The sequence below is a fragment of the Clostridium sp. ATCC 25772 genome (assembly GCF_001573875.1).
GTDB classification, from domain to species: Bacteria; Bacillota; Clostridia; order Clostridiales; family Clostridiaceae; genus Clostridium_J; species Clostridium_J senegalense.
Window position 1 is genome coordinate 57,672 of sequence record NZ_LFRG01000006.1, and the last position, 50,393, is coordinate 108,064.

The 50,393-nt window shown below is 28.9% G+C and carries 44 protein-coding genes, 1 pseudogene and 2 riboswitches (1 of these 47 only partly in view); of the genes and pseudogenes, 4 read left to right on the forward strand and 41 right to left on the reverse strand.

Translation table 11 applies throughout. From position 1 onward, the window contains the following. Together AZI32_RS03140 and AZI32_RS03145 are read left to right on the forward strand one after the other, a co-directional pair. A protein-coding gene (locus AZI32_RS03140) for a Crp/Fnr family transcriptional regulator (RefSeq protein WP_061994451.1) crosses the window boundary here: on the forward strand, positions 1 to 140 show its 3' portion. 517 nt of this gene lie to the left of the window's left edge; only the last 140 of its 657 coding nucleotides appear in the window; its start codon lies beyond the left edge, outside the window; the stop codon is at positions 138 to 140. Between the two features lie 209 nt (positions 141 to 349). Further along, on the forward strand, positions 350 to 712 hold the full coding sequence (locus AZI32_RS03145) for a DUF6483 family protein (protein ID WP_061994452.1): 363 nt from the start codon (positions 350 to 352) through the stop codon (positions 710 to 712). 155 nt (positions 713 to 867) lie between these two features. On the opposite strand, the gene AZI32_RS18260 is transcribed toward AZI32_RS03145, so the two are convergent. The 24 genes from AZI32_RS18260 to proB all read right to left on the reverse strand — a co-directional run bounded on the left by AZI32_RS18260 (position 868) and on the right by proB (position 23,682). Further along, positions 868 to 1,008: a hypothetical protein gene (locus AZI32_RS18260; RefSeq protein WP_157450831.1), complete on the reverse strand. Its 141-nt coding sequence runs from the start codon at positions 1,006 to 1,008 to the stop codon at positions 868 to 870. An 89-nt stretch (positions 1,009 to 1,097) separates the two neighbouring features. Next, complete coding sequence (gene lysA / locus AZI32_RS03150) at positions 1,098 to 2,393, reverse strand: diaminopimelate decarboxylase (RefSeq protein WP_061994453.1); 1,296 nt, start codon at positions 2,391 to 2,393, stop codon at positions 1,098 to 1,100. A 126-nt stretch (positions 2,394 to 2,519) separates the two neighbouring features. Further along, positions 2,520 to 2,696, reverse strand: a riboswitch (Lysine riboswitch). A gap of 198 nt (positions 2,697 to 2,894) precedes the next feature. Beyond that, entirely contained in the window at positions 2,895 to 3,185 is a 291-nt protein-coding gene (gene eutM / locus AZI32_RS03155) for an ethanolamine utilization microcompartment protein EutM (protein ID WP_061994454.1), read from the reverse strand. 77 nt (positions 3,186 to 3,262) lie between these two features. Beyond that, the gene (locus AZI32_RS03160) at positions 3,263 to 3,913 is read right to left on the reverse strand and encodes a phosphate propanoyltransferase (protein WP_061994455.1); all 651 of its coding nucleotides are present in this window, start codon (positions 3,911 to 3,913) and stop codon (positions 3,263 to 3,265) included. Further along, positions 3,913 to 5,523: an acetaldehyde dehydrogenase (acetylating) gene (locus AZI32_RS03165; protein ID WP_061994456.1), complete on the reverse strand. Its 1,611-nt coding sequence runs from the start codon at positions 5,521 to 5,523 to the stop codon at positions 3,913 to 3,915. The genes AZI32_RS03160 and AZI32_RS03165 overlap by 1 nt, the downstream gene beginning before the upstream one ends. A gap of 34 nt (positions 5,524 to 5,557) precedes the next feature. Beyond that, complete coding sequence (locus AZI32_RS03170; protein ID WP_061994457.1) at positions 5,558 to 6,259, reverse strand: BMC domain-containing protein; 702 nt, start codon at positions 6,257 to 6,259, stop codon at positions 5,558 to 5,560. Positions 6,260 to 6,279: 20 nt separating this feature from the next. Further along, entirely contained in the window at positions 6,280 to 6,942 is a 663-nt protein-coding gene (locus AZI32_RS03175; protein WP_061994458.1) for a cupin domain-containing protein, read from the reverse strand. A gap of 78 nt (positions 6,943 to 7,020) precedes the next feature. Then, positions 7,021 to 7,284 (reverse strand): EutN/CcmL family microcompartment protein, encoded by a 264-nt coding sequence (locus AZI32_RS03180; protein ID WP_010293430.1) that lies wholly within the window; start codon positions 7,282 to 7,284, stop codon positions 7,021 to 7,023. Position 7,285: 1 nt separating this feature from the next. Continuing rightward, positions 7,286 to 7,582 carry a BMC domain-containing protein gene (locus AZI32_RS03185; RefSeq protein ID WP_061994459.1) on the reverse strand — a complete coding sequence of 99 codons (297 nt, stop codon included), beginning with the start codon at positions 7,580 to 7,582 and terminating at the stop codon, positions 7,286 to 7,288. An 18-nt stretch (positions 7,583 to 7,600) separates the two neighbouring features. Beyond that, positions 7,601 to 8,446 (reverse strand): ethanolamine utilization protein EutJ, encoded by an 846-nt coding sequence (eutJ, locus tag AZI32_RS03190; protein ID WP_061994460.1) that lies wholly within the window; start codon positions 8,444 to 8,446, stop codon positions 7,601 to 7,603. Further along, complete coding sequence (locus AZI32_RS03195) at positions 8,428 to 9,153, reverse strand: hypothetical protein (RefSeq protein WP_061994461.1); 726 nt, start codon at positions 9,151 to 9,153, stop codon at positions 8,428 to 8,430. The genes eutJ and AZI32_RS03195 overlap by 19 nt, the downstream gene beginning before the upstream one ends. A gap of 6 nt (positions 9,154 to 9,159) precedes the next feature. Further along, complete coding sequence (locus AZI32_RS03200; RefSeq protein WP_061994462.1) at positions 9,160 to 9,606, reverse strand: EutP/PduV family microcompartment system protein; 447 nt, start codon at positions 9,604 to 9,606, stop codon at positions 9,160 to 9,162. After that, positions 9,603 to 9,956 carry a BMC domain-containing protein gene (locus tag AZI32_RS03205; RefSeq protein ID WP_010293436.1) on the reverse strand — a complete coding sequence of 118 codons (354 nt, stop codon included), beginning with the start codon at positions 9,954 to 9,956 and terminating at the stop codon, positions 9,603 to 9,605. Before AZI32_RS03205 ends, AZI32_RS03200 begins: the two co-directional genes overlap by 4 nt. 33 nt (positions 9,957 to 9,989) lie before the next feature. Further along, complete coding sequence (gene cutD / locus AZI32_RS03210; RefSeq protein WP_061994463.1) at positions 9,990 to 10,943, reverse strand: choline TMA-lyase-activating enzyme; 954 nt, start codon at positions 10,941 to 10,943, stop codon at positions 9,990 to 9,992. 141 nt (positions 10,944 to 11,084) lie between these two features. Continuing rightward, the gene (cutC, locus tag AZI32_RS03215) at positions 11,085 to 13,622 is read right to left on the reverse strand and encodes a choline trimethylamine-lyase (protein ID WP_061994464.1); all 2,538 of its coding nucleotides are present in this window, start codon (positions 13,620 to 13,622) and stop codon (positions 11,085 to 11,087) included. Positions 13,623 to 13,669: 47 nt separating this feature from the next. After that, positions 13,670 to 15,157 (reverse strand): aldehyde dehydrogenase family protein, encoded by a 1,488-nt coding sequence (locus AZI32_RS03220; protein WP_061994465.1) that lies wholly within the window; start codon positions 15,155 to 15,157, stop codon positions 13,670 to 13,672. A gap of 35 nt (positions 15,158 to 15,192) precedes the next feature. Beyond that, positions 15,193 to 15,501 carry a BMC domain-containing protein gene (locus tag AZI32_RS03225; protein ID WP_010293444.1) on the reverse strand — a complete coding sequence of 103 codons (309 nt, stop codon included), beginning with the start codon at positions 15,499 to 15,501 and terminating at the stop codon, positions 15,193 to 15,195. A gap of 25 nt (positions 15,502 to 15,526) precedes the next feature. After that, entirely contained in the window at positions 15,527 to 15,823 is a 297-nt protein-coding gene (locus AZI32_RS03230) for a BMC domain-containing protein (protein WP_061994466.1), read from the reverse strand. Between the two features lie 287 nt (positions 15,824 to 16,110). After that, a complete protein-coding gene (locus AZI32_RS03235; protein WP_061994467.1) occupies positions 16,111 to 16,377 on the reverse strand; it encodes a hypothetical protein in 267 nt (88 codons plus the stop codon). A gap of 5 nt (positions 16,378 to 16,382) precedes the next feature. Further along, a complete protein-coding gene (locus AZI32_RS03240; RefSeq protein ID WP_061994468.1) occupies positions 16,383 to 17,477 on the reverse strand; it encodes a hypothetical protein in 1,095 nt (364 codons plus the stop codon). A gap of 500 nt (positions 17,478 to 17,977) precedes the next feature. Beyond that, a complete protein-coding gene (locus AZI32_RS03245; RefSeq protein WP_010293449.1) occupies positions 17,978 to 18,808 on the reverse strand; it encodes a MerR family transcriptional regulator in 831 nt (276 codons plus the stop codon). Positions 18,809 to 20,250: 1,442 nt separating this feature from the next. Then, positions 20,251 to 21,393 carry a 1-propanol dehydrogenase PduQ gene (locus AZI32_RS03250; RefSeq protein WP_061994469.1) on the reverse strand — a complete coding sequence of 381 codons (1,143 nt, stop codon included), beginning with the start codon at positions 21,391 to 21,393 and terminating at the stop codon, positions 20,251 to 20,253. A gap of 205 nt (positions 21,394 to 21,598) precedes the next feature. Continuing rightward, a complete protein-coding gene (locus tag AZI32_RS03255) occupies positions 21,599 to 22,843 on the reverse strand; it encodes a glutamate-5-semialdehyde dehydrogenase (RefSeq protein WP_061994470.1) in 1,245 nt (414 codons plus the stop codon). A gap of 26 nt (positions 22,844 to 22,869) precedes the next feature. Further along, on the reverse strand, positions 22,870 to 23,682 hold the full coding sequence (gene proB / locus AZI32_RS03260) for a glutamate 5-kinase (RefSeq protein WP_061994471.1): 813 nt from the start codon (positions 23,680 to 23,682) through the stop codon (positions 22,870 to 22,872). Positions 23,683 to 24,312: 630 nt separating this feature from the next. Here proB and AZI32_RS03265 point away from each other — a divergent pair. Then, positions 24,313 to 25,173, forward strand: a complete 861-nt coding sequence (locus AZI32_RS03265) for a YitT family protein (protein ID WP_061994472.1) — start codon at positions 24,313 to 24,315, stop codon at positions 25,171 to 25,173. A 149-nt stretch (positions 25,174 to 25,322) separates the two neighbouring features. On the opposite strand, the gene AZI32_RS03270 is transcribed toward AZI32_RS03265, so the two are convergent. The 15 genes from AZI32_RS03270 to AZI32_RS03340 all read right to left on the reverse strand — a co-directional run bounded on the left by AZI32_RS03270 (position 25,323) and on the right by AZI32_RS03340 (position 45,794). After that, complete coding sequence (locus tag AZI32_RS03270; RefSeq protein WP_061994473.1) at positions 25,323 to 26,282, reverse strand: tRNA-dihydrouridine synthase family protein; 960 nt, start codon at positions 26,280 to 26,282, stop codon at positions 25,323 to 25,325. A 158-nt stretch (positions 26,283 to 26,440) separates the two neighbouring features. After that, a complete protein-coding gene (locus AZI32_RS03275) occupies positions 26,441 to 27,646 on the reverse strand; it encodes a M20 family metallopeptidase (RefSeq protein ID WP_061994474.1) in 1,206 nt (401 codons plus the stop codon). Positions 27,647 to 27,678: 32 nt separating this feature from the next. Further along, positions 27,679 to 28,491, reverse strand: coding sequence for a MetQ/NlpA family ABC transporter substrate-binding protein (locus AZI32_RS03280; RefSeq protein ID WP_061994475.1), 813 nt, complete (start codon positions 28,489 to 28,491; stop codon positions 27,679 to 27,681). 20 nt (positions 28,492 to 28,511) lie between these two features. Beyond that, positions 28,512 to 29,192 carry a methionine ABC transporter permease gene (locus AZI32_RS03285; RefSeq protein WP_061994476.1) on the reverse strand — a complete coding sequence of 227 codons (681 nt, stop codon included), beginning with the start codon at positions 29,190 to 29,192 and terminating at the stop codon, positions 28,512 to 28,514. Continuing rightward, positions 29,152 to 30,219 (reverse strand): ATP-binding cassette domain-containing protein, encoded by a 1,068-nt coding sequence (locus AZI32_RS03290; RefSeq protein WP_061994477.1) that lies wholly within the window; start codon positions 30,217 to 30,219, stop codon positions 29,152 to 29,154. Before AZI32_RS03290 ends, AZI32_RS03285 begins: the two co-directional genes overlap by 41 nt. 87 nt (positions 30,220 to 30,306) lie before the next feature. Continuing rightward, positions 30,307 to 30,414: riboswitch (SAM riboswitch) on the reverse strand. 986 nt (positions 30,415 to 31,400) lie between these two features. Continuing rightward, positions 31,401 to 32,726 (reverse strand): putrescine-ornithine antiporter, encoded by a 1,326-nt coding sequence (gene potE / locus AZI32_RS03295; RefSeq protein ID WP_061994478.1) that lies wholly within the window; start codon positions 32,724 to 32,726, stop codon positions 31,401 to 31,403. A 95-nt stretch (positions 32,727 to 32,821) separates the two neighbouring features. Next, the gene (locus AZI32_RS03300; RefSeq protein WP_061994479.1) at positions 32,822 to 35,077 is read right to left on the reverse strand and encodes an ornithine decarboxylase; all 2,256 of its coding nucleotides are present in this window, start codon (positions 35,075 to 35,077) and stop codon (positions 32,822 to 32,824) included. A 192-nt stretch (positions 35,078 to 35,269) separates the two neighbouring features. After that, positions 35,270 to 36,415 (reverse strand): PucR family transcriptional regulator, encoded by a 1,146-nt coding sequence (locus tag AZI32_RS03305; protein ID WP_061994480.1) that lies wholly within the window; start codon positions 36,413 to 36,415, stop codon positions 35,270 to 35,272. Between the two features lie 818 nt (positions 36,416 to 37,233). Next, complete coding sequence (locus tag AZI32_RS03310; protein ID WP_061994481.1) at positions 37,234 to 37,893, reverse strand: class II aldolase/adducin family protein; 660 nt, start codon at positions 37,891 to 37,893, stop codon at positions 37,234 to 37,236. 43 nt (positions 37,894 to 37,936) lie between these two features. Continuing rightward, complete coding sequence (mtnA, locus tag AZI32_RS03315; protein ID WP_061994482.1) at positions 37,937 to 38,989, reverse strand: S-methyl-5-thioribose-1-phosphate isomerase; 1,053 nt, start codon at positions 38,987 to 38,989, stop codon at positions 37,937 to 37,939. 102 nt (positions 38,990 to 39,091) lie between these two features. Then, positions 39,092 to 40,300, reverse strand: a complete 1,209-nt coding sequence (gene mtnK, locus AZI32_RS03320) for an S-methyl-5-thioribose kinase (RefSeq protein ID WP_061994483.1) — start codon at positions 40,298 to 40,300, stop codon at positions 39,092 to 39,094. Between the two features lie 193 nt (positions 40,301 to 40,493). Next, on the reverse strand, positions 40,494 to 41,150 hold the full coding sequence (locus AZI32_RS03325) for an ABC transporter ATP-binding protein (RefSeq protein ID WP_061994484.1): 657 nt from the start codon (positions 41,148 to 41,150) through the stop codon (positions 40,494 to 40,496). Between the two features lie 15 nt (positions 41,151 to 41,165). Then, positions 41,166 to 43,769, reverse strand: coding sequence for an ABC transporter permease (locus AZI32_RS03330; protein WP_061994485.1), 2,604 nt, complete (start codon positions 43,767 to 43,769; stop codon positions 41,166 to 41,168). Positions 43,770 to 43,839: 70 nt separating this feature from the next. Continuing rightward, positions 43,840 to 45,129, reverse strand: coding sequence for a HAMP domain-containing sensor histidine kinase (locus tag AZI32_RS03335; protein WP_061994486.1), 1,290 nt, complete (start codon positions 45,127 to 45,129; stop codon positions 43,840 to 43,842). After that, entirely contained in the window at positions 45,102 to 45,794 is a 693-nt protein-coding gene (locus tag AZI32_RS03340) for a response regulator transcription factor (protein WP_061994487.1), read from the reverse strand. Before AZI32_RS03340 ends, AZI32_RS03335 begins: the two co-directional genes overlap by 28 nt. A gap of 813 nt (positions 45,795 to 46,607) precedes the next feature. Here AZI32_RS03340 and AZI32_RS03345 point away from each other — a divergent pair. Continuing rightward, a complete protein-coding gene (locus AZI32_RS03345) occupies positions 46,608 to 47,711 on the forward strand; it encodes a DEAD/DEAH box helicase (protein ID WP_061994488.1) in 1,104 nt (367 codons plus the stop codon). Between the two features lie 348 nt (positions 47,712 to 48,059). On the opposite strand, the pseudogene AZI32_RS03350 reads toward AZI32_RS03345, so the two are convergent. Next, positions 48,060 to 49,240: pseudogene (locus tag AZI32_RS03350) on the reverse strand (macrolide family glycosyltransferase). A 36-nt stretch (positions 49,241 to 49,276) separates the two neighbouring features. Then, positions 49,277 to 49,702 carry a helix-turn-helix domain-containing protein gene (locus tag AZI32_RS03355; RefSeq protein ID WP_010293484.1) on the reverse strand — a complete coding sequence of 142 codons (426 nt, stop codon included), beginning with the start codon at positions 49,700 to 49,702 and terminating at the stop codon, positions 49,277 to 49,279. Positions 49,703 to 50,393 lie beyond the last annotated feature (691 nt).

The following is a 50,393-nucleotide window of genomic DNA, read 5'->3' on the forward strand; positions in this document are numbered from 1 at the left end:
CAATTACAAAAAAACAATTAGCTGATGAATTAGGTGTCCAAAGACCCTCATTATTTCGCGAACTTAAAAAAATGAAAAATGAAAAGCTTATTGATTATAATTCAAAACAAATAACTATTTTAAAAAATATATTAGATTAACTTTATTAATCTAATATGTCTTTTAAAACATAACTAAAAATTTATTATAAATTTCCAGACTTATATTTTTAATTATAATTTATTAATTTCCCCAAATTACTATTTATAACTTTCCTATTCTATTACAAACATCTCTTAAACATACATTTTTTATAACCTGATGATATAATAGTAAATATATATAAGTAAGAATAGAAGGTGTTTTGCAAATGGAAAATGATTACATTATGAAAATTATAAAAACAACATTACAAGGATTAGCTTATGTGTTAAAGGGAAAACAATCTATGGAAAATAGTATTGATGAAAATACTAATAACCTTGTACTAACAGAGGAACAAGCATTACGACTAACAATTATAAAATATATAAATGAATACAAAATTAATGAAGCTGAAAACCTGTTATTTGAAGCTATATACTCTCACAAATCACCTGAATTTTTAGAATTGGCATTATTTTTTTACGAAGAAATTAATAAATTTTCCTTAGACAAGTTAATTGATTGTAATTTTTCAAAAGAAGAAATTTTAGATGGTCTAAATACTATAAAAAAAATTTACAATGTTTAAAGAAAACAAAAGGTTTAAAAATATGCTTTCTATTTTTAAACCTTTCTAATTATGTTTATCATTTTCAAAATTATTCACTTTCACCAAGAAACATCTTTAAATTTTTTTGTAAAATAAATCTATATCATCATTTTTTGTTATAGTTAAAACTCCGTCTATATTTTTAAACTTTCATTTTTACTAAAAGGAATATATTCTAATCCACATAATATTCCTATTGGTTCTGTAGCTACACCTAACGCATAATAACCATCCACTTTAAACTTCTCTATTAAGCTTTTTAATATTGTTAACATGCTCTCTTGTATATCCCCATAAATTATTATTAATGGAACCTCTACCTTTTTTCCTTTTTTTGATTCTTGATAAAATTTAGTTTCATAATTTATACTACTTCTAATTTAAATAAATCCTCATAACTTTGTCTTTTACATATTAATTTACTTTTTCCATTTTGTACTGATACTACTGCTGGTTTTGTTATTTTATTGTAGTTTGATGCCATTGAATATCCATATGCACCAGTTGATGAAACTATTAATATATCTCCACTTTTTATGTCCATAATATTAGTATCTGTTATAAGTATATCACCACTTTCACAACACTTACCTGATATTGTAACTTGGTTTTTTCTCTTTTCTCCTATTTTATTAGCAATTGCACATTCATATCCTGCTTGGTATAAGGAAGGTCTTATATTATCTGTCATTCCACCATCTACACTTACATAAGTTCTTATACCTTTTATATGTTTCATAGCTCCTACTGTATATATTGTACTTCCCCCATTTGCTACTATTGATCTTCCTGGTTCTATTATTAAAATAGGTACTTTTATATCAATTTTTTTACATACTTCCTCTGTTTTTTCTATTATCGCTTCACAGAATTTTTTTATTGTTTTCGGTTTATCTTCTTCCGTATAATAAACTCCCATCCCTCCACCTAAATCTACTTCTTTTATATTTATGTTATAGGATTCCTTTATTTCTTTTACTAAGTTCATCATTATTTTAACTTCATCTAAATACGGCTCTACTTCAAATATTTGTGACCCTATATGAGCATGTATCCCTACCAACTCTATATTTTTATAATTATTTAATTTCTCTAATGCGTTATATAACTCTCCATTTGATAATGTAAATCCGAACTTAGAGTCAATTTGTCCAGTTTTTATATATTCATGTGTGTGCGCTTCTATTCCAGGAGTTATCCTAAAGTAAACAGCTTGCTTTTCACCTTTTTCTTCACAAATTTTTTCTAATAATTCTAATTCATAATAGTTGTCTACAACAAATCTTCCAACTCCTAGTTCTACACCCATTTTTATTTCTTCTATTGTTTTATTATTTCCATGAAATAATATTTTTTCCATAGGGAATTGGGCCTTATATGCTGTATATAATTCTCCTCCTGATACTACATCAAGACATAACCCTTCTTCATTTATTAACTTACACATATATATAGGTAAAAATGCTTTACCTGCATAAGCCACTCTATTATTTTCTTTATTTACTCTAAAATGTTTTACATACTCTCTACAGTTATTTCTAACTAACTCTTCATCAAATACGTAAAGTGGTGTTTGATATTTTTCTCTAAGTTCTTTACAACTTACACCCCCTATATACAATTCATTTTCTTTTACCAACATAGTTCCTTGTAATTTCATAATAGTTTCCTCCTAATTTTGGGTATTTTGCTTTTGCTACAGGGTGTGTATATCTTTTTAAATATAAAAAACCCCTTAAGTAACACTTAAGGGGACATAAAATCAATATAAATATACCATTTATTCCTCAAATGTAGCTCAACACAATTTAAACTTGTGACAGTTATGCATATATTTTATACATACCCAGGTATATAACCTTAAAGCATAAGTTATATCCTTCGGCGATAACTCCTTTTCCAATAAATCATTGTGCTTACCTCATTATTGGTACTTATAAATATCGCGACCTCTACAATCAATATTCTTTTATTTAATACGTTATTTTACATATGATTTTTATATTTGTCAACAGTTTTTTATATTTTATTTAGTATAAACCTTATTTAATTTATAATTAATCTAATTTTATTTAACTAAATTTTTATAAAAAAAGGAGCTATTGCTCCATTAACTTTTATAAGTTAATTTTGCAATAACTCCTTCATTTTAATTAAAATACTATTTTACAGCTTCTTTAGCTGTTGGAAGAATTACTTCAACCTCAGAATGTGGACGAGGTATTACGTGAACTGATGTTAATTCTCCAACACGTTGTGCAGCAGCAGCACCAGCATCTGTAGCAGCTTTAACAGCTCCAACATCTCCTCTAACCATAACAGTTACAAGTCCGCCTCCAACATATTCTTTACCTATTAAGTATACATTTGCAGCTTTAACCATAGCGTCTGCTGCTTCTATTGCTCCTACTAAACCTTTTGTTTCTATCATTCCTAATGCATCGTATTTCATTTGAAAATCCTCCTAAATATAGTTATTTTTTTATTTTATTTTTAATTATAAACTCTTATTTTAATCTTGTGGTTTTCTTATTTTACTATTGTTATTTTTGATTTTGAGTTAATGCCCATTGCATTAGCTTCTTCTATGTCAAGATGGCATTCAAGCTTTGAAGTATCATTAGCTCTAATAGCGACGTTGCTATATGTTCCGCCTCTTAAATCATCAAATTTTATTGATACTATCTCTCCATCACACACGCCTAAATTTTTAGCATCTTCAGGTGTCATGTGGATATGTCTTTGTGCAACTATTAAACCTTCTTCTAGCTGAACAGAACCTTTTGGTCCAACTAGTGTAATTCCAGCTGTTTTGCTTAATTCTCCAGACAGTCTTACATATTGTGCTGCACCAAGTTTAATACAGTCTCCCATTAGCACTTCAATTTGAGACTTACTTCTTGCTGGTCCAAGAATTCTAATTTTCTCAATTGCACCTTTTGGTCCACAAATTGTGATAGTTTCTTTGCATGCATATTGTCCAGGTTGAGATAAGTCTTTAAGTTTTGTAAGGTTATAACCTTCACCAAATAGAGTATTTATATCTTTTTGTGAAAGGTGTGCATGTCTATTAGAAACACCTACTGGAATTTCAGATGAATTTCCAGTAATTACAGCATTTGATCCTTTATCCTTCACAGCTTCTAATAAAACCTTTAGTAATTCTTCGTAATTTTCCATTAGTTGTTCCCCTTCATAGTAGCAATTATTTGATTAACTAAGTCTAAAAGTTCTTCATTTTTTCCGCTTTCATTCTTAGCTTCGCTACTACATTCAGTACAATTATTAGTATTTTTAACTGAATCATTAACTTTATTTAAAACTTCTGCTGCTGCTGCAATTTGAGCTGGGCTCATATTAATAAATTGATTTTGAACACCATGACAGTTTTCTGCAGTTTTTATACAATTGAAAGTTGGGTCATTAGATGCTAATGTTGCGCAATCTTTTAAACCATAAGTAACTCTCTTTATATTTATTAAGTGCTCTGGAGTAACATTTTCAGATGTTGAGCTTCCGCCCCAAGTTCCACAGCCTAAAGTAAATGCAGGATTAAGTCCTGTACTTGCACCTGTTCCACCTTGTGTTCCACCAGTGTTTATAAGAATACGAGATGCTGGTACCCCTGAGAATTTCATAACAATAGCTCTATCCTCAGTATGTATACTCATTGTATGTCCAATTCCGTTTTGAAGTAATTCGCAACTTAACTCATATGCTTCTTTGCTATCTTTTACAGTATAACATCCTAAAACTGTTGTAAGTTTTTCATATGATAAAGGATTTCCTTCGCCTACTCCGTTTTGCTTTCCTATAAGTACTTTTGTTCCTTCTGGAATTGATATTCCTGCTGCAGTTGCAATAACTTGTGGGCTTCTTCCAACAAATTTAGCATTCATAGCATGTCCGTTTTTGAATAATAATTTACAAACTTTATTAGTTTCTTCTTCAGTCATGAAGTATCCACCTTGTTTTTTGAACTCTGCAACAACTGCATCGCAGTTACATTCTTCACATACTATTGATTGTTCTGATGCACAAATTGTACCATTATCAAAAGTTTTACTTGCCATAATGTTTCTAACAGCTTTTTCTATATTAGCTGTTTTTTCAATATATGCTGGAGAGTTTCCTGCACCAACACCAAGAGCTGGTTTTCCTGCACTATAAGCAGCTTTAACCATTCCTGGACCACCTGTAGCTATTATTATAGCAACTTCTTTGCATTTCATTAATTCGTTAGTAGCTGCAATTGTTGGAGTATGTACTACACTTACAATGTTTTCTGGTGCACCAGCTTCAACAGCTGCATCATTCATTAATTGAGCTGCTTTAATTGTACATCTTGCTGCAGATGGGTGTGGTGAAAACACTATAGCATTACGAGATTTTATAGCTATCATAGATTTATAAATTGCAGTAGATGTTGGGTTTGTTGAAGGAACTATTCCCATAACTAAACCAACTGGATCAGCAACTTCTATAACTTTATTTACCTCATCTTCTCCAATTATACCGATAGTTTTCATATCTTTTATTGAATCATATAGTATAGTAGATGCTAAATGATTTTTGAAAGTTTTATCTTCAACTTTACCAAAACCTGTGTCCTCAACTGCCATTTGTGCTAAACAAGCAGCATTTTCTTCTGCAACTCTAACCATATTACGTAAAATCTTATCAATTTGTTCTTCAGTGTAATCAGCAATTTTATTAGCTGCTATTTTTCCAAGTCTAGCAAGATTTCTTGCTTCTTGTATTGAATATAAGTCCTTATCAAAATTTTCCATGGTACTTTCATTCCTTTCGTAAATATCACTCTAGCTAATTTTTCTCATAATATGTTTTAAATTTTGTAATTAATAAATTTTTGTCAGCTTTTGAAATTGCTCTGCCCCTAATTACAAAATCATCATATTCACGAGCTAAATTTCTAAGTTTAACAACCTTTAGCTTAGATAACATTAAAATAGTTTTTTCTATACCATCTTTATTTATTAAATTATCTATGTCATCTTTATGTAAATTTTGTAAACTCATTTTATGTAGTTTATCTGAATCAGTTTCTAAAATCTCTTGATTTTTTTCTAACTGTTCTTCTAGTTTATCTTCATGCATTTCTGCTTTTTCAGCTTTCTCTACATGTTCTTCAGTATCTTCTACATTTGCTGTGATTTTTTCTTCTGTTTTTTCTATTTCTTTTAAACCATCTTCTTTATTAGATGATGGAACTTCCAAAATTTCTTTTGAAGTGTTAGGTCCTATTATACTTTCCAATTCCTCATGTGGTCTTGGAATTACGTGCTCTGAAATTAAAGATTCTTCATCAATATTTTTAACAGCTGCTCCACCAGCCTCTATAGCTGCTTTCACTGCACCTACATCACCTGTAACTACAATTGTAACAAGACCACCACCTATATAAGTTTTTTCAACAATACTTACATCTGCCGATTTTGCCATTGTATCAGCAGCCTCAATAGCTGTAAGTAAACCTCTTGTTTCTATAAAACCAAGTGCTTGCATAGGTTTATCCTCCTAGTCTTCTATAAAAGATCAGCCCAGTTTGCTGGATATGTTGTATAAAACACTCTAGCTTTGTCCGGTGAACCCCAAACTACTTTAGAACCTGATGGTACGAATAGTACATCTCCAGGATAAGCTGTATATGTTTTTCCATTGATTTCAACTGTTAAAGTTCCCTCTATAACATAATCAATTTCCTCGTAAGTTAACTCCCAATCAAACTTTGAGTTTTCAATAACTAAAAATCCAGCACTCATTTTTGATTCTTTTTTACTTACTAACTCTTGAAAATAAGCTCTTACATTTGAATCTCCAGTGTCAAATACATCCATTTTTACTGTATTTCCTCTAACAACCTTAAGTCCGCTAGGGTCACATTCAGCATCAAACAAAAGGTTCTTTGGCTTTAAGCATTCAAGTAATTCTTGTAAAAGACCTTTGTCCATTAAAGCTCTAAAAAAGTTAAGTAACATCTCACTGTCCATGCCTTCTATACTTGGAGCTTTTTTTACTTCTAATTGCTGTGCTTTAGGCTTAGAAACTTCTGTAGTGAATTCTATTTGATTATTTATTGCAAGTTCTTTAGCTGATGGTGTGATTATCTCACTACCATCTATATAGAAAGCTTTTTTTCCACTTACTATTAACTCCTCAATATCTTTTGCACAGATTAATTTTTTCATATTTTCACATCCTTTCAAATAATCTTAGTATATATACCAATCCTAAAAACCTTTAATTATTTTAAAAAAGATTGTGCTCTAATCTAAATTACAATCGCTATCAACTATTCCAACTACAACTGCATCTACTGGAATATTATCATCACCTAGCATTCTACGTGCAGCTGATCCAGTACTAACTATAACCCTATCCCCAATGCCTGCACTGATAATGTCAACAACGACAAATCTACGGCCTTCATTGGTTCCACTAATTTCTTCAGCAAGCATAAATTTGAGTCCACTAAGTGAATCTGCTTTTCTAGTAGCCCATACATTATCAATAAGTCTTGCTATTATCATATTATTTTCCCTCTTTCATTTTCAGTTGAATCTCCTTCATTGCAGCTTCAACTGATGATGTGTCACCAAAAATACCAAGTAAAACCATGTGTTGTGGACATGTACCCCTTATGTCTTCAACGGTAACGCCAACAGCTTTCTCAGCAACATCTGCGACATAAATCATATCAATAAGTTTACCTTGAACAAGTCCTATTGCATCAACACTATCTAGCTCTGTTTTACAAATTCCACTCATTCGTCTTTTAAGAATATCTTTAGTGCTATTGGAAGGTGATTTTATAATTCTAAAATCCACTTTTAAACACTCCCCTTATTATTCAATAATATCTTGTGTACAACTTAATGCTATCCCAAGTGGCGTAACAAACATAGGATTTTTAGGCTTATGAGTATATACTCCAGTATTTTTATCTATAATCTCTTCAATTCCTGTCAAACAACAGGTACCACCTACTAAAGAAATTTCATTAACATCATAATCCTTAATATTATGATTAATAATTGATGCTACCTTTTCAACTACTGGTCTTAGTAATGGTAAAATTTCTTTATGATTTTTATTATCTCTTTTAAATTTATCTGCTTCTTTAAATGGCATTTTATATGCCCCTGAAATAACTAATGAAAAATGAGTCCCCCCTGTAGGTTCATCAACAACATAAACAACTTTTCCATCTTTTAAAACTGATATTCCAGTTGTTCCACCACCGATATCTACAACGGCACCATTTTCAATTTTAAGTACAGCATTTGCAGCAGTAGGCTCATCTAAAAGACATGTTAATTCAAATCCTGCAGCTTGAACTACATTTTTAATTGCTCCAGAATCTAAAGAATCTGTTCCAGGTGGAATTGCAGCAGCTGCATAAAGAAGTTCAGTATTTAATTTTTCTTCGATTTCCTGCTTAAGTTCTCTGACAATTTTTACTGCCCCAATATAGTCAACAACCATACCGTCACGAACTACATCTGCATATCTGTATGCACCTGCAACAGGCTCATAATTTTCATCTAAAACCGCTAACACCACACAAGCAGTACCTAAGTCTACTCCTGTATAATAAACCGAAGATTCATTAACAATTGGTTTTTCTATAACTTCTTCAAACTTTCTAACAAAATCATCACAACGTTCGAAGTTTATTCTTTTCTCTGACATTCTTTTCCTCCTACTGCCGAACAAATCAACTGAGATAGCGAATTAATTATTGAATTAAAATTCTCTATAATTTTATTTTTTAAATCATCATCATTGTTGTATATCTCAACTATCTCAAACTGCAATTCCTGTAAAGCACAACGAAGTGTGTGCATTTTCAAAATCACATTGCTTTTTTTAAGCTGCATATGAAATTCTGTTATTTCAAAACAATCATCAAGCTCAGTTATGAAATTTGATGAATTCATTCCACTGCACGCTTTACAACTAATAGTCTCAAGAGTACCTTTTCCATTCACAACATTTCTAATATTTGATATTTTCCTGCCCAAGATTATAATGTTTTGTGCTAAAAAAATATCTTCTCTTAATATTTCACTACCAGTAACAAGAAATATTGCCTCTATAGATTTCAACTTGTAACAAAGCTTCTTCTTTAAATTCAGATCACTGTTTCTCACTTGCTTTACTATTTCAGTCTGTTTACTTTCAGTCTGTTTACTTTCAGTCTGTTTACTTTCAGTCTGTTTGTTTTGAGAAACTTTCTTCTTTACTTTTAAAGCCTTATCATTTATTTCTATTCTCTTATCAGACAAATATTGAGCTGCTCCAGGTGTAAGGCGCTGTCCCTGTTGTAAATTGTAGGTATTAAAAGGTTCTTTTCTGTATAAATCTCTTAAATACTCTTCAGTAATAAATTTCATCATTGACCTTTACTCCTCACCTTTTTCAAATAAATACTTCTTTAAAGCATCAATTCCTGTTCCCATAGGAAAACTAATATGAAAATACGGCTCTGATATACCTATATCCTTTAACTGTTGCAAACATTTCTCTTCATTTTCAGATGATAAGTCACATTTTGTTATAACCCCAATTACTGGACATCTAAAACACTTTGCAAATCCAGGGGAATACATTTCAGTACAATTAGATTGATCAATCAACATAAGCACATGAGATGCATCTTGAGCTGTTGCAATTATATGCTTGTACATCCATGCATTTTCTACATAAGCTCCTGGAACATCAATGGTATTTTTGCCATAAAGCAAATCCTGTGTTCGTCTTAAAGGACCTTCATAATCATTCAATGCATTAATTAATGTAGTTTTTCCACATCCTGAAGGACCAATTACCATTATGCGCTTTTTCTTCATGTTCTTGTAATAATAGCTGGAGTAAATCCAAGCATATCTCTTAATGTATTATTCACTGCCTCAAGTGCTGTTTCAACACTTTGAACATCTCCATTTATTACAACTGAACCTGTAAAACGATCAAGGAATCCAATTTTAACATCTGCAACTTTTGTGGCAACATCTGCTGCAATTATGGCACTTTCATATGGAGAAAGGGTTAAAATACCTATTGCTCCTTTTTCATCAATCCCTAGACGGTCATATATATCAGTCATAGGTGATGCAATAACATGAGCTATGGTAATCTGTTTTCCTGGAACTGACTCTTGTATAATACGCTGTATATTTCTATCAAGTGAATTTTCCATAAACCTTACCTCCCATCTTATTATCTATTTAAATTAATGGCGGATTACTTCTACAGGTAAATCGTATTTTTTAATCCATCCTTCTATTCTATCTAAATCTTCACTTTTCAAACTTGGGTCATCCTTTATAGGATATTCAATTCCTAGTTGGTTGTATTTATTTACCCCCATTTTATGATATGGAAGTAAATCAACTCCTCTAAAATTCTTATAATCTTTATATGGTTCTAAAAGTTCCATAACTTTTTCAATATCTTCTTGAGAATCATTTACACCTTTTAATAAAGGCATACGAATTTTTACATTATATTTGCGACGAAGAAGTTCTTTAAGATTTTCTAAAATCTGTTCATTTCTCACACCTGTTAACTGAAAGTGTCTCTCAGAATCAATATGTTTAATGTCAAATAGGAATAAATCTGTGAACTCAGCAGCCTTAAGTACTGATTCTAGTTTTGCATAACCACAAGTTTCAATTGCAGTGTTTATTCCTTCTTGCTTACATGCCATAAGTAAACTACATGCTGCTTCAGGCTGCATTAAAACTTCACCACCACCTAATGTAACTCCACCACCAGACATTTCATAAAAAGTTCTATCTTCTTCTACAATTTCTAAAAGTTCAGAAATAGTTTTTACTTCTCCAACTATTGATATTGCAGATTTAAGACAAGCACTCTTACATTTACCACATCCGATACAGTCAATATCACGATTAACTTCATGCTTTAAAGTTTCATTAGAGATGCTATGTATTCCAACAGGGCAAGCAGAAACGCAAGCTCCACAATTAACACATAAATTACTTTTAAACATAACTCTATGTTTTTTTATCATTCCTTCAGGATTTGCACACCATTTACAGCGAAGTGGGCACCCTTGAAAAAATACTAGAGTTCTTATTCCATCTCCATCATACATATTATATTTTTGTATATTAAAAATCGTCGCTTTACGTTCAATTACACCTAAATTTCCATTACTCATATTCTTTATTCTCCAGTTTCATTTACTTTGATTTTTAATATATGTCTTAATTGAAATCTATAATCTACAGAATAATTCTGTAGATTACAGACTTTATAAAATCTAATCTAACTAGTTTCTATTTTTAAACTTTAAGTTTTATTAGAAATGTGTAAGCATAGTTCTACTGATTATTTCATCTTGAACATCCTTACATAACTCAACAAAGAATGCACTATATCCAGCAACACGAACGATTAAGTCACGATATTGCTCTGGGTGTTTTTGTGCCTCTATTAAAGTTTGGTTATCTAAGTAGTTAAACTGCATTTCTCCAAGTTGAAGAGCACACGCACTACGTAATAATGTTATTATTCCTTGCTCTCCTTCTTTTGTATCTAAAAGACCAGATATTAACTTGAAGTTATGAACCATTCCTATGTTCATATCTTCACAAGACATTTTAGAAACAGATTTTATTATAGCAGTAGGTCCTTTATAATCTGCTCCTTGTGATGGACTTATACCATCTGATAATGGCATCCATGCTCTACGTCCATTTGCAGTAGCTCCAGTCATTTGTCCAAATGGAGTATTATTTGAGATTGATAAAGTACCGTGGCTAAGCACTGAATATAATGTTTTATATTTACGATGCTCTTGTTCAGTAAAGTTGATTAGGTCAGCAGCAATATAATCTGCGTAGTCATCATCATTACCGTATTTAGGTGCTTCTAAACAATCTTTTCTTAATCTTTCATATCCAACGAAATCACATTTTAATGCTTCATTCATTTCTTGTAAAGTATATTTTTTTTCTTCAAATACTAATTTCTTTATAGCTGCCATAGAATCTGCATAAGTAGCTAAACCACTCCATACAACTCCTGGTCCAAAGTTGTACATAGCTCCGCCTGCTTCTACACCTCTACCATTTTCCATACATCCTTCATACATCATAGACATAAGTGGTTTTGGTGCAAGATCTCTGTGAACACGTTGAGAAATTACTGTAGCAACACTTGTCCATTTAGTAATATATTTAATTTGCTCTTTAACAGCTGCTTCAAATTGCTCATAAGTTTTGAAGTTATTTAAATCTCCCATATCTGGACATACTTGTTTACCATACCATAGTGGTACACCATGATTAAGAACAAGTTCTATACATATTGGCCATTGAGTATATCCTGTAGAAGTCCATTGATATAATCTTCCTGATTTTTGAGGCTCTACGCATCCCATTAAACAGTAATCTCTTGCATCTTCTATAGAAACTCCTTTTGCTAACATCATTTTTATATGAACATCATCGAAGTGACATGCTGGGAATCCCATACCTGCACGAATAACTTCAACAATCTTCTTAAGATATTTGTGTGGTGATGCTTTATGTATACGACAAGCTAAAGTTGGTTGATATATTTTAACGTGACGAACTGCATCCATTAAAAGATATGTTAACTCGTTTGTAGCGTCACGACCTTCTCTTGTAACTCCACCTAAACACATGTTAACGAATGGTTGGTAACCTGCAAAGAATTTAGATGCACCTTCGCTTGTTAGCCACATCATTTCAGACATTTTTATAAGCATACAACCTGATAATTCAAATGCCTCAAAATCATTCATACGTCCTGATTCTATATCGTTTTTGTAGAATTCATACATATATTGGTCAACACGTCCTATAGACATACCTGTTTGGTTTTCTTCAACTACAAGTAGTGATTCTATAGTCCAAACTGCTTGTATTGCTTCCCAGTAATTAGTTGGTTTGTGAGCTGGAACTTTTGCATTTACTTCAGATATTTTTAAAAGTTCAGCTTTACGCTTAGGGTTAGTTTCTTTTGCAGCTAACTGTGCAGCATACTCTGACATACGTTTAGCATATATCATAACCCCTTCTGCAGTATCTATTAATGATTTGTAGAAGTAAATTTTCTCTATATCTTCTGGTACTTCGTAGCTAAGTCCTGTTAATTTTTCTTCTGCTTCTTTTATTATGTCAAGCATACCCTTTTTCATTAATATAACGTCATATCCTGGGTTAGAGTCTCCTCCTCCATTTAATGCGTGATATGAACAATCTGAAACAAAAGATTCTCCTGAAAGTTCCCATACTCCAGCTTCACGATATTGGCTTTCACAATATTCATCAACTGATTTTCCATTCCAGAATGGAAATATCTCTTCACGTAATACTTTTTTATCTTCTTCAGCTAAATAGAATGGGTCTTGTGCACGAGTTCCTATTGTATCTATCTCTTCTTCTAACCATCTCCAAGATATCTCAGGAGAGAATGCTCCAGCACGAGGCTTTCCGTTTGGTGCTCCAACTATAAGCTCATGATCTTGAATTACTAATGGTGCAGTTTCACAACAATATTTAAAACACTTACCACGTAAAATTGCCTTAGGCATTCCAGGGTTTTCTTTTACCATTTTAGTTATAGCTCTTGCACGGTGAACTGTTATTGATGGTACATGCTTTAAATAGTTTTCTTTTAATTTAACTAAACGTTCTGTCATTCCATCTGGAATTTCACCATTATTGTCACATACAACATTAGTTGTTGTTTCTTCTTTTGTTATATCATTAGAAACTTTCTTAAACATTTCCATTAAACCAGCACGTTCTTCATCAGACATGTTTTTTGTAGCTTCCATAAATTTATTTGTAAACTCACGAATATCCACTTTATTACCTCACATTCTTTAATCTATTTAAATATTAAATATATTTTTTATTTTAATTCAGCTAGAATTTTTTTCAAAACACTTTCTAATAATTTGAAGTTATTACTTTCATTTGAATTATTATTTAAAACTGCATATGAAGAATTCTCTTTAACCTCTACTGTATTAACAATTTCATCTACTTTACGAACCCCATATCCAATTTTACGTACATATATCAAATTCATAGGTGAAACATTGTCTGAAGTCATTCCTTGACCTGCAGACCCACTCCCTAAAGTCATTGAAGGAAATAAATTTGTAGTAGCTCCCATACTTCCGAAAGTTCCTGAAGTATTAACAAGCACTCTACCAACCGGTTTCTTCAATGCAAATTGATGAATAACTTCTTCATCCTTGGAATGTATAACGAGCGTATGTCCATGTCGTTCACTCAACAATAACTCTATACATTTTTCACAAGCATGCATCCAGTCATCTTCTATATAAAAAGCTAATACTGGACAAAGTTTTTCTCTTGAATAAGGGTTACTTTGAGAAACAAATTTTTGTTTACAAATAAGTACCCTCACATCTTCTGGAACAGTGAAGCCAGCTTTTTTAGCTAAAAACTGTGGTGATTTACCAACCATCTCTAGGTCAAGACTTCCATCTTTATAAAAGAATATTGCTCCCAACCTTTCAGCTTCCTCTTCTGTCATAAAATATCCACCATTTTTTTGAAGCTCATTCTTAACTTCACTTGCAATACAACTATCTACAACAATTGATTGCTCTGCAGCAGATACAACTCCATAATCGAAGTTTTTACTAACAATAATATCTTTAACAGCCTGCTCTATATCAGCAGTACGCTCTATAAAAGCTGGACCATTACCATTGCCACCATAGATTACTGGTTTGCCAGATTTATAGGCTTCATCAAGCATTTCTGTAACACCAGTATTCATTATAAGTGAAGCACTTTTATGATTCATAAGTTCTAATGAACCACTTTTCATTACTGTATGTAAGTATGCAAGAGCACCTTCTGGAAGTCCTACACCTTCTGCAGCTCGGATTAAAATATCAACTACTTTAAAAATTGTATTCTTAGCTCTTGGATGAGGCGAGAATATAATTGCATTCCCTGATTTAATTGCAATTAACGCTTTATATATTGTTGTAGAAACAGGACTTGTAGCTGGACAAAAGGCTATAATAACCCCCATTGGAACTCCAACATCCATTGTGCTATTTTCTTTATCTTTATTAATTACCCCTACACAATTCATGCCTTTAAGTCTATTTTTTAGATACTTACATACAAAGCGATTTTTAATATATTTATCTTCCCACTTTCCATATTCAGTTTCTTCATTAGACATTTTTGCAAGTTCCTTTAAATGTTTTTCAACTTCTTCAGCCATACGTTCAACTATCTCATCAAGTTTTTCTTGTGGGAAAGTCGCTAATTTTTTTTGTGCCTCATAAGCATTTTCAACAAGAATTCTCGCTTCTTGAATGGAGAGTAAATCATTATCTATAATATTCATTTTCTCCCCCCCTCTCCTTAGAAAAAATTTTACTTTTACTCAGCTATAAGATTTACAAGCTCATAACGTTTTATTATTTTTTCAATATCTTGGTGTGGTCTTGGAATAACCATTGAACTATAAAGATTTGCACCTTCCATTGCTTCAACTGCTGCAACACCAGCATCTACTGCTGCTTTACAAGCTCCAACATCACCACGAACTAATACAGTTATATAACCTGATGCAACATTTGCATATCCTTCAAGTTCAACATTGGATGCTTTACACATTGCATCTGCTGCTTCTAAAGCAAAAACTAAACCAAAAGTCTCAACTAGCCCTAAAGCTTCATATCTAGCCATATGTATATCATTTCCTTTCTATATCTTATAAATCAATATCGTGTACTGAAACAATATCGCCAACTGGTCTGATAGGACGTGGCATAACATTGTGTGCTGTTAAAGTTCCAATTGATGCTGCTGCTTTAGCACCTGCTTCTACTGCAGATTTTACTGCTCCAACATCACCTTTTACCATGATTGTTACAAGAGTAGATCCAATATTTTCATATGAAATCAGCTCAACATTTGCTGCTTTAAGCATTTGGTCTGCAGCATGAAGTGCAGGAACTAACCCTATTGTTTCTACAAGACCTAATGCCTCATTTCCATAATATCTCATTGATAAGTCCTCCTTCTTGATTTTAGCTTGTACATTTTCCGCTAAATCACACAACTTTTATATGTTTTTTTATGTTTATATGTATTTTTTGGTTTGTTGTATATGTTTATTAGATTTCTTACCTTTTTATAAAAAGTAATAATATTTTTTATAGTAAAAATTTTCTAATAATTTTATTCTAAAATATGTAATTAAGAATAATTTTTTAAATAATATTTACTAAAATAATTACTTAACTATAAATTTAAGAGATTTCTAAATCATTTAACTTTTGTTAATGCTAAAAATTAATCTTTAATAAATTTATTAATTGTAGCAGCCCCTTCTTCATGTGCATGATAATAAACTCTTAACTCTTTATTTTTGTCTAAATCAATTCTTGTTTCTTCAACAAGTCCATTGGCTTCAGCTGTCATTAAAGCATTAATTATAGATTTTTTATTAAACGCCTTAAAATTTCCATACTCGCCTTTTAATGCATCTATAACATCATCAGCACAAGCTTCTTCAACTTTAGTAAAGTATTTTAAGATTGCATAGTTAAGTGGTTTCATCTATATTAAACCTCCTCTTTTTTTCTTCTAAATAAATCAAGTGGATTCATAGATATTGTAAGTATACCAAACATCATTATTACAGCTCCAACCCAAGCAACTGAAGGTAATGACCATCCATCCATTCCACCGTATACTCCTAGTACTAATAAGCAGAATAACGGTCCAAAGAATGAATATGTACCATTACATGCAGTACCAAGTCCTGCTCCACACTTACTGTTTGCAGCATACCATGTCATAAATGTCATGAATGATAAAAGACCACTTAAAGCAAACCATATCATTGCAGGTCCACTTGTGAATGCTTGTACAGCAAGATCTGCAGAAATATTTATTCCACCAGCAAGTACTCCAAAGATTGGAACTAAGATAAATAGATTTGCTATACCTGATGTTACTTGACGAATGCAAATTCCAATTTCAGGATCAATCATAGCTGTACCATATCCAGCTACACAACCTTCAAATCCCCATCCTAGAGCTGCAATTATTGCTATTGAAATACCAATAATAGTATTTTTTGAAGCACCGCCACTAAAGCCTGTACTACCAATTAAAAAACTAGCACACACACAGACTGCAATACCAAAAGCCATACGTTTATTTAATTCCTGTTTATATAAAATTTTACCTAATATAGCAGCAATAGCAGGACAAAGAGCTGATATTGGAACAACTATCGAACCGGCCATTTGAAGAGCTATAACATACGAAGTACCAGCTATTGGTCCTCCAATAAGAGCAGCTATTATCATAACACGTCCCGGTCTTGTATTAATACATCTTAAAAAATCGCCAAATTTACCTTTAACTACGGCATATGAAAGGGCCCAGATAGCACTGCACGTATCATTTATCGCATTACCAAGTGCTGCAAGTAAGTATGCTACAACAAATGCTGATAAGCCTGCTGTATTAACACCATACCAGTCCCCCCAAACTCCTTTAGTCATACCCATCGTTAGAAATGCAGTGTATAATCCATAGGCAAGTCCTGAAAATAAAGCTAGGGATACACCCTTTTTAAAGAAATTACTTGATAATTTCTTTTTTGCAGCAATTGCTTCTACACTTACTGCTTTTGAAACTTCATACATAAAATAAAACTCCTTTCAATAAATAATAAATTTTATATAATTAATAAAATATATACTCTTTCAAACTTAACCTTAATAGATTAATATTTTTGTGATTGTTATAATTTTGGACATTTTATTTTTAAACTCTCAAACAACTTTTCATTTCATACCTTGTAAGTATTTTATTCTCAAATAAATTATAGTCCTTTCCCTTTGGGGTAAAGTCAATATATAATTATTAAAAACATTTAAACAAAATTAAAAATATTATTAATTTAACTTCACTTCCAAATTAATAAACAATTATAAAACATTCACAATGTCAGCTATATCAGTTTTTAACATGATAACTATAACCATAATTTTCTTTTGTAGAAAACAATAAATATATCATTAATTCAATTTAATTTTAAAAATAAATAAATTTTTTCATTTAATAATATTATGAATTTTTATATGTTCACTCTCAATCCCCTTCTATACCTTCCCCTAGGGTCAACGTTTTCAACATGCTAAAACTAAATTTTTCTCTTAATTTTAATTAAAATTTCTGTTACAAATTTATCTGTGTTTTTGGTTGTCCAATAATCTGTTACATATCTTTCATAGGATTCTTCGCAGCATATATAATTATGATTTTTCGCCCACTCTTGCATTTTCATATAGGTTTCATTAATTGTTTCATGAGCTCCTATATGATAGCAAGCAACAGCCATCCAGCCACCAAATTCTACACTTACTTCCTCTTTACACTTTAAAATTGTCTGTTGCATTATTCGTATATTATTGCACTTCCCATTAATTTTATTTTTAAATGATGGGAAACATATAATTACAGGTCCTGTTACTGCATTATTCATATCATCTATATAATTGTTAAATTCTATGTTTATTATTGAATCCATATAATCGTATTTAAAACTTTGATTTAAAAAAGTTAAAGTACGACTGTCTATGTATTTTACAGCCACATCACAAGCATTATTTTCAATTACCATCTGTGCCTCAACTATTAAATCATGCCAATCTTTAACTGATCTTTTTTTTAAATTTATCTCTTTCTCAAGTTCATCTAATTCATCAATTTTTTTTCTAAACCTTTTATCAAAGAAGTCATAGGTTGTCCCTTTTAAAAACTCTCTCATTTCCTCAAGTTTAAATCCACTTTGTTTATAATACTTTATCATAGGTACAGCTAATAAATTTTTCTTGCTATAGTATCTATAGCCACTTTCATTGGCTACTTTATCTGGAGATAATATTCCCATTTTGTCATAATATCTTAATGCTTTAGTAGTTATTTGACATATTTCTCCAACTTTTCCTATTGAATATAATTCTTCTCCCATACTAAGACCACCTTTTTTATAATATTTTTAGCCTTTTTAAAATCTAAACTTGATAGACTTTAAGACTTTGAAAACTTTATCAAAAAGAATTTCCTCAACTAAATGTCTAATATTTAACAATCCAAATTACAAATTAATAGAGGAATCCTTATTATTTAAGAAAATTAATTTTATATTTACAATGTTTATTAATATTTTAAATTTATTTAACAGAGATAAGAACTCTTTGTAATTTTCAAAATATTCGTCCTAAACTTATATTTATTAAAATACCTAAGTAATTTCTCTATAATCTTTATTTAAAACTTTCTATTTTTGTTATGTGTTTAATACAACTACCACAGCTAATAAACTTATAATTATAAGACAAATTTCTTTTAATAATAAGTAATTTAGATGAATTTTAAAATTATGATGTTACCAAAAATTATAAGGATGACTATGGTTTTAAAAACTTAATTCATATAATAAAAAATTTTTTAATAGAATTGAATTTTTAAATACACAGATTTCTTGATGATAAGAATATGCTTTTCATGAGAATTATAAATACTTAATTATGTATATCTATTATAAATATAGTTTGGTAGTTCTATAGGGAAACAAGCTCCAATTTAAATTTATTCAACAACTTTAAAATATTTTCATACAAAATGTAGTGTTGAATTCTAAGTGATTCAGAGCATGTCTCACTATTTTAGGTATCCAAGTTTTGGAATGGATAATTTTAAAAGTCAACTTGGAACCCTATAAATAATTAATGGACAATGTCAAACCTTAAAATATAATTTAAAATAATAGAAATTATAAAAGGATAGCATTCTCCTTATAAATAATATTACTTATTCTCAACATAACTGTAAAGAAGAAACTCCTTCCATTTGTTTCCTATATATGGCATTTTTAATTTACATATTTACTTTTAATCCATTTAAAAATTAAGATACTCAGTATGTTATAGGAAAACAAGCTCAAATTTATTCAATAATCTTAAAATTTTTTCATACAAGATAAAGTGTTGAATTGTAAGTGATTTGGAGCATCTAGCACTATTTAGGTATCCAAGTTTTGGAATGGACAATTTTTAAAATAGCCTTAGAATCCTATAAACGCTTATTTGTATTTTTAAAATAAAATCTATTTTAATTATATATTTTGCCGTCAAAGCTAAGGATTTGCAATAAACTTTTATTTATTAAAATATGTTAAAGTCATTATATAATGCCAAATTTAATTTTACTTCTAATTAACATATTACTTTAGTCAAAGTTAATAGTTTTAGTTGTTTAAATACATATGTTTTAAAATCTAAATTTAATTTTCTTAAATTGAATACATTTTTTATCATTATTTTTAATTATATTTTATTTTAACTAAATTTCTCACATTTTGCAAAACACATAAAAAAACCACTCATTAATGAGTGGTTTAAAAACGATATTTTATTCAAAAATTTTATCTAAAACCATTAATAACTCTTCACTTGTTGTTTCTCTAGGATTTGCTGTTGTACAAATATCCTTAAGAGCTGCATTAACAATTTCTTCTTTTAATGTTTGAGCTAAATTCATATCAGCACCTTGCTCTTTTAATGTTTTTGGAATCATTAATGTATTTTGAAGTTCTACAATACTTTTAATTAAATTATTAACGCCAATATGTACATTTGGTGCATGTAGTTTCAATAATTTTGCAAGTCTTTGATATTTTTTAGCTGCTATACTATATTCAACTTTAAAAGTATCTTTATTTAAATTAGCATTATATTCAATAACATGAGGAAGTATCATTGCATTACTTCTTCCATGAGAAATATGTAATTTTCCACCTAAAGCATGAGCTAAACTATGAGTAATTCCAAGTCCAGCTGCATTAAAAGCCATACCTGCAAGACATGATGCATTATGAAGTTTTTCTCTTGCTACTATATCATTTCCATCAAGATAAGCTTGTGGTAAAAATCTGAAAGCTAAAGTTAAAGCTTTTTCTGCAAGTGCATCTGAAAAATCAGTAGCATCATTTGCAACATACGCCTCTATAGCATGTGTAATTACATCCATTCCTGTATCAGCAGTTATAGCTTTAGGTACAGTTTTTACTAGTTCTGGATCAAGTATAGCATAATCTGCAAGAAGAGATTTATCTGCAAGTGCGTATTTTAATCCTTCTTGTTTATTCGTAATTACTGCATACTCTGTTACTTCTGAGCCTGTACCACTTGTAGTAGGTATAGCATAGAATTCTTCTATTGAGCAAACCCCTCCAGTAACTTTTTTTGCATATTCTCTAATAGCCTTAGCTCCGTCAATTGATGATCCTCCACCAAGAGCTATAAGAACTTGTGCATTACAGCTTTGTAACTTTTGAATACCAGCAGCAACAACCTCTAAAGATGGATCAGGTACAATATCACTATATATAGCTACTTCGCAATTATCAAGTTTTCCTTGTATTTTTGCAGCTGTCCCTGAAGTTTCCATGAACTTATCACATACAATTAATACTTTCTTATTTTTAATTTCATTTAGTCTATCTAAAGAACCTTCTCCAAAATAAACATTTGTGTTAATACTAAATTCTTTCATATCTCTCTTCTCCTATTAAAAAATATTTAAGATATGAATGAAATTAGTTATTTTTAGTTTAAATATAAAATCAACTTACAATTTATAACAATCAAATTATAACAATCAAAGCAAGTCTATATAAACTTTGCTTATTTTATTATATCAATATTGCTTTCACAATACAATACTGTTAGAAAAGTCAATTTAATTTTAATTATAAATATTATCTTATTTGACCATTTCCAAATATTATATACTTATTAGTAGTGAGTTCTTTAAGCCCCATCGGTCCTCTTGCATGTAACTTTTGAGTGCTTATACCTATTTCTGCCCCAAACCCAAATTCCTCTCCATCAGTGAATCTAGTAGATGCATTTACATAAACTGCCGCTGCATCTACTTGCTGATGAAATTTTTGAGTATTTTGGTAATCATTTGTTACTATAACCTCAGAATGTCCTGATCCATATTTGTTTATGTGACTTATAGCTTCATCTATGTTTTTCACTATCTTTATACAAATTATATAATCTAGATATTCTTTATAATAATCATCTTCATTAGCTTGTATTATATCATTTACTACTGCTATAGATTTTTCATCTCCTCTAACTTCTACTTTTCTTTTTCTTAATTCTTCTACTATTACTGGAATAAACTCTTTTGCTATATTTTCATGAACAAGCAACTTTTCTTCAGCATTACAAACTGCTGGTCTACTAGTTTTTGCATTTATAACTATTTCTTTTGCCATTTCTAAGTCACTATTTTTATCAACATAAACATGGCAATTTCCTGTTCCTGTCTCTATTACTGGTACTGTTGCATTTTCTACCACTGACTTTATTAATCCTGCTCCCCCTCTTGGTATCAACACATCTATATATTCATTTAATTTCATCATACTTTTAACAGTTTCTCTGCTTGTATCTTCTATCAATTGAATACATTCTTTTGGCAACTGAGTTTTTTCTAATGCTTTTTTTAATACTTGTATGATTTTTTTATTAGAATTTATAGCCTCACTACCACCTCTTAATATTGTTACATTACCTGATTTTATACATAATCCTACTGCATCACAAGTTACATTTGGCCTTGCTTCGTATATTATTCCTATCACACCAAGTGGAACTCTTTTCTTACCTATTTGTAATCCATTTGGTCTAGTTATTATAGAACTTACTTCTCCTACTGGATCTTCTAGACCTGCTACTTGCTTTAAACCTTTACTCATTCCTTTAATTCTATCTTCATTTAAAAGCAATCTATCTAGCATTGCTTCTGATGTTCCCTTACTTTTTGCATTTTCTATGTCAATTTTATTTGCTGATATTATTTCATTAACATTTTCTAATAATGCTTTTGACATTTCATTTAATGCTTCATTTTTTTTATTTGTTGAAATATTTGATAATATGTACGAAGCTTCTTTTGCTTTTTTACCTTTTAAAATTAACTCTTCCATATAAAAATTCTCCCTTTACATCTTGTCTATTTTTCTTTTCCTAAAAATAAAGTCCCTACATCTTCCCCATTTAATATATCAATAAGTATACCTGGGTCTTTTCCATTTGCTAATACCATATTGGTACTATTATCAGTTACAATTTTTGCTGCATGTATTTTAGTTTCCATACCACCTGTACCTAAATTACTTCCCGCACCTTCTGCAAAACTTTGCACTTCTTTAGTTATAGATTTTACTTCCTTTATAAGTTTTGCATCTTTATTTGTTCTTGGATTAGAATCATAAAATCCATCAATATCTGATAGTATTATAAGAAGATTCGCATCTACAATAGTAGACACTATTGCTGCTAAATTATCATTATCTCCAAATCTAGATACATTTTCAATTTCATCTATAGACACACTATCATTTTCATTTACTATTGGAATTATTCTACTTTCTAACAAAGTTTCAAAAGTATTTACAACATTATTTCTACTTCTTTCACATTCTATAATATCCCTTGTTAAAAGTATTTGACCTACTGAATATCCATACTCTCCAAATAGTTTGCTATAAATATTCATAAGGGCTACTTGTCCAACAGATGCTGCTGCCTGCTTTTCTCTAATAGTTTTAGGTCTTTCCTTTAAGTTCATCTTACTTACGCCAACACCTATTGATCCAGATGTTACAAGGATTACTTCTCTCCCACTATTTATTAAATCTGATATTGACATAGCTATCTTTTCAATTCTTCTTAAATTTATATTTCCATTATCATAAGTTAAAGTTGATGTTCCAATTTTTATAACTATTCTTTTTGAATTTTTAATATTTTCACGATATTTCATTTCTCTTTCCTCTTAAGTTCCCTTCAATAATTTTATATTTTAATAAATTTTATAATATATATTATCATAAAAATATAAGTATATTATTAACATATTGTGTATAATATTAACTTTCTTTAAATTTCACTTAACATATACTATAAATTTTACATTCCCACCTTATTTCAAGCGTTTTTTGGTTCTGTAAGAAATAAGCTCAAATTTAAATTTATTCAATAACTTTAAAATATTTTTATACAAACTATAGTGTTGAGTTCCAAGTGATTCAGAGCATGTCTCACTATTTTGGATATCCAAGTTTTGGAATGGATAATTTTAAAAGTCAACTTGAAACCCTATAACTTATATATTAAAAAATACTTATAATAATTATATGCTCTATTTTAAAGAAATGGTTGATAAAAAATATAAATACTGTGCTGAATTGTAAACACAACTATTGCTTAAAATATTGGTTTCATTTTATAAAAAACAGGACAAAATCATCATATTTTCCACTCATAATAATATATAAATTGACTAATCATAAATATATATTTAAAAGTTTATATTTATAAGAATTTTTTAACATTTATTAACCCCACTGCTAGCTTAATTATTACAACATTTACAATTAGGAGGAAAATTTAAATGGATACTAAAGTTTTAGACAAAGCTAATATTATAGATTTATTATTTATCATATTAGGAAGTTTTGTAAGTTCAATTGGGATAAATATGTTTTTAATACATGCTAAACTTTTAAGTGGAGGTGTCACTGGTGTAGCTCTTATATTTCAATATTTGTTTAAAATTCAGGCTGGATACATAATTCTTTTATTAAATATTCCTTTATTTATTTTAAGCTTTAAAAAATTAGATAAAAAGTTCACTATATATTCTTTGGTAGGAACATTATCATTATCTTTATCACTAATATTAACAAGCTCTATATCTAATATTTTAAATATAACCGACACATTACTTTACTGTTTATATGGTGGAGTTCTTAATGGAATAGGCTTTGGATTAATATTTGCACATCATGGATCTACTGGTGGATTTGATATAATTTCTATGTTAATTAAAAGAAAACATACCACCTTAAACATAGGCAAAATTTCTTTTGGTATAAATTTAATTATTGTTAGTATTAGTGCTTTTGTATTTGGACTAACTAGCGCTTTATATACATTAATAGCTATGTATACAACTGCTTTTGTTCTTGATAATGTAGTTAAAGGCTTAAACCAAACAAAGTCTGTCTTTATTATTACTAATAAAGAGGATTTAGTATCAAATTTTTTAATGAAAAATTTACATAGAGGAGTTACTTACCTTTATGGTGAAGGAGCTTACAGTAAAGATCAAAGAAGAATTCTTTATTGTATTATACCTCTAAGTCAATTGCCTGAACTTAAAAACATAGTTACTTCTATAGATGAAAAAGCCTTTATCTCTATTTCAGATACATCTGAGGTTCATGGCAGAGGATTTAAACAAGTCCTATAAAGTTAAAAACTATGTTGAAGTTTTAAATCAGCATAGTTTTCATTGTCATTTACGAAGGGTGCATTTTATTTCTTTCCTATGCTCTTTAATGTTACCTTTATAATAAAAAGAAGCCTTACAAATAATCTACACTATCCCGGTACATAAAATTAATTACTAAATAATCCAGCGCCTTTTATGATTTCCTGCTCTCTAAATAAGCTTGAGACAGCATAATTATAATCATTTAAATTTTGCGCCTTCTTTATTTTCTTAGCATATTTTTTATTATCTGAAAATATGTAAATCATATATCCCCATAGTTCTTTCATTCTAAATAGAGCATTCCTATGTTCATTAAATAATTCTATGTATTTATGTAAAATTTCATCATGAAAATCTTTTAATACTTCTTTATCTATATTAGTATTATTTTTTATCTCATTAATTAACCCTGGGTTGGCTAGTATACCTCTTCCGAGCATCACTGTTTTTACTTCTGGAAAAGCTTTTATTAATTTATTATAATCATCACCAGTGAAAATATCACCATTATAACATACTGTATTGCTACTTAAAGATAATGCATCTTTAAATACATCTAAATTAGGTTTATTTCCATAAAAATCTTTTTGTGTTCTAGGGTGAATGATTAATTCTTCTATAGGATATTTATTATAAATTTTTATTAACTCATAAAATTCTTCTGGATTATCTTTTCCTATTCTGGTTTTTACAGAAATTTTCATATCCTCTATTTTAAATATTTCATCTAAAAACATATTAAGCTCTTCTCTTTTGGCTAAAAACCCTGAGCCTCTATTTTTCGACACAACCGTTCCAGCAGGACATCCTAAATTTAAATTAACCTCGTTATAACCTAATTGCTGTAATTTTCTAGCAGTGATAATAAACCCCTCTGCATCGTTAGTAAGTATTTGAGGCACTATATTCATCCCATTATTATTTTCAGGCAAAATATCTCTTAATTCTTTAGTTTTAAGACTTCTACTTGTGTTTGGAACGATAAAAGGTGTAAAGTATTTATCAATATTATGAAAAAATTTCTCATAAGAATTTCTATATATGTATCCTGTAATTCCTTCCATTGGTGCTAAATAATATTTCATTTAATAACTCCTTTATAAACATTCTAAAAACATTATATCAACCTTCTTTTTTCTTATCTAGTTAATATTAATTATATTTTATATGTAATATTAATCACTTTATTTAATCCTATAAAAAAACACGACAAAACTGTCGCATTTTTATCATAGTAATAGTTCTACTTTAAGTTTTTATTATTCTTAAATTCTTCTTTTATCTTCTCAAGTTTCTCATTGTTTACCAAAAGATTAAGTGCAACTAAAGAAAGTGCTTTTATACCTATGATCAAAGATTTATCCCCTTCTTTAGAACACGCAGCTTCACAAAACTCTATAGTATGACCTACTAAACTCTTTGGACCTATTTTTATATGGGAGTGTAAAGTTGGAACAACATGGCTTACATTTCCTGCATCAGTTGAGCCAAATCCCTTTGTTGGATTTTTGTTTATCCATTCACCTAATTCTTCCATAACCTCTACAAATAAATCGTTAAATTTATTATTTACATAGAAGTTATCTACTTTATTTTGAAAAAAGTTCATCTTAACAGTAGTTCCAGTACTTAAAGCTGCTCCTTTAGCTATATTCTCTACTTTTTTTGTTACTTCATTTAATGTTTTTCTACTTTTGGCTCTTAAATAAAATCTTGCTTTTGCATAATTTGGAACTATATTTGGAGCATCTCCTCCATGAGTTATTATTCCATGTATTCTAACATCATCTGTTAAGTGTTGTCTTAAAGCATTTATTCCATTGAAAAGTTGTATAACTCCATCTAGTGCATTTATTCCTTTTTCTGGACACCCTGCTGCATGCGCTGACTTTCCTGTAAATTCAAAATCAACTGGGTCTACTGCTAAGCTAGTACCTGTAATAGATGTTTCATTTGATGGATGTATCATCAAGCAGGCATCAACATCTTCAAATAATTTATACTTTACAAAACTTCCTTTTGCACTTCCATTTTCTCCACCTTCTTCTGCTGGGCATCCATATACTCTGATTTCTCCTCCAATATAATTTAATTGAGTAGCTAACGCTATTGCTGCTGCGCAGCTTGCAGTTCCAATTATATTATGACCACATGCATGACCAAGACCTGGTAGTGCATCATACTCCGCTAAAAACCCTATTATTGGACCTTTTTTATTTTCTGATTTCTTTTTTGCTATAAATCCTGTTGGATGTCCTGCAATATTAGTTTCTACTTTAAATCCATTTTCCTTTAATAAACTACTTAGCATTTCACAAGCAAAGTATTCTTCATTTCCAACTTCAGGATTACTGTGTATTTTATGACTTATATTTATATATACACTTTTATTATTTTCTATTACATCTAGTATATTATTCTTTATTTTATCTATATTTAAATCTCCCATTGTATTCCACTATTCGTCTAGTTCCCCATTATCTAAAATGCTGGAATTGACTCTCCTTTGTATAATTTATTTATAGCCTTTTTTATATCTTCTGACTGATAAGCTTGAACTACTTTTTTATAAACTTCATTATCTTTATTTTCTTCTTTAGTTGCTATTAAATTTATATATGGTTTTAAAATTTCTAAATTAGAATCTTCTATAAATAGTGCATCATTTGTAGGAGATAATTTTGCATTTACTGCTACACCACTATTTATCACTGCTAGATCTACATCCTCTAGTGACCTAGGTATTTGTGTTGCTATTAGCTCGATTATTTCAATATTTTTGGTATTATTAACTATATCTTTAAGTGTTGGCAGAAGACCTATATCATCTTTTAATGTTATCAATCCAGCACTTTGAAGAAGTATTAATGCTCTTCCTAAATTTGTTGCATCATTTGGTACAGCTATTTTGGAGCCTTTATTTATTTCTTCAAGTGATTTTGCTTTTCCTGGGTATATTGCCATAGGTGAAAATACTGTATCTCCAATGGATACTAAATTTAAATTTCTTTCTTTATTAAAGTTTTCTAAATAAGCATGGTGCTGAAATGCATTTATGTCTATTTCACCTTCATTAAGTGCTATATTTACTTTTGTGTAATCTGAAAAACTAATTATTTCTAAATCTATATCTTCTTTTGCTAATTTCTCTTTTACTAAATCCCATATCTCATGTTCTTCTCCTGTTACACCTAGTTTTACAGTTTTTGTATCTTCGCTAGATGTATCACTACACCCTACTAAGCTAAATGCAGATATTATTAATATTAAAAGTACTATGAATATTTTTTTCATAATAAGTCCTCCTTTTATATTTAATGATTTAATTTTCTAAGCAATAGGTCTCCAAAACATTGAACAATATTTACTAAAACAAGTAGTATTATTACTGTAACTATCATCACATCTGTCTGAAAATATTGATATCCATACCTTATTGCAAAATCTCCAAGACCACCACCACCAACAGTCCCAGCCATTGCTGATAAACCTATTAAGCTTACTGTTGTAATTGTAATTGCATGTATTATTCCACCTAGCCCCTCTGGTAACATAACTCTATATATTATTTCTAATGGACTTGATCCCATAGCTTGAGCTGCTTCTATAACTCCACTATCAATATCTAATAATACTGATTCAATTTGTCTTGCTACAAAAGGTGTTGACCCAAATACTAACGGAAGTACAGCTCCCTTTGTTCCTATCGTTGTTCCAACTATAAACTTTGTAATAGGCATTATTGCCGCTAATAAAATGATAAATGGTATTGATCTAAAAATATTTATTATTTTTCCTATTAAATTATTTATAAGTTTACTTTGTAAAACACCTCCTTTTCTAGTTACTACAAGAGTTACTCCTATTGGGAAGCCTATTAAAGTTGATATTATTCCAGATATAGAAACCATATATAATGTATCTAATAATGCATCTATCATCTCTGGATATAAATTAACTACATTGGGTAGTATATTCGTTATTACATTTTCCATCGCTTATTACCTCCAGCTCTACATTGTTTTCTTTAAGATATTTTTTTACATTCAAAATATTTTCTATTTGCCCGCTCAACTTTACAACTAAATATCCAATTGGTGTGTTTTGTACTATTTCTATATTTCCAAATAGTATACTTGCATCTATTTTAAATTTTCTTGATATATTAGAGATGAATGCTTGCCCTGTATTTTGTCCGATAAATACCATCTTAGCTAATAATTCATCTTTTCTTATGTCTTTTATAACATATTCTTTTTTCAACAACTCATAGACTTTATTTTCTTGGAATATTGTAGCTATGAAATCTTTTGTTACTTTTGCTTTAGGTTTAGTAAATATTTTAATTAAATCACTATGCTCTACTATATTTCCATTTTCCATAACTGCAACATTATCACAAATCTCCTTTACTACATGCATTTCATGGGTAATTATAACTATAGTTAATCCAAGTTTTTTATTAATATCTTTAAGTAAATTAAGTATAGATTGAGTAGTTTGTGGGTCAAGTGCTGATGTAGCTTCATCACATAATAAGACCTTTGGACTATTAGCTAGTGCTCTTGCTATTGCAACTCTTTGTTTTTGGCCCCCACTTAATTGAGCTGGGTAACTGTTAGCTTTTTCACTCAAACCAACTAAGTTTAAAAGTTCAGATACCCTTTTCTTAATTTGCTCTTTATTTAGCCCACTTCCCTTTAATGGATAAGCTATATTTTTAGATACAGTTTTTGATTTCATTAAGTTGAAATGTTGAAAAATCATACCTATATTTTTTCTAGCTTCTCTTAATTCTTTTGATGATAGTGCTGTAAGTTCTTGATTATCTACAAAAACTTTACCTTCAGTTGGTAGTTCCAGTAAATTCATACAACGTACAAGTGTACTCTTTCCTGCACCACTAAATCCAATTATTCCACAAATTTCTCCCTCTACGATTTCAAGGCTTACACCTTTTAACGCCTCTACTAAGTTATTATCTGATAAATAAGTTTTTCGTATATTTCTAAGCGAAATCATCATTCATACCCCCTTAATAAAATTAAAACAAAAAAATCTTCTTCTCAAAATGAGAAGAAGATTTCATCGTTTATATTAATATACTTCCTCTCATCTTTCAGGATTTATTTCATCCTGTTGGAATTAGCACCACACCCAAATCGGTAGGTTGCTGAGACTTCATCGGGCCATTCCCTCAGTCTCTCTTGATAAGATTTTTTTATTTAATTTTTCAATTTTTTGTATAAAACAAATTGTATACTCTATTTTTAATATTGTCAATTGTTTTTTTATTTTTAAATAATTTATTTCATGATTTATCAACAAAAGTATTCTATAGGGTTTCAAACATGTGCGTAAAGCTAAGCCACTTTATTCCAATAAAACATTTTTTTAATTTATTACTACACTATGTAATAATAAAAAATTTAATAAGCTATTCATTGAAAATTGATTTAGAGTTTCTTTAAAATTTTCACAGACTATCGTTTTAAATTTTTTCATTATTGCTTTTTAACACTATGATTTTGGAATTTTTAGGCTTAACTTTAAGCCTATGCTTATTTCCCTATATAGGGAAACAATTTCTAACTTAAATTTATACATGAAATTTTTGTTATCAGTTGAGAAAAATAAGTGCAAATATATTTAGTTAATAATTATGAATTATTAATTTAGGATGAAAGTGGCAACCACTTTCTGAAAATGATTTTAACAAATCTATCAATATAATTTGCTTTGCAAATTTATAAAAAGGTACGTTGAGAATTACTAGGAACGAAGTGAGTAGCAATAACCACAACTGTTCACTATTCACTCTTAACTTTTAACTAAAATAATTTGTTAGTTATTGATAAAACACTAATTTGAATTTTCTCATTTGATAAATGAATAAGTTTAAGATTTAATTTGGAACCCTATATATTACATAAACTTAAAGATAAAAAAACCCTACCTTATGATAGAGTTTTTTTATTTATTACCTAATATATTAAATATATTTATGGAAATTATTATTATCATCAATGAGCTTATAAAACATATAATAAGCTTATATATTTACTATGTATCAGAACAGTCTATTTATTAGTTAAGCATTTAGAATTGAGAATGTAAAATTACACTATTAATTTCCTGTGAAGGTTTCAAAAATAATTTATATTAATATAATTCCTTTGAAATTAATACAATAATTTTCAATTTTACATTTTGAATTCTAAATCCTTCTTCACGTCAAATCTATATGAAACAAAACCATATAATACCCAGCCTGCAAATGTTACTATTGATCCATAGAACATTGGCTCAACTCCTGAAGAATATAATGCATATAAACTATATACTGAAGCAATTATAGAAATAACTGTTGTAACCTTACGTTTTTTATCTGGCACATTTTCTGTTTTTAAAATTACATTAACTGCACCCATAGATAATAGATAAGGAATAACATTTGTAACTACTGCTAGGTTAACAAGTACATCAAATTGCTTTGATAGAGTTGGACTAATTGTCATTAATGCAAGTAAAGATTGCATTACAGTAATTATAATCATACCAATTATTGGAGTTTCAGTCTTTGTTACTTTTCCAAATATCTTAGGAAAATATCCTTGAATAGCAGATGTTCTAAATACACCAGCTATAGTAAATTGCCATCCTAGTAATGAACCAAAGCATGATACTACCATCATACCCATTACAATTTTTCCAATTGTTGGAGTAAACATTGTTGCAAAAGCTAATCCAAATGGAGCATTTGTATTTAATAAGTCTGCATTTGGTACGATACCAGCGATAACATTTGTAGACACAATGTATATAATTGCTGCACCTATTGTTCCACCTAAACAAGCTATTGGAACATTTTTTTTAGGGTTATCAACTGCATCCATATTAGCTGAAGCTGATTCTAATCCTAAAAATGCCCATAATGTTATTGAAATAGATTTACCTATACCATCAAAGAATGAGAAATGGTTAGGATTCCAAGCAGCTGCATAATCTGCTCCACTAAACCAGAACCAACCAACTGTAGAAATTACTAATACAGGGATTATTACTCCCCAAACTGTAAATGAACCAAGTTTACCAGTTATACTTGCACCACCAAAATTTAATACAGTGGCTAACCATAATGTAAATATAGTCCATAATCCTACATGTACTGGAGAAAGTTCAATTCCAAATAATACAGATGCATACCCAACTGCCGAAATTGCTATTGCTATATTTGCTATTACTAAAGATATTCCATATGAATAGTTTGCCATAAAGCTTCCTGATTTACCATGTGAATACTCAGCATATCCACCCATTCCACCTGAGTTTCTACTAAACATTCCACATTGAGCAAAAGCATAAGCTAATGCCATAGATCCAATTCCTGTTACTAACCATGATAGTATAGACATTGTACCTACTTCCGCTAGTTTAGTTGGAAGCATTATTATACCAGATCCCATCATGTTTATTGCAGTTATCATTGTTAACTGAACCACACTCATCTTATTTTTTTCTTTTTTCATAATTCTTCCCCTAATCCTTTTTTATTATTTTGATATGTATATTTAAATTCAAGTAAAAATTAGCCTATAGCCTATCTATAGGCTAATTTAAATAGTTAAATAAATTTATTATCTAATACATATCCAAATGCTTTAACATTTCCATCATTTTGCTCTTCAAGATATACTCCTTGAATTTCTGGAGCAAATCCTGGGAATTGATTTATTCCGTCTTGTAAAATTGTAAAGTATATTTGAGCAGTTTCACTCCAAACTTCACCTGGAACTACACAGAATACTCCTGGTGGATATGGAAGTGCTCCTTCTAAGGCTATTTCGCCTACTATATCTTCTAATGGAACTAATTTAGCATTATTTCTTATTAAAGCCCATTTAGCATCTTGCGCAGTCATTACTCTACCATTAACTTCATTCTTAGAAGGATGTAATGCTGTAGCTGCTACTTCGTCATATGCTACATTTTTATTCTTATCACATACGATTCCTTTGCTTGGTAAATATTCAGCTCTAAACAATCTTTTTTGATATGTTTTAGCATCATTATTTTTATAGAAATCATGCATTTCTTGACATAATTGTCTTATTGTATATCCCTTATAACGATCTATATTTTTATTATATAAGCTTGGTAAAACTTCACTTAATGGAGCATCTTCATTAACTAATTTTTCAAATTTCACAAATTGAGCTACTAAGTTTTCCATTTTAGTTGAAGTTTCTGCTGGAGTTAATAAGAATAATATAGAATTTAAATCATTCTTTTCTGGAATTATTCCTACTTCTCTTAAATAGTTTGCAAGTATAGTTGCAGGTATTCCGAAATCTTCATATTCTCCAGTCTCTGCATTAATTCCTGGTGTTGTTAACATGAATTTATTTGGATCAACAAAATATTGATTCTCTCCGTATCCTTCAAATGAGTGCCATTTTTCTCCTGGTACAAATCTAAAGAAATCAATATTATTTGCTATTTCTTCTACATCATGTTCTTCCCATTTCTTTCCGTTTACTACTGGTGGTATAAATGGTTTTATCATTGAACAATTTTTTAGAACTGATTTTCTAGCTTCAACACCTAATCTTATGCAATCAGCCCATAAACGTCTTCCTGCTTCTCCTTCTTGCATTCTAGCATTTACATCTAGAGTTGAGTATAAAGGATAGAATGGGCTTGTTGATGCATAAAGCATAAATGAGTTGTTAAATCTCTTATGATCAACATAACGATGTTGTCCTTTTATATGACTATCTTTTTTATGAATTTGTGATGCTTGTGAAAAACCAGCTTGTTGTTTATGGATTGATTGTGTTACAAATATTCCTGGATCATTTTCATCTAATTCAAGTAATAATGGTGAACAATCTCTCATCATTGGAATAAATTGCTCATATCCTACCCAAGCAGAGTCAAATAAAATATAATCACATAAATGTCCTATTTTATCAACTACTTGTCTTGCATTATAAATACTTCCATCATATGTTCCAAGCTGAATTACAGCTAATCTAAATGGTCTCTTTTCATTTGCTTTATGTGGAGCAACTTTATCCACTTCAGCTCTTATGTATTTCTCATCAAAACAATGAGCATCAATTCCACCAATAAATCCATATGGGTTACGTCCTGTTTCTAAATATACAGGTGTTGCACCATTTTGAACTAAAGCTGAATTGTATATTGATTTATGGTTATTTCTATCAAATAACACTAAATCTCCTGGTGAAACTAAAGATCCTACAACAACATTATTTGATGCGCTAGTACCATTCATTACAAAATATGTTTTATCCGCATTGTAAATTCTAGCTGCGTTTTGCTCAGCATCAACTGCTGGACCTTCGTGAATTAATAAATCTCCTAAAGCAACGTCTGCATTACATATATCTGCTCTAAAAACATTTTCTCCATAAAATTCATAAAGATATCTACCTGCTGGATGTTTACGGAAATATTGTCCTCCTTGATGTCCTGGACAGTCAAATTGAACGTTTCCTCTATCAACATATTCACTTAAAGCTTTAAAGAAAGGAGGTAATATCTTTTCTTCATATTGCGCTGCTGCACTTTCAATAACTCTAGTATAAAGTTGAGCATCAAAAGCATTTCCATCAATTACACGATATACTTTTTCAGCAAGCTCACTTGATAGCTTGTCTTTGTTCTTTAATACAACAAAGATTGGTGTTCCAAATTTAGTATCATAAGCTGTATTTATTAATTCAATATCTGAATCTGTTAATACTACTGCTGCAACATCTGTAAAATCTGTTTGTTCTGCTAAAACTAATTCTCTTGCAGTCTCAAAATAGTTTCTTGCTTCTTCTGTGTAAGCAATTTTTAATTTTTTCATACTTATTCCTCCGTAAATCTTATTAGTCATACTTGATAATTTCTATGTACCTTTATATTTAAATAATGTTTTTTTCAGTGTTTAAGACACATAATTTATAAATTCTATTTTTGCTACAGTCATATAATACACCATTATTAATTGCATTAGTTTTGTAATATTTTAAAATAGAAACATAATCCATTGTAAAATTTACAATGGATTATTAAGTAAAGTATATATTCTAACCCCTACAGCTAATTCTTCATAAAAGTGTTCATCCTTGCAATGAGCACTAATTATTTTATTTATTTTGTCAATTCTATATCTTACAGTATTGCCATGTTGAAATAATTCTTCAGCTGTTGTCTTTATATCTCCGTTATTTTCAATATATTTTATAGCTGTTTTTAGTAGTTCAGTATCATTACTTTTATCATATTTAATTAAAGGATCTATTACTTCATTATAATATTTCTGCACCCATGGGTTGTCCAAAATAGGTATGAAGATTCTATTTAATCCTATTTTTCTAAAAAATGAAACGCCTTTTTTATATGTTTTTGAATGCTTAAATGCATACAAACTTTCTTGTATAGACTTATCTAAATCTGTTAGTTTACTATGTAAATTACTTACCCCTATAATATATTTTTTATGTGAAAAACCTAACCATTCTAATCTTCTTAATATAATATTTTCAATATCATCACTATCTACGTCATTAAATGTATTAATGACTAAATAACCACCTTTATAATTAATTACCCTACTATAAGGATCTTGCATTTCTTTATGAGAAAATTCACTAAGCCCACTTATTCTACTACTTTTTTTCTTACAATATGCAACAACATTTATTTCTCTAAAATTAACATTTATATTATAAGCAAGTTTTTTTATAGTAACTTCATTTAGGTTATCATATAATATTTTATCTATTTGAAGAGTTAAATTTTGATATTCTTCCTTTATTGTTATAGCTTTATTTACCTCAACTATTATATCTTCAGTAAATGTTTCACTAAATAACATTAAGACAAAATCGTTTTTATTTGCAAGTTCTATTACATCATCTGGAATATAATCAAAATATATATTCTTAATAGCCAAACAAGTAATACCTATATTAATCATTGTTTTTACACTCTCATATAGTTCACTTATATCATCTTTTATCGCTACTAATGTGCTTAATGCAAAATCTTCTGCTCTAAAGTTTTTCTTTATTAAGTCCCCTCTTTCATAATCCCAAACAGCTACATTTTTTATTTCTTTAGACAAACCATTTTTCCCCGCTACTACTTCAAATCCATCTAGTATCTTAAGTTCTAGGGCTTCTTTAACTGTTATAGCCATAAAACTTTCCCCCCCTTTGTTAAATTTTACTTATTATATTGATATAGGGAAACAAACTCCAATTTAAATTTATTCAATAACCTTAAAATATTTTTTACAATATGTAATGTTAAATTCTAAGTTATTCGAAGCATGTCTCACTATTTTGGGTATCCAAGTTTTTGAATGGATAATTTTAAAAGTCAAATTGGAACCCTATATAGATATACAAATTCAAAGTTTAACTTATATATGGAAAAATCCTTATCTATTGACAAACCAACACTTTTTAAACTGATAATATGTATTAATTTATGAAATTTAAATTAAGAAACTAATAAAAATAATTGCTAAAATTAAAAGAGTATACAGCAAAAACAAAAAGACAAATTTAAACTAACATATTGCTCCTTAGTTATTTATTTTTCACACTAAGTATCAATATGTTGTTAATAAATTCTTCCAATTAATAAAGGTATAAGTTAAACTTAGACTTTGGAACACTATAATTAGTTAATATATTTTAGTTAATAATAGTTTTTTTACCAAGTGTATGCTTTACAGTTATAAATTATAAATAAGAAAATTTCTAAAATCAAATAAATGATTTACTTAAGTTAAAAATAAAACTATTCTTTATTTTATCTTTTTTTGAACTATTTAAACTTCTTTTAATATTTTCGTTATTTAGCCGTAAAAATGTATTTAAAATTTTCTTTAATAACTATATTTTGAAAAATTATTACATATTATAGTTGTTATAGTTAAAATATAGAAACACAAAAAAATCCCTAACAACTTTATTAGGGATTTTTATATTTTATAGTAAAGTAGATACTTTAATAATTTATTTCATCTGGATATTTCCAAAGTTCCAATTCTTGTTCAGGTATTAATTCTGGTTCCTCTCCCCTATTTATTTGAAGTGCATTATAGTATATTTCTGCAACTTCCTCCACATATGCTGCTTTTAAATACGCATCCTCAATATCTTTAGATGAAACTGTAAGTACACCGTGATTTGCCATTAAACATGCATTATTATTCTTAATTACACCTATAATACTTTTAGCAAGTTCAATTGTACCTGGCCTTTTATATGGGGATATCTTTATTCTCCCGTCTCCCCCTATAACATTAACAATTTCATATACTATAGGTGGAATTTCTTTACTTACTACAGAAAAAGCTGTGGCAAATTTTGAATGGGTGTGAACTATAGCTTTTACATCTGATCTACATTTATATACTTCTATATGCATTAATAATTCACTACTTGGACGAACTTTTTCATGTACTTCTATTAAATTTAAATCCATATCTACTACACAAATATGATTTTCATTTAATTCTTCCCGTGAAACTGCTGAAGGTGTTATTAAAATATACTCTGATTTTTCATCTTTTATACTAAAATTTCCTGACTTATGTTTGCATAATCCTTTTGAATCTGCATCTTTAGCTATTTTTACTAATCTTTTTTTTAAGTCCTCTAGCATAATACTACTCCTTCATTAATTTATTCAATGTATTTTACAACCATTACTTATTTAATAATTTTTCTAAGTTTTCTTTAAATGGCGGATATACAATTCCTTTTTCTGTTACAATAGCTGTTATATTTTCATGTTCTGTTACATCAAATGAAGGATTATAAACTTTTACACCCTTTGGAACTGTCCATAAACCAAATCTGCAGCTAACTTCCTTTGGATCTCTTTCTTCTATAGGAATATCTTTACCTGTAGGTGTATTTAAATCTATACTTGGTGTTGGAGCTGCAATATACATTGGAATTTTAAAATACTTAGCTAAAATAGATACCCCATATGTCCCTATTTTATTTGCAGTATCTCCATTAGCTGCTATTCTATCGCATCCCACTATAACAGCGTCTATTTTTCCTTGAGCCATAACTACTGCTGCCATATTATCTGTAATAGTTGTCACATCTATTCCTGCCATATTAAGTTCTAATGCTGTTAAAGTAGAACCTTGAAGCCTTGGCCTTGTTTCATCAGAATATATTTTTAAATTCCATCCTTTTTCCTTTGCAAGATACATAGGAGCTGTTGCTGTACCATATTTTGAAGTTGCAAGTTGACCAGCATTACAGTGAGTTAATATTCCCATTCCATCTTTTAATAATGTAAGTAAGTTTTGTCCAATAGTTTTACATATTTCTATGTCCTCTTCATGTATAATCCTTGCTTCACTTTTTAATGCTTTCTTTATTTCATTAATAGGTAAACTTTTTAAAGTTTCTGCTTTTTTAAGCATTCTATTTACTGCCCATGAAAGGTTTACTGCTGTTGGTCTACTTGAATTTAAATAATATCCCTGTTTTTCAATTTCCTTGTAGAATTCTTTGAAAGAAGCTTCTGTTGCTTTCTTTGCTGCAAAATACATTCCATAACCAGCAGTAACACCTATAGCCGGTGCCCCTCTAACTACCATTGTTTTTATTGAATCATAAACACCCTCTACCGAATCATACCTTATATATTCTATTGAATTTGGAAGTTTTGTTTGATCTAATAAAATTACATTATCTTTATCATCATCCCACTTAATAGCTAATAATTCTTCTTTCATATAAATTCCTCCTAATATTTTAATCACTATACTTACCAAACTAAATTTTACTTTTTTTACTTTATATAAATTGTAAAACTCTATCTGCAACTATACTTTTATTTAGAAATTTATCTCTTCTATACATTTTATAAATTCATTAAAATTATTAATTTTATTTCTACTAAGTATTAATTTTTTAGATATTTTAATTCCTAATATTTGCGCTTTAGCTCTAAGTTTTAAATCTTCTATTTCATCTAAGTCTGGAACATGTGCCATTCCTATGATTCTTCTCATAATCTCACATGAACAAAATCCAATAGTTTCATGTAATAAATCTTTTATATATTCATCTTTAGTTCCTTCAATTTTTGTTGTTATATCCTTAGATTCATTTCTCCATAAATAATCAAAATTTTCCAAAAATTCTTTCCATACTTCATTACACAATTCTAGTAAATATTTTCTATAATTTTCTATTTCCTTTTTAGGCTTATCCACTCGCCCTTCCCAAGATACATAATTTAATATTATATTGGCAAACAACAATCCTATATCATAGCTATATGGACCATAAAATGCAAATTCAGCATCAAATATAATAGACTTATCATCATCTATAAAAATTGAACCAGTATGCAAATCCCCATGAAGTAATGCTTCTGCTTTAGTCAAAAATATTGTTTTTAACTTAGCTGTTTCTAACCTAAGTTCTTTTGAATCCCATATTTCACTTGCAACAAATTCTTTAATATTTTCATTGATTACATTGTCATCTGCATTCATATACGGGTTAGTTAATACTAACCTTTCAGTTATATCACAAAGCTCAGGATTTATAAATTTTGTCATATTATTCTTCTTTTCTATAGGTCCCATTCCAAAATCAGATGTTAAAAATAAATTTCTAGCCATAAACTTACCTATTTGTTTTGGAAAGTTATTATATTTTTTCATATTCATAAGTCCTTTTCTTAAAATGTTCATATCCCCTAAGTCTTCCATAACAGTTAATGCATATATATCATCATGATGATATACTTTAGGAACATATCCATGGCACACAGAATTTTGACACTTCATAGCTTCTGCTTCAATTCTGTTCCTATCCAATGTTAATTTCCATCCATCTCCTGCTATTTTTAGATAAGGCAATGCCTGTTTGACTATAATTGTCTTATTTGTATTTACATCTTTTACTCTAAAAACATAATTTAAATTTCCATCTCCAATTTCTTCACTAATAAGTTTATGATTCTTAGGAAAAATTTCAAGTTCTTTAATATACTGTACAATTGATTCATTGTTCATTTCTTTATAAATTTTCATGAAAACCTCCCATTTATCTTAACTTTAAACATCTTATACATATATTAACTCTAACATCCATTACTTTCAATAACTTACATAAAAACAAATATAATATTGTCCCCTAGCAATTTACTATATGTTTCTCTTGACTTTTACTATATCCTAAGATGAATTTTAAACTTATGCATTTATTACAAGTTTCTAAGGTGTATCACCTAATTTCTCCATCGGAAAGAGTAATTATCCTATCTGCTCTTGAAGCTATTTCTAAATCATGAGTTACAACCACTAGTGTTTGTTTATATTTTTTAGACGATACCTTAAGTAAATCCATTACTTCCTTTGAATTGTTTATATCAAGATTTCCTGTAGGTTCATCTGCAAATATAATTGAGGGCTTGTATATTAATGCCCTAGCTATAGCTGCTCTCTGTTGTTGTCCTCCAGATAACTGCGATGGAAGATGACCTTTTCTATCTTTTAACCCTAATAATTCTAACAATTCATTTAGATAATCTTTATCTATTTTTTGATGATCTAGTAATACAGGTAACTGTATGTTTTCCTCTAAGTTTAACACTGGAATTAAATTAAATGACTGAAACACAAATCCTATTTTTCTTCTTCTAAAGACTGTGCGATTATCTTCATCTAAAGTATATATATCCTCATTATCAATAATTACATTACCTTTTGTAGGCTTATCAAGTCCAGCCATAGCATGAAGAAGAGTACTTTTTCCCGAGCCGCTAGCTCCTACTATAGCTACAAATTCTCCCTGATTAATAGTTAGATTTATATTTTTAAGAGCATCTACCTTTGTTTCGCTACTTCCATATGTTCTACAAAGATTTTTTATCATTAACATTAAAGTCCCCCCAATTTAATTCTCATTATATTGCAATAAATTTTCCTTTTTGATTTTCTTTAATGGAAAATATATTGCCACTATTCCAACCACTATGAAAAACACTATATTTATTAAAGTTTCCTTATAAGGATACACATATGCTATATCATGTCCCATTCTAAACATTGCACTTATTAGTATAGAATTTATTCCACCAATAATAGTTCCATATATTATTCCTATAATTGAATATAACATTCCTTCTAAATACATTATTTTCTTTATACTCTTTCTAGAAGCACCAACCACACTCAAAAGTGATAATTCTTTACTTCTTAAAGTTACATTAGTATTTACTATATTAAATACATTTGCCATACTTATAATAGTTATAAATGCTATAACACTAAAGTAAAAGAGCTTCCCAAAATTAATATATTTATCACTTTCCTCATCAAAAATTGTATATCCATCAAATTTTTCATTATTATTATTAATGCATTTACTCCATTGCTGTGATAGTTCTTTTCCAATATCTACTCTTTTCTTATTACCTAAATTATCCTTATAACTTACGACCATGCCTTTAACTTGTGCAGGATGTAATTTGTCTAATTCCATTTTTTTATTAACATCATTCTCATTATTTTTAGGTAAATTCATATATTTCTTTTCAATCAAATCATTATAAATCTTCGTAGGCATATATATTGTTGGATACATATCTTCAATACTCTCCTTATCAAAGAGAATCACCCTAACTATACCTAAAATTTTCACCTTCATAGCTGCTTTTACTGTATTATCATTACTTTTAAATTTATTAGTATATATTAAATTGGATGTATCAATTAGTATTTCATCTCCTACCTTTAACTTTGCAATATCCTTCTTCTTGTATCTCACATCACCTAAGTTTTCCCTATCCTGCTCATAACCTATTTGAGTTATATAAACACCTTTTTCTTTTTCCATTTTTTCTTTATTATTGAATGTATTTAAAAGATATGGTGAAATCTGATCAATAGTGTTTAAATCAATTGGTATTATTTCAGATTTCATATTAGTATATTTTTCACCCTTAATACTTATTGAATCCCCCTTTATCATTGCTTTATTTTCAGGTATAAAAGTATAAGATTTTACGCCCTGATATATTTTATATATATCTTTTACACCATCAACTTTTTTAGCATTATCTATAAGTAATTTTATTCGTTCACTATTGTTTGTTATTATTTCTTTACTGTTTTGCTCATTATATATATTAGTGAAATAATGATTATACAAACACATATGTTTGTCCATGGGTAATGCTTTGTAAGGTAACTTTTCTATGTTACAAACTAAGCTACTAAATGTAATGAAAAGCGTTATTGAAATTACAATTGAAACTACTGTTGTTCTAAATCTTCCTTTATTAGCTCTTATATTTCTATTTGCAATAATTCCCTCAATACTGAAAAGCTTACTAGTGATATCAAATTTTTGTGGACTTAATTTCTTAACCTCATAATTTCTATTAGTAAAACAATCTAATGGTGATATTTCTTTTACCTTTCTTACTATAGAAATTATTGATAAATATAATGTAATAATAGTAATTACTACTGTTCCCACAATACTATATATAGAATAATAAGTTTTTATATCAACTTCTTTATTTAAAATCAAATTATTAAATGTTCTAAATAATAATGGCCCTACTGCCATTCCTAAAAGTATTCCTATTGGTATAGCTATTAACCCAATTATAAGAACTTCATTGAAAATAATTTTTTTAATCTGTTTATTAGTTCCGCCTATGGCCTTTGTCAGTCCATATTCTTTCATTCTTTCCATAGTAGATATATTAAATGAATTGTATATAAAAATTAATGTTGCAATCATTACAATAATAGCTACCATCAAAAAAGTAATATAATCTATAATAGCACTTTTGCTTCTACCTTCCCCCATTGCAGTTAAAAGTGCTTCATTTTTTTCAACTTTATTAGAATTTATATTAAAATCCTTAACTAAACTTTCTATTTTATTATTTAATTTTCCTACTTCCTTTAATTTTACATACACCATTGCATTATCAATTACTATATTATTACTAACAGCATATCCATTAAATATCTTCAAAAAAGCATTATTAGTGGGTTGTGAAAAACCTACAATAGTATAAACTCTGTCTCTATCATCATATAGTTTAACAGCTATTTCATCTCCTATCTTTTTATGCTCTTTATCTTTAAAGTCTGAATTTAAAATTATTTCATTAGCTTGCTTTGGGAATCTTCCTTCCTTTACTTGTACCCCTAACAAACTAAATCCATCATTATTTATTTCATTAATTACTAATGTTTTTTCCCCTAATTGTACATTCCCAAGCTTTTGACAAAATGTTGCCTTATCAACCACTGAATGTACTTTAATCTTTTGAAACTTTTCCTTTTGATTCAATTCAAAATTAACATGATAATCCCCATCTTCTCTAAGCATATTGATAATATTTTGCTGTGAAGAATAAATCATATGACCTGTCCCACTTATAAACATAATGGCTAATATTATTGCAATTATATTAAGAATACTTCTTTTTTTGTTTTGTCTAAAATACTTATTAGATATCTCTATATACCTATTCATATTATCCCCTCACCTTCCTCTATATTTATCAATATACTCCTTAATTCTTACTATAATATAAATACCTTTCTTACAAATTAGTAAGAAAGGTAACTGTAAATTTACTTCCTTTTTCTTTTATACTTTCAACTTCTAGGAACCCTCCTTGACCTTCTATTATACTTTTAGAAAGTGCTAATCCTATTCCTATAGAATCTGTCTTCTTCGTCTCTCTTCTACCTTTTCCTTTATAAAATCGTTCAAAAATATGTGGTAAATCTTCTTTTTCAATACCTTCTCCATTATCACTTATGGTAATTTTATGATAAAGGGAATTATTTTCATAATGAATGGAGATTTCCCCATATCGCGTCGTATGCTCAATTGAATTTTTAAGTATATTGGTTAAAGCCTCACTTGTCCATCCTTTATCATGAATACATGAGCCCTCTTCAATATTCATCTTTAAATTTATTTCTTTTTCTTCTATACTTATTAATAATGGCTCTACAGCTTTTTCTATAGTTTCTTTAAAATCATTATTTATTTTATTGTATTCCACTATTCCACCTTCAATTTTAGCAAGCTTTAATAATTTTTTTATAAGCCATTCCATACGGTATACTGAACTTCTCATTTTGCACCCTATCTTTTCTACCTCATCTTTACCTATATAAGAATTATTAGTCAATGCTTCAGTAAATAAACTCATAGATGTTATTGGCGTTTTAAGCTGATGAGATATATTTGCCAAAGTGTCTTTCAAGAAAATTTTTTCCCTGTTAAGATCCGTTAATGAACCTTCCAATCTTTCTGCCATTTGATTGAAATTATGTGCTAGTACACTAAATGTTCCTTCTCCCATAAATGAAAACCTCAAAGAAAAATCCCCTTCAACTACTTTTTTTATTCCCTGATTTAGCATTTCAACATACACAACAATTTTCTTATAAAAAAATAATACAATTAAATATAATGACAACATAAAAATAAGCAACAAAATATTAATATGTAATTTCAACCTTTCATAGGATTCATTTATATTAGGAATTAATTTGATGTCCATGTCTTCCTTATAACCATAAGACTTCAAAATTTGTTTTCCCTTTTCATAATCCTTATTTTTTACACCTTGTGTAAAAATTGCAGTGACTTTATCTTCATCAATAGCTTGAGAATTTGAAAACAAACCTATTAAAGCGTAACTTTCATTAATATAATTCTTTTTAATTTTTTCAAAGCTTATATTAATAATGATATTTAATGTAATTATTAAAACTGTTATGGCTATAACCCATATTAAGCTAAATTGCTTTAAAAAGTTATCTTTATACATACCCTTCATTTTACCTCTTACTCCTCTATAACATTTTTGTTCCACTTATACCCAAGTCCTCTTAGATTCACTAAATAAGTTGGTTTTGATGGTTCATCCTCAAGCTTTTTCCTAAGTCTTCTTACATACACAGCAGGTGTATTTTCATCCACAAAATCTCCCTGAATATCCCATAGCCTATGAAGAATTTCTTCCTTAGAGATAACCTTATATGGATACCCCATAAAATATAAAAGTAACTTATATTCAACAGCTGTTAAAATTATTTCTTTTTTGTTTTTATAAACTTTTGCGTTTAAGCTGTTTACTTCTATATCTCCTGAAATAAGTCTTGTTTTTTGATAGTTGCTTGTCCTTCTAAGTACTGCCTTAATTCTTGATAAAAGCTCCTTTACCCTAAATGGTTTCACAACATAATCGTCTCCACCAAGATCAAACCCTAAAACTACATTAACTTCCTCGTCTAATGCTGTTAAAAATATTATTGGTACTTTACTCTTTTCTCTTACATACTTACAAAATTCATATCCATTACCATCCGGTAATCCAATATCTAAAAGAATGAGTTTAAATTCTTCATTGAATAGCTGTTTTGCACTAGACATGTCTCTAGCTCTTACTACTTTTAAACCATCATTTTCTAAATTATACTCAATACCTAATGCAACAGCTTCATCATCCTCTACTAGTAAAATTTTAATATTATCCATACCATCCTCCTATTTTAATAAATATTACTGGCATATTTAGTCTGCAAAATTAATCATAATTTTCTGAAGTTTTATAAGTTAGTTCTCTAAATATTTCTCCTATATTAAATTTATTAATCTTTACTTATCTTAATAGTTTAAATTCCTATCGTCTTTCTTAATGCATTAATTTAATAATTTAAATTTAGATTTTAAATTCAAATCCTCAAATATATTATACAATTTTTGAAATTCATTTGCCTTTAAAACAATAAAAATATATAGGGTTCCAAGTTTGCTTTTAAAACTTTTTATTTCAAAACTTGGATACCCCAAATAGTGATGCTAGCTCGTAAGCACCTAAACTTAACACTTAATTATGTATAAAAATATTTTTCTTTTAAGCTTTTACTACATTATGTAATAATAAAGATTTTGAATAAACTATTAATTAAAAATATATTTAGAGTTTCTTTGAAATTTTCACAGACTAGCATTTTAAATTTTTTCATTATTACTTTTTAACACTATAAATTTGGAATTTTTAGGCTTAGCTTTACGCCTATGCTTGTATCCCTATAACTTTAATCAGTAATTTACTAAAATTGACCTTCTAATTAATAAATAATATTAGTCTTAATTATAAGCTTATGATATTATTAATAGATGGTTCTAAGATGAATTTTAAAACAAAAAGTTCGGTGAATAAATTTAAATTAAAAATTGTATACTTATAGGTATATAAATAAAAAACTTAGACATGTCAAAAATGTAAATAACATTAAGCCCTCTAAAAATGTTTTGCCATGTCTTATAAACGAAAGGTATGAAGTGATGAATTTTAAAGAATTAGGAATTAATGATGATATTATAAATATATTAAAAAAATCTGGTATTACAAAACCAACACCTATCCAAGAAGAAAGTATTTCATTCATAAAAGAAGGAAGAGATGTTATAGCTGAAGCTCAAACTGGTACAGGAAAAACTCTAGCATTTTTATTACCAATGTTTGAAAACATATCCCCTAGTCTAAATGCAGTTCAAGGACTTATTGTAACTCCTACAAGAGAACTTGCAATACAAATAACAGAAGAAGCTATGAAATTAAAATCTGCTAAAGATATAAATATATTAGCTCTATATGGCGGAAAAGACATAGGTTCCCAACTAAAAAAACTTAAAGGAAACACTCATTTAATTATTGCAACTCCTGGTAGACTTCTAGATCATCTTGATAAGAAAACTGTAGACCTTTCTAAATTAAAAACCTTAGTTTTAGATGAAGCTGATCAAATGCTATTTATGGGATTTAAAAATGAAGTGGAAAAAATCATAAAAGAGTGTTCTAAAAAACATCAAACATTATGTTTTTCTGCAACTATGGATTCTGCTGTAAAAAAACTTGCATATAGATATATGGATGATCCAATAGTTGTTGCTGTAAAAAAAGAAGAGGTTACTCTTACTAACATTAAACAAAATGTAGTTGAAACTACAGACAGAGAAAAATTAAATTCACTATGTGCTGTATTAAAAGAAGATAATCCTTTTATGTCAATAATATTCTGTAGAACTAAAAGAAGAGCAGATGATCTTGAATTATCTCTTGCTAAAAATGGTTTCCGCTGTGAGAAACTTCATAGTGATGTACCTCAATCTAAACGTGAAAGAATAATGAAAGCTTTTAGAAATGCAGATATTCAATATTTAATAGCTACAGATGTTGCATCTAGAGGATTAGATGTTAGTGGCGTAACTCATATTTACAACTATGATATTCCAGAAAGCATTGAATCATATATTCACCGTATCGGTAGAACTGGAAGAGCCGGTGAAAGTGGTTATACATGTCTTTTTGTAGATCCTAAGAATGAAAGAATGCTTCAAGAAATAGAAGAAGCTATAGAATTTAAAATTGAAAGACGAGAAATATAAAAAACATATATTTGAAATTAAAAGACCACCTTATTATGTGGTCTTTTTTGATTATATAAAATCTTCATATATCTAAACTATTTTTTACTTAAGGCATATGAAAAAAATAATAATTTAAAGATTCTAAGCATATTTGTCACGAGACAAGCAAATAAAATTAGTCATAGTAGGGCTATCTCTGGATTTTACCTGCTAAGTATTCATTGTAAATAAGTAATACTACTAGCTTATTATTCATTTGATTATGCCTAAACTTTATAGATTTTTATTTGATTTTTTACATTATTAGTATTTTATAACTATTAGTTATTCAAAATAGTTCCATTTTAATATACCCAATACCTATAACTAATTTTGACTGCTCTCATATATAACCTTTAATATCGCATCAGCCCCTCCTTTGGGACCTTCTGAATTCTGAAAGCTATTTGCTATTTTATTTGCATTTCTTTTATATTCATTATTATTTATAACTTGCATCACTGCATCTTTAATATATTGGGATTTATTCCTTTTTAACATAACCCCTGCGCCTAAATAAGCAACCCTCTCTGCTACCATTTTTTGTTCTGAATGTTGTGGAAATAATACCATAGGGACCCCATAATACAAGCTTTCATTAGCGCTATTCATACCACAATGACTAATAAATACATCTGTTTTTTGAAGTACTATAATCTGTTTAACACTATTTTTAACTTTAAAATTATTTGGTATATATGCTAAATCTTTAATATTAGTACCATTACCAACAGACATAACTACATCAACATCACAATTTTTAAATGCATTTATACAGTTCTTATAAAATTTAATATTTTTATTATTTACTGTGCCAAGTGAAATATATATTAACTTTCTATTTATCTTTTTAGATTCTACAATCACCTTAGGCACTGATGGTCCTATAAAATAATACTTATCAGAAAAAGTCTCCACCAGTGGCTGAAATTCCTTTGATGTGTACACGATAGTATTTGTATCATTATCATTTGTAATCATGGAAAGAAAACTCTTAACATCATATCCTCTATTTTGCAGAAGCTTTATTTTCTTATTAATGTGATTCATTCCTAAAATCATAACTATAAATTCTTTTAAACCTTTTTTCATTAGTTTTGCCGTATGCTCATTAAATGCAAAAGTTGTTGTAGAACATACATATGGAATATTAAGTTTTTTTGCAAATAACTTCCCCCAAAAACTTAACGAATCTGATACAATACAGTCTGGATTAAAGACTTTAAGTTCTCTACAAATTTTCCCATCTAAAGCTAAAGTAGTATCTACAACCATCTCAATTAACGCTGAAAAATCCTTACCAATTTTTTTTCATCACTAGGATGCAATTGGGGAAGATACTCATCACAACAAATACATTTTGCTCCAGCACCTTCAATTTTATCTTTGAATTCATTAAAAGAGTAATATAATACTTCATTTCCTCTATCTACTAACTCACGAACTACTTCAATTGTAGGATTAATGTGTCCATGTGCAGGAATACTGAAAAACACTATTTTACTCATATTTTAACCACCCTTTTATAAATTTTTGCTTTAAAATTATTCTTCCTTTCTTGCTATTCCTATACTACCTACAAAATTTATCAAATCACGTTGATGAACAATTCCAATTCCTCTTTCCTCATCTCCTAATATCAATAACTTATCTCCTACTTTTATATTAAATATCTCTCTTGCTTCCTTTGGAATAACAATCTGACCACGTTCCCCAACTACAGCAGCTCCAAAAAAATGCTTTCCTTTAGGAGGTACTACAATTCCTGATTCTTCTTCCGAATGATTAACTAAATCATCTATCTTGACATTATACAATTTTGCAAGTTTAACACAACTATCTATATCCGGTGTAGATTCACCATTTTCCCATTTTGCTACTGACTGTCTAGAAACATTAATCTTTTCAGCTACATCCTCTTGTGTATATTGGTGATTTTTTCTTAACCTCTTTAAATTCGTACTAATCATACTTTTCATACCTCCTATACTTATTGTATTCAAAATATAGCTTAAATTCTATCAACTAAACTTAACATTCACGTATATACTTATATATATTAATTTTTTATTTATCATTCCTAGCTGATTAAATTATACTCTTCTATTACTTCCACCACCTTATGTTTACATAACCCTCTTAGCATTTATTTTTCTTCTATGCTTTAGATTTACTACCATCATTCCATAAATGTTATTTTCCCAGCTCCATTATGTCCTAAAAGCGCCATATACTAGGCTTGGGATTCAAATTCACATCCTTTATAGCCTTTAATTTTTTTGTTGCTTTATCAATTTTAAATTTCATATTATATATCCTTAAAATAAATAAACCTTTGCCCTATCACTAGTTTATCAATGATGGGATAAAGGTTTATTTATGATTCATTTAGAATTTATAAAATTTGCAGAAATAGGTACATTAAATATCTTAGAATATAGAAACTCAAATTCAATTTGTCCACTTGTTCAACAAATCTTATATACTCATTTTGTAATTCTATTGATGTAATGTAAACATATATATTATAAACACATTATTTAAATCCGTTATAACTATAGGGAAACAAGCTCCAATTTAAATTTATTCATCAAATTTTTGTTATCAGTTGAGAAAAATAAGTGCAAATATATTTAGTTAAGAATTATGAATTAAGAATTC

Coding starts and splice junctions, on each gene's coding strand:
- cutD (WP_061994463.1), bottom strand. CDS start 10,943: ATGAGTAATGGAAATTTAGGTGTAATTGAACGTAAAGCGACGATTTTT.
- AZI32_RS03180 (WP_010293430.1), bottom strand. CDS start 7,284: ATGATAATAGCAAGACTTATTGATAATGTATGGGCTACTAGAAAAGCA.
- AZI32_RS03145 (WP_061994452.1), top strand. CDS start 350: ATGGAAAATGATTACATTATGAAAATTATAAAAACAACATTACAAGGA.
- AZI32_RS03205 (WP_010293436.1), bottom strand. CDS start 9,956: ATGGAAAATTCACTTGATAGAAATATACAGCGTATTATACAAGAGTCA.
- AZI32_RS03165 (WP_061994456.1), bottom strand. CDS start 5,523: ATGGAAAATTTTGATAAGGACTTATATTCAATACAAGAAGCAAGAAAT.
- AZI32_RS03230 (WP_061994466.1), bottom strand. CDS start 15,823: ATGAGATATTATGGAAATGAGGCATTAGGTCTTGTAGAAACAATAGGG.
- AZI32_RS03265 (WP_061994472.1), top strand. CDS start 24,313: ATGGATACTAAAGTTTTAGACAAAGCTAATATTATAGATTTATTATTT.
- mtnK (WP_061994483.1), bottom strand. CDS start 40,300: ATGAAAATTTATAAAGAAATGAACAATGAATCAATTGTACAGTATATT.
- AZI32_RS03310 (WP_061994481.1), bottom strand. CDS start 37,893: ATGCTAGAGGACTTAAAAAAAAGATTAGTAAAAATAGCTAAAGATGCA.
- potE (WP_061994478.1), bottom strand. CDS start 32,726: ATGAAAAAAGAAAAAAATAAGATGAGTGTGGTTCAGTTAACAATGATA.
- AZI32_RS03355 (WP_010293484.1), bottom strand. CDS start 49,702: ATGATTAGTACGAATTTAAAGAGGTTAAGAAAAAATCACCAATATACA.
- AZI32_RS03170 (WP_061994457.1), bottom strand. CDS start 6,259: ATGCAAGCACTTGGTTTTATAGAAACAAGAGGTTTACTTACAGCTATT.
- AZI32_RS03300 (WP_061994479.1), bottom strand. CDS start 35,077: ATGAAAAAATTAAAAATTGCTTACACAGAAGAAGCAAGAAACTATTTT.
- AZI32_RS03235 (WP_061994467.1), bottom strand. CDS start 16,377: ATGAAACCACTTAACTATGCAATCTTAAAATACTTTACTAAAGTTGAA.
- AZI32_RS03240 (WP_061994468.1), bottom strand. CDS start 17,477: ATGTATGAAGTTTCAAAAGCAGTAAGTGTAGAAGCAATTGCTGCAAAA.
- AZI32_RS03220 (WP_061994465.1), bottom strand. CDS start 15,157: ATGAATATTATAGATAATGATTTACTCTCCATTCAAGAAGCGAGAATT.
- AZI32_RS03275 (WP_061994474.1), bottom strand. CDS start 27,646: ATGGGAGATTTAAATATAGATAAAATAAAGAATAATATACTAGATGTA.
- AZI32_RS03340 (WP_061994487.1), bottom strand. CDS start 45,794: ATGGATAATATTAAAATTTTACTAGTAGAGGATGATGAAGCTGTTGCA.
- AZI32_RS03330 (WP_061994485.1), bottom strand. CDS start 43,769: ATGAATAGGTATATAGAGATATCTAATAAGTATTTTAGACAAAACAAA.
- eutM (WP_061994454.1), bottom strand. CDS start 3,185: ATGAAATACGATGCATTAGGAATGATAGAAACAAAAGGTTTAGTAGGA.
- AZI32_RS03305 (WP_061994480.1), bottom strand. CDS start 36,415: ATGGCTATAACAGTTAAAGAAGCCCTAGAACTTAAGATACTAGATGGA.
- eutJ (WP_061994460.1), bottom strand. CDS start 8,446: ATGTCAGAGAAAAGAATAAACTTCGAACGTTGTGATGATTTTGTTAGA.
- proB (WP_061994471.1), bottom strand. CDS start 23,682: ATGAAATATCGTGAAAATATTAAAAATTCAAAAAGAATAGTTATAAAA.
- AZI32_RS18260 (WP_157450831.1), bottom strand. CDS start 1,008: ATGTTAACAATATTAAAAAGCTTAATAGAGAAGTTTAAAGTGGATGGT.
- AZI32_RS03195 (WP_061994461.1), bottom strand. CDS start 9,153: ATGATGAAATTTATTACTGAAGAGTATTTAAGAGATTTATACAGAAAA.
- AZI32_RS03200 (WP_061994462.1), bottom strand. CDS start 9,606: ATGAAGAAAAAGCGCATAATGGTAATTGGTCCTTCAGGATGTGGAAAA.
- AZI32_RS03255 (WP_061994470.1), bottom strand. CDS start 22,843: ATGGAAGAGTTAATTTTAAAAGGTAAAAAAGCAAAAGAAGCTTCGTAC.
- mtnA (WP_061994482.1), bottom strand. CDS start 38,989: ATGAAAGAAGAATTATTAGCTATTAAGTGGGATGATGATAAAGATAAT.
- AZI32_RS03270 (WP_061994473.1), bottom strand. CDS start 26,282: ATGAAATATTATTTAGCACCAATGGAAGGAATTACAGGATACATATAT.
- AZI32_RS03160 (WP_061994455.1), bottom strand. CDS start 3,913: ATGGAAAATTACGAAGAATTACTAAAGGTTTTATTAGAAGCTGTGAAG.
- AZI32_RS03290 (WP_061994477.1), bottom strand. CDS start 30,219: ATGATTTCGCTTAGAAATATACGAAAAACTTATTTATCAGATAATAAC.
- AZI32_RS03285 (WP_061994476.1), bottom strand. CDS start 29,192: ATGGAAAATGTAATAACGAATATACTACCCAATGTAGTTAATTTATAT.
- AZI32_RS03250 (WP_061994469.1), bottom strand. CDS start 21,393: ATGAAAGAATTTAGTATTAACACAAATGTTTATTTTGGAGAAGGTTCT.
- AZI32_RS03245 (WP_010293449.1), bottom strand. CDS start 18,808: ATGGGAGAAGAATTATATTCAATAGGAAAAGTTGGAGAAATATGTCAA.
- AZI32_RS03175 (WP_061994458.1), bottom strand. CDS start 6,942: ATGAAAAAATTAATCTGTGCAAAAGATATTGAGGAGTTAATAGTAAGT.
- AZI32_RS03225 (WP_010293444.1), bottom strand. CDS start 15,501: ATGGCTAGATATGAAGCTTTAGGGCTAGTTGAGACTTTTGGTTTAGTT.
- AZI32_RS03345 (WP_061994488.1), top strand. CDS start 46,608: ATGAATTTTAAAGAATTAGGAATTAATGATGATATTATAAATATATTA.
- AZI32_RS03325 (WP_061994484.1), bottom strand. CDS start 41,150: ATGTTAATGATAAAAAATCTTTGTAGAACATATGGAAGTAGCGAAACA.
- AZI32_RS03280 (WP_061994475.1), bottom strand. CDS start 28,491: ATGAAAAAAATATTCATAGTACTTTTAATATTAATAATATCTGCATTT.
- lysA (WP_061994453.1), bottom strand. CDS start 2,393: ATGAAATTACAAGGAACTATGTTGGTAAAAGAAAATGAATTGTATATA.